At 72.2% G+C, this 57,671-nt stretch carries 51 protein-coding genes (1 of these 51 running past the window's edge); 27 read left to right on the plus strand and 24 right to left on the minus strand.

All coding sequences use genetic code 11. The features are described 5' to 3' along the window. From Dsi01nite_RS00340 to Dsi01nite_RS00360, 5 genes are all read right to left on the minus strand, one after another. Window positions 1-814, minus strand: an 814-nt coding sequence (locus Dsi01nite_RS00340) for a hypothetical protein (RefSeq protein WP_203843918.1), incomplete at its 3' end; no start/stop codon positions are given. Then, a complete protein-coding gene (locus tag Dsi01nite_RS00345) occupies window positions 789-1,439 on the minus strand; it encodes a hypothetical protein (RefSeq protein ID WP_203843919.1) in 651 nt (216 codons plus the stop codon). The genes Dsi01nite_RS00340 and Dsi01nite_RS00345, both read right to left, overlap by 26 nt. After that, window positions 1,436-2,620 (minus strand): ATP-grasp domain-containing protein, encoded by a 1,185-nt coding sequence (locus tag Dsi01nite_RS00350; protein WP_203843920.1) that lies wholly within the window; start codon window positions 2,618-2,620, stop codon window positions 1,436-1,438. Before Dsi01nite_RS00350 ends, Dsi01nite_RS00345 begins: the two co-directional genes overlap by 4 nt. After that, a complete protein-coding gene (locus Dsi01nite_RS00355; protein WP_203843921.1) occupies window positions 2,617-3,591 on the minus strand; it encodes a glycosyltransferase family 2 protein in 975 nt (324 codons plus the stop codon). The genes Dsi01nite_RS00350 and Dsi01nite_RS00355 overlap by 4 nt, the downstream gene beginning before the upstream one ends. 8 nt (window positions 3,592-3,599) lie before the next feature. Continuing rightward, the gene (locus Dsi01nite_RS00360) at window positions 3,600-4,562 is read right to left on the minus strand and encodes an NAD-dependent epimerase/dehydratase family protein (RefSeq protein WP_203843922.1); all 963 of its coding nucleotides are present in this window, start codon (window positions 4,560-4,562) and stop codon (window positions 3,600-3,602) included. Window positions 4,563-5,032: 470 nt separating this feature from the next. Here Dsi01nite_RS00360 and Dsi01nite_RS00365 point away from each other — a divergent pair, with 470 nt between their 5' ends. From Dsi01nite_RS00365 to Dsi01nite_RS00390, 6 genes are all read left to right on the plus strand, one after another. Next, entirely contained in the window at window positions 5,033-5,581 is a 549-nt protein-coding gene (locus Dsi01nite_RS00365; protein ID WP_203843923.1) for a hypothetical protein, read from the plus strand. Window positions 5,582-5,598: 17 nt separating this feature from the next. Next, on the plus strand, window positions 5,599-6,609 hold the full coding sequence (locus Dsi01nite_RS00370) for a WD40 repeat domain-containing protein (RefSeq protein WP_203843924.1): 1,011 nt from the start codon (window positions 5,599-5,601) through the stop codon (window positions 6,607-6,609). A gap of 114 nt (window positions 6,610-6,723) precedes the next feature. Beyond that, window positions 6,724-8,043, plus strand: coding sequence for a ThuA domain-containing protein (locus Dsi01nite_RS00375; protein ID WP_239135577.1), 1,320 nt, complete (start codon window positions 6,724-6,726; stop codon window positions 8,041-8,043). A 144-nt stretch (window positions 8,044-8,187) separates the two neighbouring features. Next, entirely contained in the window at window positions 8,188-10,398 is a 2,211-nt protein-coding gene (locus Dsi01nite_RS00380) for a rhamnogalacturonan lyase family protein (RefSeq protein WP_203843925.1), read from the plus strand. 75 nt (window positions 10,399-10,473) lie between these two features. Continuing rightward, window positions 10,474-12,930: a discoidin domain-containing protein gene (locus Dsi01nite_RS00385; protein WP_203843926.1), complete on the plus strand. Its 2,457-nt coding sequence runs from the start codon at window positions 10,474-10,476 to the stop codon at window positions 12,928-12,930. Window positions 12,931-13,332: 402 nt separating this feature from the next. Then, complete coding sequence (locus Dsi01nite_RS00390; RefSeq protein WP_203843927.1) at window positions 13,333-13,779, plus strand: DUF5990 family protein; 447 nt, start codon at window positions 13,333-13,335, stop codon at window positions 13,777-13,779. A gap of 171 nt (window positions 13,780-13,950) precedes the next feature. On the opposite strand, the gene Dsi01nite_RS00395 is transcribed toward Dsi01nite_RS00390, so the two are convergent. The 4 genes from Dsi01nite_RS00395 to chvE all read right to left on the minus strand — a co-directional run bounded on the left by Dsi01nite_RS00395 (window position 13,951) and on the right by chvE (window position 18,582). Next, a complete protein-coding gene (locus Dsi01nite_RS00395) occupies window positions 13,951-14,577 on the minus strand; it encodes a maleylpyruvate isomerase N-terminal domain-containing protein (protein WP_203843928.1) in 627 nt (208 codons plus the stop codon). Window positions 14,578-14,693: 116 nt separating this feature from the next. After that, window positions 14,694-15,917 (minus strand): multiple monosaccharide ABC transporter permease, encoded by a 1,224-nt coding sequence (gene mmsB, locus Dsi01nite_RS00400; RefSeq protein ID WP_203843929.1) that lies wholly within the window; start codon window positions 15,915-15,917, stop codon window positions 14,694-14,696. Continuing rightward, complete coding sequence (gene mmsA / locus Dsi01nite_RS00405; RefSeq protein WP_275423320.1) at window positions 15,914-17,428, minus strand: multiple monosaccharide ABC transporter ATP-binding protein; 1,515 nt, start codon at window positions 17,426-17,428, stop codon at window positions 15,914-15,916. The genes mmsB and mmsA overlap by 4 nt, the downstream gene beginning before the upstream one ends. A gap of 26 nt (window positions 17,429-17,454) precedes the next feature. Continuing rightward, entirely contained in the window at window positions 17,455-18,582 is a 1,128-nt protein-coding gene (gene chvE, locus Dsi01nite_RS00410) for a multiple monosaccharide ABC transporter substrate-binding protein (RefSeq protein ID WP_203843931.1), read from the minus strand. 223 nt (window positions 18,583-18,805) lie between these two features. On the opposite strand from chvE, the gene Dsi01nite_RS00415 reads away from it, so the two are divergent. Genes Dsi01nite_RS00415 through Dsi01nite_RS00425 form a run of 3 tightly spaced genes read left to right on the plus strand, consistent with a single transcriptional unit; the run spans window position 18,806 to window position 21,605 of the window. Continuing rightward, complete coding sequence (locus Dsi01nite_RS00415) at window positions 18,806-20,140, plus strand: AMP-binding protein (protein WP_203843932.1); 1,335 nt, start codon at window positions 18,806-18,808, stop codon at window positions 20,138-20,140. 45 nt (window positions 20,141-20,185) lie between these two features. Continuing rightward, on the plus strand, window positions 20,186-20,623 hold the full coding sequence (locus tag Dsi01nite_RS00420; protein WP_373318705.1) for a cold shock domain-containing protein: 438 nt from the start codon (window positions 20,186-20,188) through the stop codon (window positions 20,621-20,623). A 1-nt stretch (window position 20,624) separates the two neighbouring features. Further along, entirely contained in the window at window positions 20,625-21,605 is a 981-nt protein-coding gene (locus Dsi01nite_RS00425) for an SDR family oxidoreductase (RefSeq protein WP_203843934.1), read from the plus strand. A gap of 241 nt (window positions 21,606-21,846) precedes the next feature. Here the strand turns inward: Dsi01nite_RS00425 and Dsi01nite_RS00430 are convergent, their stop codons facing one another. Both Dsi01nite_RS00430 and Dsi01nite_RS00435 read right to left on the minus strand, forming a co-directional pair. After that, window positions 21,847-23,160 (minus strand): HAMP domain-containing sensor histidine kinase, encoded by a 1,314-nt coding sequence (locus Dsi01nite_RS00430; protein ID WP_203843935.1) that lies wholly within the window; start codon window positions 23,158-23,160, stop codon window positions 21,847-21,849. Continuing rightward, window positions 23,157-23,870 (minus strand): response regulator transcription factor, encoded by a 714-nt coding sequence (locus Dsi01nite_RS00435; protein WP_203843936.1) that lies wholly within the window; start codon window positions 23,868-23,870, stop codon window positions 23,157-23,159. The genes Dsi01nite_RS00430 and Dsi01nite_RS00435 overlap by 4 nt, the downstream gene beginning before the upstream one ends. Before the next feature lie 58 nt (window positions 23,871-23,928). Between Dsi01nite_RS00435 and Dsi01nite_RS00440 the strand changes: the two genes are divergently transcribed. From Dsi01nite_RS00440 to Dsi01nite_RS00455, 4 genes are all read left to right on the plus strand, one after another. Further along, entirely contained in the window at window positions 23,929-24,504 is a 576-nt protein-coding gene (locus Dsi01nite_RS00440; protein WP_203843937.1) for a DNA mismatch repair protein MutL, read from the plus strand. 1,266 nt (window positions 24,505-25,770) lie between these two features. Next, window positions 25,771-26,883, plus strand: a complete 1,113-nt coding sequence (locus Dsi01nite_RS00445) for a hypothetical protein (protein ID WP_203843938.1) — start codon at window positions 25,771-25,773, stop codon at window positions 26,881-26,883. Window positions 26,884-27,606: 723 nt separating this feature from the next. Continuing rightward, complete coding sequence (locus Dsi01nite_RS00450) at window positions 27,607-28,275, plus strand: DUF305 domain-containing protein (protein WP_203843939.1); 669 nt, start codon at window positions 27,607-27,609, stop codon at window positions 28,273-28,275. A gap of 167 nt (window positions 28,276-28,442) precedes the next feature. Next, entirely contained in the window at window positions 28,443-30,035 is a 1,593-nt protein-coding gene (locus tag Dsi01nite_RS00455; protein ID WP_308441995.1) for a cellulase family glycosylhydrolase, read from the plus strand. 49 nt (window positions 30,036-30,084) lie between these two features. On the opposite strand, the gene Dsi01nite_RS00460 is transcribed toward Dsi01nite_RS00455, so the two are convergent. The 5 genes from Dsi01nite_RS00460 to Dsi01nite_RS00480 form a co-directional block, all read right to left on the minus strand. Then, window positions 30,085-30,678 (minus strand): TetR/AcrR family transcriptional regulator, encoded by a 594-nt coding sequence (locus Dsi01nite_RS00460; protein ID WP_239135578.1) that lies wholly within the window; start codon window positions 30,676-30,678, stop codon window positions 30,085-30,087. Between the two features lie 10 nt (window positions 30,679-30,688). Next, on the minus strand, window positions 30,689-32,836 hold the full coding sequence (locus tag Dsi01nite_RS00465) for a YhgE/Pip domain-containing protein (RefSeq protein WP_203843940.1): 2,148 nt from the start codon (window positions 32,834-32,836) through the stop codon (window positions 30,689-30,691). After that, window positions 32,833-33,396 carry an ATP-binding cassette domain-containing protein gene (locus tag Dsi01nite_RS00470; protein WP_203843941.1) on the minus strand — a complete coding sequence of 188 codons (564 nt, stop codon included), beginning with the start codon at window positions 33,394-33,396 and terminating at the stop codon, window positions 32,833-32,835. The genes Dsi01nite_RS00465 and Dsi01nite_RS00470 overlap by 4 nt, the downstream gene beginning before the upstream one ends. Before the next feature lie 78 nt (window positions 33,397-33,474). Further along, entirely contained in the window at window positions 33,475-35,112 is a 1,638-nt protein-coding gene (locus Dsi01nite_RS00475) for a methyl-accepting chemotaxis protein (RefSeq protein ID WP_203843942.1), read from the minus strand. Between the two features lie 63 nt (window positions 35,113-35,175). Then, window positions 35,176-36,075: a LysR family transcriptional regulator gene (locus tag Dsi01nite_RS00480; RefSeq protein ID WP_203843943.1), complete on the minus strand. Its 900-nt coding sequence runs from the start codon at window positions 36,073-36,075 to the stop codon at window positions 35,176-35,178. 70 nt (window positions 36,076-36,145) lie between these two features. On the opposite strand from Dsi01nite_RS00480, the gene Dsi01nite_RS00485 reads away from it, so the two are divergent. Then, on the plus strand, window positions 36,146-37,375 hold the full coding sequence (locus tag Dsi01nite_RS00485; RefSeq protein ID WP_203843944.1) for an MFS transporter: 1,230 nt from the start codon (window positions 36,146-36,148) through the stop codon (window positions 37,373-37,375). On the opposite strand, the gene Dsi01nite_RS00490 is transcribed toward Dsi01nite_RS00485, so the two are convergent. From Dsi01nite_RS00490 to Dsi01nite_RS00505, 4 genes are all read right to left on the minus strand, one after another. Next, the gene (locus tag Dsi01nite_RS00490; protein ID WP_203843945.1) at window positions 37,347-37,958 is read right to left on the minus strand and encodes a DUF305 domain-containing protein; all 612 of its coding nucleotides are present in this window, start codon (window positions 37,956-37,958) and stop codon (window positions 37,347-37,349) included. The two genes, Dsi01nite_RS00485 and Dsi01nite_RS00490, sit on opposite strands and share 29 nt — an antisense overlap. A 707-nt stretch (window positions 37,959-38,665) precedes the next feature. Then, window positions 38,666-39,526, minus strand: a complete 861-nt coding sequence (locus tag Dsi01nite_RS00495; RefSeq protein WP_203843946.1) for an aminoglycoside phosphotransferase family protein — start codon at window positions 39,524-39,526, stop codon at window positions 38,666-38,668. Beyond that, window positions 39,523-40,566, minus strand: coding sequence for a LacI family DNA-binding transcriptional regulator (locus tag Dsi01nite_RS00500; RefSeq protein WP_203843947.1), 1,044 nt, complete (start codon window positions 40,564-40,566; stop codon window positions 39,523-39,525). Before Dsi01nite_RS00500 ends, Dsi01nite_RS00495 begins: the two co-directional genes overlap by 4 nt. A gap of 115 nt (window positions 40,567-40,681) precedes the next feature. After that, window positions 40,682-44,152, minus strand: coding sequence for a galactose-binding domain-containing protein (locus Dsi01nite_RS00505; RefSeq protein ID WP_239135579.1), 3,471 nt, complete (start codon window positions 44,150-44,152; stop codon window positions 40,682-40,684). 259 nt (window positions 44,153-44,411) lie between these two features. Here Dsi01nite_RS00505 and Dsi01nite_RS00510 point away from each other — a divergent pair, with 259 nt between their 5' ends. Continuing rightward, window positions 44,412-45,815 carry a GH1 family beta-glucosidase gene (locus Dsi01nite_RS00510; protein WP_239135580.1) on the plus strand — a complete coding sequence of 468 codons (1,404 nt, stop codon included), beginning with the start codon at window positions 44,412-44,414 and terminating at the stop codon, window positions 45,813-45,815. Between the two features lie 69 nt (window positions 45,816-45,884). Here Dsi01nite_RS00510 and Dsi01nite_RS00515 read toward each other — a convergent pair whose 3' ends face one another. Beyond that, window positions 45,885-46,340: a response regulator gene (locus Dsi01nite_RS00515; protein WP_203843948.1), complete on the minus strand. Its 456-nt coding sequence runs from the start codon at window positions 46,338-46,340 to the stop codon at window positions 45,885-45,887. Window positions 46,341-46,437: 97 nt separating this feature from the next. On the opposite strand from Dsi01nite_RS00515, the gene Dsi01nite_RS00520 reads away from it, so the two are divergent. Both Dsi01nite_RS00520 and Dsi01nite_RS00525 read left to right on the plus strand, forming a co-directional pair. Next, entirely contained in the window at window positions 46,438-46,773 is a 336-nt protein-coding gene (locus Dsi01nite_RS00520) for an STAS domain-containing protein (protein ID WP_203843949.1), read from the plus strand. A 46-nt stretch (window positions 46,774-46,819) separates the two neighbouring features. Then, complete coding sequence (locus tag Dsi01nite_RS00525) at window positions 46,820-47,659, plus strand: zf-HC2 domain-containing protein (protein WP_203843950.1); 840 nt, start codon at window positions 46,820-46,822, stop codon at window positions 47,657-47,659. Window positions 47,660-47,719: 60 nt separating this feature from the next. Here Dsi01nite_RS00525 and paaK read toward each other — a convergent pair whose 3' ends face one another. Beyond that, window positions 47,720-49,024 (minus strand): phenylacetate--CoA ligase PaaK, encoded by a 1,305-nt coding sequence (gene paaK, locus Dsi01nite_RS00530; protein WP_239135581.1) that lies wholly within the window; start codon window positions 49,022-49,024, stop codon window positions 47,720-47,722. Window positions 49,025-49,136: 112 nt separating this feature from the next. Here paaK and Dsi01nite_RS00535 point away from each other — a divergent pair, with 112 nt between their 5' ends. The 3 genes from Dsi01nite_RS00535 to Dsi01nite_RS00545 are packed head-to-tail and all read left to right on the plus strand — an operon-like array spanning window position 49,137 to window position 50,551. Further along, the gene (locus Dsi01nite_RS00535) at window positions 49,137-49,382 is read left to right on the plus strand and encodes a hypothetical protein (RefSeq protein ID WP_203843952.1); all 246 of its coding nucleotides are present in this window, start codon (window positions 49,137-49,139) and stop codon (window positions 49,380-49,382) included. Window positions 49,383-49,415: 33 nt separating this feature from the next. Further along, window positions 49,416-49,967 (plus strand): TetR/AcrR family transcriptional regulator, encoded by a 552-nt coding sequence (locus tag Dsi01nite_RS00540; RefSeq protein ID WP_203843953.1) that lies wholly within the window; start codon window positions 49,416-49,418, stop codon window positions 49,965-49,967. 8 nt (window positions 49,968-49,975) lie between these two features. Continuing rightward, the gene (locus Dsi01nite_RS00545; RefSeq protein WP_239135582.1) at window positions 49,976-50,551 is read left to right on the plus strand and encodes a DUF4865 family protein; all 576 of its coding nucleotides are present in this window, start codon (window positions 49,976-49,978) and stop codon (window positions 50,549-50,551) included. 96 nt (window positions 50,552-50,647) lie between these two features. Here Dsi01nite_RS00545 and Dsi01nite_RS00550 read toward each other — a convergent pair whose 3' ends face one another. Then, window positions 50,648-51,100, minus strand: coding sequence for a DUF309 domain-containing protein (locus tag Dsi01nite_RS00550; RefSeq protein WP_203843955.1), 453 nt, complete (start codon window positions 51,098-51,100; stop codon window positions 50,648-50,650). A gap of 45 nt (window positions 51,101-51,145) precedes the next feature. Here Dsi01nite_RS00550 and Dsi01nite_RS00555 point away from each other — a divergent pair, with 45 nt between their 5' ends. The 7 genes from Dsi01nite_RS00555 to Dsi01nite_RS00585 all read left to right on the plus strand — a co-directional run bounded on the left by Dsi01nite_RS00555 (window position 51,146) and on the right by Dsi01nite_RS00585 (window position 55,636). Further along, window positions 51,146-51,421, plus strand: a complete 276-nt coding sequence (locus tag Dsi01nite_RS00555; RefSeq protein WP_239135588.1) for a hypothetical protein — start codon at window positions 51,146-51,148, stop codon at window positions 51,419-51,421. Further along, window positions 51,421-52,272 carry a phosphotransferase enzyme family protein gene (locus Dsi01nite_RS00560; protein ID WP_275423321.1) on the plus strand — a complete coding sequence of 284 codons (852 nt, stop codon included), beginning with the start codon at window positions 51,421-51,423 and terminating at the stop codon, window positions 52,270-52,272. The genes Dsi01nite_RS00555 and Dsi01nite_RS00560 overlap by 1 nt, the downstream gene beginning before the upstream one ends. Window positions 52,273-52,354: 82 nt before the next feature. Further along, on the plus strand, window positions 52,355-52,609 hold the full coding sequence (locus tag Dsi01nite_RS00565) for a hypothetical protein (RefSeq protein WP_203843957.1): 255 nt from the start codon (window positions 52,355-52,357) through the stop codon (window positions 52,607-52,609). Between the two features lies 1 nt (window position 52,610). Continuing rightward, window positions 52,611-53,522 (plus strand): FAD:protein FMN transferase, encoded by a 912-nt coding sequence (locus Dsi01nite_RS00570; RefSeq protein ID WP_203843958.1) that lies wholly within the window; start codon window positions 52,611-52,613, stop codon window positions 53,520-53,522. Further along, window positions 53,519-54,070 carry a ferric reductase-like transmembrane domain-containing protein gene (locus tag Dsi01nite_RS00575; protein ID WP_239135583.1) on the plus strand — a complete coding sequence of 184 codons (552 nt, stop codon included), beginning with the start codon at window positions 53,519-53,521 and terminating at the stop codon, window positions 54,068-54,070. The genes Dsi01nite_RS00570 and Dsi01nite_RS00575 overlap by 4 nt, the downstream gene beginning before the upstream one ends. A gap of 37 nt (window positions 54,071-54,107) precedes the next feature. Next, window positions 54,108-55,307, plus strand: coding sequence for an NADH-ubiquinone oxidoreductase-F iron-sulfur binding region domain-containing protein (locus Dsi01nite_RS00580; protein WP_203843959.1), 1,200 nt, complete (start codon window positions 54,108-54,110; stop codon window positions 55,305-55,307). Between the two features lie 119 nt (window positions 55,308-55,426). After that, on the plus strand, window positions 55,427-55,636 hold the full coding sequence (locus Dsi01nite_RS00585) for a ferredoxin (RefSeq protein WP_203843960.1): 210 nt from the start codon (window positions 55,427-55,429) through the stop codon (window positions 55,634-55,636). A gap of 1 nt (window position 55,637) precedes the next feature. On the opposite strand, the gene Dsi01nite_RS00590 is transcribed toward Dsi01nite_RS00585, so the two are convergent. Beyond that, window positions 55,638-57,671, minus strand: the 3' portion of a protein-coding gene (locus tag Dsi01nite_RS00590; protein WP_203843961.1) for a SpoIIE family protein phosphatase. Its footprint extends 1,803 nt past the window's final position; the window shows 2,034 of its 3,837 coding nt (coding positions 1,804-3,837); the start codon falls outside the window, past its right edge; it ends in the stop codon at window positions 55,638-55,640.

Raw genomic sequence — 57,671 nt, forward strand, 5'->3', positions numbered from 1 at the left:
CCCGACGACTTCGATCACGACCGTCGGGCACCCGCTCCTCACCACCACCCGCCACCCGACCCACGCCCCCCGCTCCCCGTGATCCAAGGAGCGCAGCGGCCGCGTCCACGACCGCCCAACGACTTCGATCACGAGGCCCGGGCCCGATCGTCACCCCTTGAGCAGCGTCACGGCCGCCGGGCACACGCTGCCCACCAGCGGGCCAGGAGGCGACGGACCAGCCGGGCGGCAGTCGCCACAGCAGGATCGCCGACGCGGTCAGGGCGGCCGTGGCCAGCAGGGTCAGCTGTCGCAGCGGCGACCACGCGAAGTGGAAGGTCAGCGCCGACAGGGCCAGCAGCACCCCCGTCATCACGGCGAACGTGACCGCGTCCGTGCCCACCCGCCCGCGCACCCGGTGCAGGCCCACGGCGAGCTGGAGCAGGCCGAGCGCCGCAGACCACAGCAGCGCGGCGGCGACCACCCGCCCGCGGTCCGCGACGGTCGCGGCGGCGAACGCGACGGCGGCGGCGATGACCGGCACGGCGGCGACCCGCAGCACGACCCGGACGACGGCGCTGCCGAGCCGCCGGGCCCGGGGCACCAGCTTGAGGGCGGCCTTCTCACCGCTGGCGGCGACGAACACCGTCCACGCCGACACCCCGACGGCACCGGCGTAGTCGGCGAAGCGGGCCGCGCCCCACGGCACGGCGAGCGCGAGCGGCGTGAGCTGGATGGTCGCCCGGAACGCCCCGCGGCCGGCGAACAGGGCCAGCATCATCCGGCCGCCGGGCGCCGCGGTGCGCGGCTCAGCTCCCGGCGCGAGCAGCGTCATGACGGGCCGACGAGGAGTCCGCCGAGGGGCCCGGCCGGGACGGCCTGCGGGCGGGCCAGCACAGCACCGCCAGGGCGAGGGCGAGGTGCACGGCGATGAACACGTACGCCTCGGTGCGGCTGGCGACGTGGCCGAGCCGGACCGTCATGTGGTCGGCCCAGTCCCACCGCTGCGGCACCGGCTGCCCGCGCCACAGCCAGAACGACAGGTCCTCCAGCCCGGACAGCATGACGAGGATGCTCGCGTAGCTGATCCGCCGCACCGTGGCCGCGGGCGAGCCACCGAGCCGCTGATGCAGCGCGAACGCCAGGATGAGCAGCGGCGCGAGGATCCGCACCAGGGCGTAGAAGCCGTCGAAGTCCGCCGCGATGACCCGGTCGAACATGCGCGGGACGAAACCGCAGAACACCGCCGTGAACGTGACGACCCCGATCACCTCCGGCAGCCGCCAGCGGCGCAGCCACTGCGGGTCGAGCGCGGCGATCGTCTCCGCGGCGAGGACGAACGGCACCAGGTACGCCAGGAACAACCACAACGAGTCCAGTTGTCTGCCGCTCGGGGCGAGGGCGACCAGGAGCACCCCGGAGACCAGGGTGGCCAGGACGAGGGTGAAGAAGCGTTTCACGGGCGCACCTCGAAGCGGATGGTCGACAGCAGCCGGTCGGCCGCCCGCCGCAGCTGCGCGGGGGTGTCGGCGGCCAGCAGGGCGTAGCCGAGCTTGCTGGTCAGGTCGATCGTGGACGTGACGGGGCGGCCGGGCTCGGTGAGCAGCACGACGCGCACCACCTCGGGCCGGGCACGGGCCTCCTCGACGCCGTGGACCGCGGTGAGGATGCCGGTGTCGGTGGCGTTGAGCAGCTGCACCATGACCGGTCGCGGCACGGCCGGGGGCGGCATCGGGGGCAGCGGCGCGCCGACCGCGACGCTGATCGACGCCTCGATCGGGTCGATGCCGTAGCAGTGCCGGGCGAGCTCGCCGAGGGGGTCGCCGCCGGTGCGGGCGCCCATCTCGATGAGGCGCGGCCGGCCGCCGGTGTCCACGACGAGGTCGAGGTTGAGCGGTCCGCGGCGGTACCCGAGCCGGGCGCAGAGCGCGTCGACGGCGGCCACGAGCTCGTCGTGGACCCCGCCGGCAACCGCGGCGGGCAGCACGTGTGCGGTGGTGGTCGCCTGCGGGGGCGGGGTGAGGTGGCGTTCGGTGAGCGCCATGAACACGACCCGCCCGTCGTCGATGACGCATTCACAGCCGCAGTGCTGACCCCGCACCTCCTCCTCGATGACGATGCCGGCGCCGTAGGAGTGTTCCAGCGCCGCCTCGATCGCCGCGTCCACTGTGGACTCGTCAGGGCAGCGGGTGACGCCGCGGCTGCTCTGCGCGTCGGCGGGCTTGACGACGAGCGGGAAGCGCAGGCCGGCGGCGCGCCAGTTCGGGCCGTCGATCCAGCGGTACCCGGGCAGCCCGAGCTCGTCGCAGACCGCGCGGAACCGCCGCTTGTCCACCGACGCCTCGACCGTCTGCTCGGTCAGCCCGCACGGCAGGCCGAACCGTTCGGTCAGCGTGAGCTGTGTCGGCAGCGCGATGTCGCTGCTGGGGGCGAGGATCCCGGCGACGTCGCTGCGTCCGCGCAGGATCCCGGTCAGGGCGGACACGTCGCGGGTGCTGACGGGCAGCAGCTCGTCGGCGAGGGCGACGGCCGGGGCGGTGTCCCGCAGGTCGACGGCGACGGTGCGGTAGCCCAGCGCCCGGGCGGTGCGGTAGGTGGCCATCGCACCGTCGGCGGCGCCGAGGATGAGCAGGCTCTTCATGCGGCGTCCTCACGCTGTGCGGGGATCAGCAGCGCCGTTCCGGCGCCGGGGAACAGCTCGTCGGCGGGGTCGACCCGGATCGACGCCTCACGGATGTAGAACATGGCCGGGCGCGGCTGCGCGTCGGCGACGAGCACCGTGTACCGCAGCAGCACCGCACCCCCGCCCAGCGCGAAGCACTGCGCGAGCAGCCCACCACCGAGGGCGGCCGCGACGCCGAGCCAGCCGGCGAACGCGGCGACGGCCAGGCCGGCGGTCGCGAGGGCGGCGAGCAGGAGCAGGATCGCGACCCAGTGCACGGCGCGGCGGGAGAACGCCACGTAGAGCTCCAACGCGTGGCCGATGAGCCGGCCGAGCCGGAACTTCGACGTGCCACGGGTGCGTGGCCGGTGCTCGACCGGCACGGTGGCGATCCTCGAGGTGAGCAGCGGGACGGTGGCCAGGAAGTACGGCGTGCCGAGCCGCAGCTCGACGACCCGCCGGGCGAGCTCGGTGCGCAGCACCCGGAACGTGGTCGCGCCAGCCGGGATCCGGATGCGCAGCCGGCGGCCGAGCCAGTGGTACCCGGCCGCGCCCCACCTGCGGTGCCACGGGTCGTGGCGGGCGCGGCGGACCCCGAACACGGCGTCGTAGCCTTCGAGCGCGCGCTCCACCAGGTGGTGCACCTCGGCGGGCGGAAACTGCAGGTCCGCGTCGAGGTGCACGAGCCAGGGCTTCCGGGCGTACTTGTACCCGGCCGAGAACGCCGCCTCGAACCCGAAGTTGCGGCTGAACGACAGGTACTGGACCCGCGGGTCCGTGGCGGCGAGCCGCCGGATCTCGGCGAGGGTGTCGTCGGCGCTGCCGTCGTCGACGAAGAGGAGCTCCAGGTCGTAGTCGCCGAGCGCGGCCACGATCTCGGCGTGGGTCTGCGCGACGCTGTCCGCCTCGTCGTAGCAGGGCACGACGGCGGTGAGGCCCAACCGGTGCATGCGGTGCCTCAGCGGGTGGCGAGCGCGAGGGGTGCGGTCCAGTGCTCGCCCTGGGTGGCGATGAACCAGTCCACGGTGCGCTCCAGGCCGGTCTCGAGCGACACCAGGCCGGCGGGGTCGATCCCGATGGCACGCAGCGTGGAGGCGTCGGCGCTGACGACGGCGCCGGGCTGCTCGCCGGGGCGCATCGGCAGGTCCACGATCTCCGCCCGCGGGTAGCCCTTGCGCTCGCACAGGTCGATGACGATCTCGGCGGTGTGGCGGATGGTGCTCGACGCGACCGGCCCGCACTCCACCACGTGGTCCAGCACGGTGCCGGCCTCGGCGGCCTCGAAGGCGGCGACGAGCGCCTTGGCGACGTCACCGACCCACACCATGTCGGAGACCTGGTGGCCGCCGCCGTAGAGCTCGACGGGCATCCCGCACAGCGCGCGGCAGATCACCGCGGGCGTGATCTTGCGGACCTTGCCGGGCCCGAACGGCGCGGCGGCGAGCTGCCGCGGCCCGTACGCGTTGACGGCGCGCACGGTGTTGACCCGGCTGCCACGGTCGGCGTTGAACATCGACACGAACCGCTCGACGGCGGTCTTGGAGATGGAGTAGCTGTTGTTCATCCAGTGGTTGCCGACCCCGATGTAGACGCCCGGCAGCTGGTACTGCGTGACCGCCTCGAGGAAGTTGAGCCCGCCGACGAGGTTCGTCTCGGCGGCCGGGCGCGGGTTGAGGATCGTCTCCTGGGTGCCGAGCACGGCGGCGAGGTGGATGATGCCGTCGCAGTGCGCGGCGAGCTCGACCATGGCGGTCGCGTCGCGGATGTCGCCGAGCATCACCTCTCGCTCGGGCGTCGCGTCCGGCCCGCGCCGGCCGTGCGCGTGGTGGTCGAACACCAGCACCTCATGCCCTCTGGATTCGATCTCCTCGCAGACATACCGCCCGATAAAACCGTTGCCCCCGGTCACGCCGATCTTCATTGGTTGTTTCCTTTCGCTGGAGCGGATCCTCGCCCAAAGCCGGTTTTCAGGCAGGCCCGTGCCCAGGACGGTGATCCAAGGAGAAGCCCAGCTGAACAGCACAAACACGGCGTGATCTCATCCTCACACGCCGGTCGCAATCTACCTTCCACGCGCCATTGATCACAGTCCGAACGCAAAAATTTATTGACTCTGTCGTATGTGAGGCATCGTTTTGCCGACGTTGTCCGCCATCCACCGGAATTTACGCGAAGCGATGCGGTTTGGGCCCGACCGTTGGACGCCGTTGGACAGCCGGTGGGGGCCGGCGGCACCCGATCGGACGTCGCCGGGACCGGCGTCCGGCTGCCAGGCTGCTGAGAACCCTGGCAAGTCCCTGGCAAACGCTCCGACCGGCGGGCAGGCGGTCGACGTTGACCCCGTCGGGCCGAACGGCGGCCCGGCAGCACGGCACCACGGATGGAGCACACGTGACCTCGATCAGCGGCATCAGCGGCATCTCCGGCTCGTTCGCCACCGCCCAGACGCAGTTGCGCCCCCCGCCGCCCAGGGACGGCAAGGACCCGATGGCCGCCGTCTCCAAGGCGCTCGGCCTGTCCGGCGACGAGCTCAAGACCAAGCTGGACGGCGGCCAGAGCCTGACGGAGGTCGCCGAGGAGCAGGGCGTCTCGCACGAGGACCTGATCGCCGCGATCAAGGCCGGCAAGCCCAGCGACACCCCCGCCGCCGTCTCACGCGCCGCCACCTCGGCGGAGGAGGACGGCGACGCGGCCGCCGAGCAGATCGCCGCGCAGAAGGGCCGGCCTGGCCCGCCGCCCGGCGGACCCCGCGGCGGCGCCGCCGGCCTGTCGGACGACACCAAACTGCAACAGCTCAGCACCCTGCTGGAGACCGACAGCGAGTCCCTGCGCGGCAGCAGCGCCACCGACGTCGTGAAGCGCCTGCAGGACAAGGGCATCGACCTGTCCCGGCTACGCTCGGTCCTCAACAGCGGCGACCTGGTCGACTACGCCGCCTGAGGCTCGCGGGGGGACACATGGCAGGCGCATCCGCCGGCGTGGTCGAGACGGCCACGCCGGCGCCCGTCACCGACCTGGCCCCGGTGACCGTCGCCGGCGCGGCGCGGTGGCTGCTGCTGCTCGGCGACGGCGGGATCGGCCGGTGGGACGTCGCGTCCGGCTCCTTCGAGCAGGTCGCCGCGTCGTCGGTACCGGCGGAAAACGGCGAAACCGGGTCCGATGAGCGTCCGCCCCGGCCCCGGCTGCACGCGAGCGCCGACGGGCGGTTCGCCGCCGTCGTCACCGACTACGGCCGCCACGGCCAGGTGCTCGACCTGCGCACCGGCGAGGTGACCATGACCCTGGACAACGCCTACGGGGAGGAATGGACGGTCCCGTTCGCGCTGGCGTTCCTGTCGCACGCCGGGCGCACGGTGATGGTGCACCGCACGGAATGGAACCGCCTCGACGTGTCGGACCCGGCCACCGGCGAGCTGCTGACCCCTCGCGATCTCACCGGGCACCACCTGGACTACTTCCACGGCGCCCTGCACGTCAGCCCGGACGGCGAGCGGATCCTGGACGACGGCTGGGTCTGGCACCCGTTCGGCGCGCCCACGGTGTGGAGCGTGCCGCGGTGGCTCACGCACAACGTGTGGGAGTCCGAGGACGCGGCGCTGCCGACCTGCGACCGCGACTACTACTGGGACTGCGCGATGACCTGGATCGACGGGACCCGGCTCGCGATCGGGGGCCTCGGCAACCACGTCGACGCGATCCTGCCCGGTGCCCGCGTCTTCGAGGTCTCCGGCGCGGCCGCCGTGGAGGTCGCCACGATCCCCGGTCCGGCCGGCCGCTTCTTCAGCGACGGCGGCTCGCTGTTCAGCACCGACGCCGGCGGGCTGCACCGCTGGGACCCGGCCGGCGGGGAGCGGCTCGGCACGGTGCCCGGCATCACGCCGACGCATCACCACCGAGCCGGCGGAGTGTTTCTGGAGCTGCGCGGCGACACCGTGCTGACCTGGGCACAGGCTGTGACAACGACTTAATTGGAGACTTACTTTAACTATTAGGGTTCTTTACCTTGTGGTGCCGTCATCGATGGCTGATGATGCGAGGGGAGCGGATCCGCCCGTCCCCTCCCGCCTACCGAAGGACCCCTCGTGCTCACGAAGCTCCCCTTGAGCGCGCGACGCCTCGTGCTCGCCGCGCTCGCCCTGGTGACCGCACTGGGGATAGGCCTGGTCATCAGGCCCACCCTGGCTCTGGCCGCCCCGTTCAAGGTGCTCGCCTTCTACAACGGCACCTGGGACGCGGCGCACATCGACTTCGACAAGGAGGCCCGGGAGTGGTTCCCGACGGCCGCCGCGCAGAACGGCTTCACCTGGGAGGCGACCACCGACTGGAGCCGGCTCAACACCGGCAGCCTGGCGCAGTACAAGGTCATCATGTTCCTGGACGACGCGCCGCCGTCGGGGCAGCGGGCCGCGTTCCAGCAGTACATGAACAACGGCGGCGCCTGGATGGGCTTCCACGTCAGCGCGTTCACCACGGATCCCAACTCGTGGAGCTGGTACTACAACACGTTCCTGGGCTCGGGCGCGTTCCGGACCAACACCTGGGGGCCGACCGCGGTGACGCTGAAGGTCGAGGACCGGGCGCACCCGTCGACGGTACGGCTACCGGCGACGTTCCGCTCCGCGGTCAGCGAGTGGTACTCGTGGAGCAACGACCTGCGGCAGAACCCGGCCATCGACATCCTCGCCTCGGTCGACGCGAGCAGCTTCCCGGTCGGCACCGACCCCAACCAGTCGTGGTACAGCGGCTACTACCCGATCCTGTGGACGAACCGTAACTACAAGATGCTGTACGCCAACTTCGGCCACAACGGCATGAACTACTCGACCAACACCCGCACGTCGTCCACGTTCGCCAGCGCCGACCAGAACAAGTGGCTGATCGACGGCATCCTGTGGCTGGCCGGCGCCTCGACCACCCCGCCGACGTCCCAGCCGCCCTCGTCGCCGCCCGCGTCGTCGGGGCCGATCTCGCCGACGGCGTGGTACAGCGTCATCAACAAGAACTCCTCGAAGTGCGTCGACGCGCGGGCCGCCGGCACCACCAACGGCACGGCCATCCAGCAGTACACGTGCAACGCCAGCAACGCGCAGCAGTACCAGTTCCAGCCGACCAGTGGCGGGTTCGTGCGGATCAACAACCGCGGCAACAGCGCGCAGGCCCTCGACATCACCAACGTGTCGAGCGCCGACAACGCGCCGATCCAGACCTGGACCTACGGCGGCGGCACCAACCAGCAGTGGCAGCCGGTGTCCGAGGGCGGTGGCTGGTATCACTTCGTCAGCCGCCTGTCCGGCAAGTGCCTCGACGTGCCGGCCGCGTCCACCGCCAACAGCGTGCAGCTGGTCCAGTACGCCTGCAACGGCACGGCGGCGCAGTCGTTCCGCCTGGCGCAGCAACCGTGAAAGTTTCGGCCTCCGCAGACCGATTGCCGCATTGACGGCTGGTGATGCGTTGCCCGACCTGGGGCCCGGGGCTACGGTTCCGCCGTCCCGGGTCGGGCACATTCTCGTTGCGCGACCCGCCTTTCGCACAGCGAGGAGCGGATCGTGCGCTACTTCGAACACCGGCGGCGGGTCGTCGCCACGCTCGCGGTCGGGGCGGCGGTCGTCGCCGTCGCCGCGGTCGGCGTGACGGTCGCGTCGGCGGCGGCATCCGGCTGCCGCGTCACGTACACCGTGACCAACTCGTGGCAGGGCGGCTTCGGCGCGAACGTCGACGTGACGAACCTCGGCGATCCCGTCAACGGCTGGACCCTGGCGTGGACATTCCCGGCCGGGCAGACCGTCACCCAGGCGTGGAACGCGACAGTCACCACCAGCGGCGGGCAGACCCGGGCCACGGACGCCGGCTACAACGCGCCGATCGCCACGGGCGCCACGGTGTCGTTCGGGTTCAACGGATCGTGGACCGGCTCGAACCCGTCTCCGACATCGTTTACGCTCAACGGCGTCGCGTGTACCGGTGCCGCGTCTTCTCCTTCGCCTTCTGCTTCTGCTTCTGCTTCTGCTTCTTCTTCGGCGCCGCCCCCGCCTTCGGGCAGTGCCAAGCAGATGGAGGATCTCGACCGCGGCCTCATCTCCGTGCGGTCGGGCAGCGGCAACCTCGTCTCGTGGCGCCTGCTCGGCACCGAGGCCCTGGCGACGCCGTTCGCCGTCTATCGCGGCACCACCCGGATCGCGACCGTTACCAACTCCACGAACTACCTCGATTCCGGTGCCGCCGCGGATGCGTCCTACACGGTGCGCGCCGTCGTCGGTGGTGCTGAGCAGGCCGCGTCCGGGGCGTCGCTGCGGTTCGCGTCCGGGTATCTGGACGTCCCGATCTCCTCGCCCGGCTCCGGCTACACGGCCAACGACGCCTCCGTCGGCGACCTCGACGGTGACGGGCGCTACGAGCTCGTCCTGAAATGGGATCCCGCCGACGCCAAGGACAACTCGCAGTCGGGGGTGACCGGCGTGGTGTACGTGGACGCCTACCGCCTCGACGGGCAGCGGCTGTGGCGGATCAATCTCGGCCGGAACATCCGCGCCGGGGCGCATTACACGCAGTTCCAGGTGTACGACTACGACGGCGACGGGCGCGCCGAGGTGGCCATGAAGACCGCGGACGCCACCGTCGACGGCACGGGACGCGTCATCGGCAGCGCCTCCGCCGACTACCGCAACAGCTCCGGCTACGTGCTCAGCGGGCCCGAGTACCTCACCATGTTCAACGGCCTCACCGGCGCCGCGATGTCCACAGTGGACTACGTGCCGCCGCGGGGCACGGTGTCGTCGTGGGGCGACAGCTACGGCAACCGGGTCGACCGGTTCCTGGCCGGCACCGCATACCTGGACGGGCAGCGGCCCAGCCTGGTCATGGCCCGCGGGTACTACACCCGGTCGGTCATCGTCGCCTGGGACTTCCGCAACGGTTCGCTGACCCGGCGCTGGACGTTCGACAGCAGCAGCTCCGGCAACAGCGCCTACGCCGGGCAGGGCAACCACCAGCTCTCCGTCGCCGACGTCGATCTCGACGGACGCGACGAAATCGTTTACGGGTCCATGGCCGTCGACGACAACGGCGCCCGCCTGTGGAACACCGGCAACGGCCACGGCGACGCCATGCACGTCGGCGACCTCGACCCGTCCCGCCCCGGCCTGGAGGAGTTCAAGGTCGACGAGGACGGCAGCAAGCCGTCGTCGTGGATGGCCGACGCCCGCACCGGGCAGGTCCTGTGGACCACCCCCGCCAACGGCGACAACGGCCGCGGCGTGTCCGGCGACATCTGGGCCGGCAGCGCCGGCGCCGAGTCGTGGTCCTCGGCCGCCGACGGCGTGCGCAACCCCCGCGGCACCGTCGTGTCCTCGCGCAAGCCCGGCTCGACGAACTTCCTGGCCTGGTGGGACGGCGACACGACCCGGGAGCTCCTGGACGGCACCCACGTCGACAAGTACGGCACCTCCGGCGACACCCGCCTGCTGACCGCCGCCGGCGTGCACTCCAACAACAGCACGAAGGCCACGCCGTCGCTGTCCGGCGACATCCTCGGCGACTGGCGCGAGGAGGTCGTCTGGCCGACGTCGGACAACACCGCGCTGCGCATCTACAGCACCCCCGACCCGACGTCGACCCGGCTGTTCACGCTGATGCACGACCCGCAGTACCGGTGCGCGATCGCGTGGCAGAACACCGCCTACAACCAGCCGCCGCACCCGTCGTACTTCATCGGCAGCGGCATGTCGACCCCACCGGCGCCGCTGATCTACGTCCGGTAGGTCCCCGTTTGCCGGTTCTTTGCCCCGTCTTTGGGGGACTCGGAACTGTCATACGGGGGCGGTAGGTTGTTGCGCATGAGCGTTGGTGTCACCCGCAGGGTGGACCGCTGCCTGCTCGTCGGCGACGTGCCGATGTTGCCGGTGGTGCCCGACGGGTGGCTGGCCGTGCTGGTCGACCCGGACCTCGAGGTGACCGCCGACGACCTCGCCGAGCCGGTGCGGGCCGGTCTCGGCGGCGACAGTTCCGGCGGGGCCGGGGGCTCCGAGGGCTCCGGGCTCGGCGGCGACAGTGTCCTGCTGCTCGCCGCCGGGCCGCTCGGTGCGGAGCTCGCCGCCGTGCTTGACCGGCCCGTCGTCGCGCCGGACGGGCCGGTCGTGCAGACCCCAGGCGGCGTCCTGGTCACCACCGACATCGCCGGCGGCTGGTGGCGGCACCGCCCCGGCCGCGCACCGGAGCCCCTCGGCCCGCGCTGGCCCTCCCCCGACTGGCAGGCCCTCGTGCCTCCGGCGCCCTCGTGGCCGACCGCGGTCATCGCCCAGCCGGTGCCCGCCGGGTGGCTGCTCTCCCCCGGCCCGGTCGGCGCCGCGGCCGCCTATGACGGGGTCGAGTTCGCCGTCGCCGTCGACCCCGAGCGCCCCCGCCTCCTGCTCGACCCGACCCTCACCGCCGACCTGCTCGCCCAGGCCATGACCGCCCTGCCCACCAGGGTCCGCCGCGTCGCCGACCTCGTCCCGCTCGGCGCCGGCCAGGGCGCGGGCCGGTTCCTGGCCTTTTCGGCGGCCCGCCTGCTCGGCGAGCCGGTCCACCTGGTCAACGGGGTGCCGCTGCATCCACCCGCCGGGCCGATCACGGTGTTCGCCCTCGACGCACACCGCCGCCCGGTCTGGGCCGAGCCGGCCTGGCTGCTGCGGGTCACGCCCGACGGGGCCGAGGAGGTCGTCGCGTCCTCGCCGCCGCATGCGTCGCTGCGACCGCTGGACCCGGCCACGTATGCGATGGACCTGGGCTGGCAGGTGCGGTTGAGCGGGGGTGGCATCCACGCGTTCCCGGGCCCGCCGCCACCACCGGCGAAGGGCCGGGCGTCGCTGCCCGACCCGCTCGGCAAGGGCCGGTCGTTGTCGTTCACCGTCACGGCGCCGGGGGCGCTCGTTCTGGACACCTCCCCCGACGACGGCCCGCCTGGCTCCGGAGGGTCCGGCCCTGCCGCGGCGGGTGACGCCGCCGTGGCGGGCAGTGGCACCTCAGCCGGCGCCGCTCCATTGGACGGCGGCCTTGCCTCCCCTGGCTCCGTGGGCTCCCTTGCCTCCACGGGCTCCGCGAGCTCCATGGGCCCTGCGGGCTCGCCTGGCTCCGCGGGCCCCGTGGGCCCCACGGGCTCCCCTGGCTCTGCGGGCTCCCTTGCCTCCACGGGCTCCGCGAGCTCCATGGGCTCGGCGGGCTCCCCTGGCTCCGCGGGCCCCGTGGGCTCTGCCGGCTCCGCGGGCGTTGGTGTTCCGGACGGTCGCGCCGGGGTCTACCGGGTCGTCGTCGGCAGTCGTGACGAGACGATCGACGACCTGGTGTGGCCGCCGCTATCAGCGATGTTCACCGCGCTCCTGACCGACATCCCCGCCGCGGTCGACCTGGTCGTCGAGGGCAAGTCGTCCACGTGGGGCGAGGCGGCGGAGCGGGAGCTCGCCGAGCGGCACCCGGGCAACGGCGTGACCAGCGGGCAGGCCCGTGAGTTCCAGCGCTGCGACCTGCTGCCCGTGCGGCTCGCGCCGGCACCGGCGGACCCGCCCGCAGTGGTCCGGCACGCCCGCAACGGGCTGGCGCTGCTGGCCGCCGCGGCGGTGGTCGTCCTGCTGCTCGCCGTCGCCGGGGCGGTCGCGTTCTGGCCACGCGGGGGCGACGGCGCCGACCTCGCCGGCGGGAGCGAGCCCCGGACCGCGACCGTCCCCGGCACCGCACCCGGCTCGACGGCCGGATCGGCGGCGATCTCGAGCGGCAGCGCCTCGCCGAGGCCCAGCGTGTCGGCGTCGCCGCGGCCGGGCGCGTCCACGCAGGCACCGGCCTCCACCAGCCCCGGTGCCCCATCGACGGTGGCGAGCAACCCGCCGCTGCCCCTCGACACCGCCACCAACGTCGCCGCGGGCCGGGTTACCTCGGAGAGCAGCCACACTGAGGCGTACCGGTCGGATCGGGTCACCGACGGTGATCCCTTGAGCTACTGGGAGAGCCGCAACAACGCGTTGCCGCAGTGGGTCCAGGTCGACCTGGGCGGGCCGGTCGCGGTGCGCCGCATCGTCCTGCGCCTGCCCCCGTCGTCGGAGTGGCCGGCGAGGACCCAGACGGTGACGGTGCTCGGCAGCCTCGACGGCTCCACGTTCTCGACCATCGCGGGCGGCTCGTGCCGCTTCGACGCCGGCAACGGCCAGCGCGCCACGCTCGGTGTCAGCTCCGGCGAGCAGCGATATGTCCGCATCCTCATCTCGTCGAACTCGATCCAACCGGCCGGGCAACTGTCATCCGTCGAGGTCTACCGCGGCTGACCCGATCGACGGTCCGCGGCGCATCCCGTTCCGGACGGGCACCGCGTATCGCCCGCAAGCGATCTCGTGCGCGTTCGACCTCAGCACCGAGCCCGTGGGGCCGTCTGATGCCTGCTGTCTCCCGTCGTCGGCCGCAGGTGTTCGGTGGGGTCGCCCGGCTGCTGGTGGTCGTGACCGTCGTTGTGATCGTGCCGCGCGCATCGTCGCCGGACGGGCCGGTGAGGTCGTCGGCGCGTACATCGAGGCGGTGCGGGACAGGTCATGCTGAACGCTCACCGCGCCGGTGGCAGTTCGAGCGACAAGCTGTTCACGCTCGAGCACGCCGGCGGCGGCTGGTCGATCCGCGACTTCGCGTGACGCCGTGGGGCGCCGGGACGCGCACGCGCTCGTAGAGTTGCGGGTGTGCGGATCCGGATCGAGGGCAGCGACCTGCCGGGGCGGCGGGCCGGGGCGGAGGCCGACGCGCTGCGGCTCGGTGGCGTCCACGTCGGTGTCCAGCGTAAGGCCGAGGTGGTCGACCGGGTGGCGGCCGACGCGGCGCAGGTGGCGTGGGAGTTCGAGGTGACCAGCCGCGAGATCGACGGGCTGCTCGACGTCGGCGGGCCGTGGGTGCACGGCCGCCCCGGCGCGAGGTTCCTCTACCTCAGCTGGGGCGCGGTGACCGGCGACGAGTTCGCGATGTTCCGCCGGGCGAAGCTGATGTTCGGCGACATCCCGACGGAGCTCCTGCGCGCCGCTCACGAGGCCGCCGGCCAGAAGCTCGTCGGGCGGCTCGGGCTGACCGACGCGGCGGGCGGGCCGGTGTGCGCACGGGTCCGGCCGCCCGCCATCACCTGGACCCTGGAGTAGTGCTCACCAAAGCGGCGATCGAGCCCGGAGCACGCAGGAACAGCGCCCAAAGGCAGCGATCGAGCCGGAGCATCCAGGAGCAGGGCCCAAAGGCAGCGATCGACTCCGGGGCGCCCTGGAGCAGGACTCACCGAGAGCGACGATCAAGTCCGGAGCGCCCTGGAGCACAGCTCACAGAGCGGCGATCGACTCCGGGGCGCGCTCGCGCCGGGCGAGGGCGCGGATCACCGGTAGTGGGCCGTGCCGCCACGTCGCGAGCCGGCCGAGCAGCTCGACCGTGGCGTCGGCCGCGGCGGGGGACGGTGCCGGGGTCGGCAGGTCCAGGCTGACCGCCAGGTCGTCGGTGTGCACGACCAGCTCCAGGACCCGGGTGAGCAGGAAGTCGTCGACCTGGAGCCCCCAGTCGCCGAGGTCGACGACGCGGTCCTCGGACTGTGCCGGCACGGTGCTGCGCAGTTCGGCCAGCGCCGCGTCGACCTCGGCGGCGAGGTCGGCGGGAGTGGTCTGACCAGCGGCGGACTCACCCCGTTCGAGGATGCCCCGATTATCCGAGCTGTCCACGCCGGAGGTGACCCAGCCCGCGCCGGTGAAGTGGTCCAGGACCGGGATCGCGGTGCCGCCGGGCGGGGCGGACAGCAGCATGAGGGTGCGGGTCACCTGGTTGGCGAGGTGGCGGGCGAGCCCGCCGACCGTGAAGCCGGGCAGCGCGCTCGGTGCGGACCACGAGGCGGCTACGGCGGGGTCGCGCACCAGCGTCGCCGCGGTCGCCGAGGAATCGAGGAAGGCGTTTCGGATCACCCGACGACAGTAGCCGCACAGCGTGAGGCCCAGGGGGCCGTCAGCACCCCCTGGGCCTCATTCATCCGCTGGTAAGCGTCCCGCCCGGACCACGTACCAGGGAAACCACCGGAAACTCAGCGGGACCGGCCGGCTCGGCGCTTGGCCCAGACGTCGAAGGCGACCGCGGCCAGCAGGACCAGGCCCTTGACGAGCATGACGCGTTCGCTGGGTGAGCCGATCAGTGACATGCCGTTGTTGATGACGGCCATGATGAGGCCGCCGGTGATGGCGCCGACGACCTTGCCGACGCCGCCCTGGACGGCGGCGCCGCCGATGAAGGCGGCCGCGATCGCGTCGAGTTCGAAGGCGTTGCCGGCGGTGGGGCCGGCCTGGTTGAGGCGGCCGGCGAAGATGATGCCGGCGACCGAGGCGAGCAGGCCCATGTTCACGAAGATCCAGAACGTGACCGACTTGACCTTCACGCCCGAGAGTCCCGCGGCCTGCAGGTTGCCGCCGACGGCGTAGATGTGCCGGCCGAAGACGGTGCGCTGGGAGATCAGGGTGTACGTGAGCACGAGCGCTGCCAGCAGCACCAGCACCCAGGGCAGGTTCTTGAACCTGGCCAGCTGGACGACGATGAACATCAGCACGACGGACGCGCCGGCGATCTTCAAACCGAAGACCAGAGGCGTGTCGACCGCCTGGCCGTAGCCGATGCGGGCGCGGCGGGCCCGCCACTGCACGGCCACGATGCCGGCGACGGCGGCGAGGCCGACGAGCAGGGTGAAGAGGTCGGCGCCACCGAGGACGCCGAGGCCGATGTTCTTCAGGAACCCGGGCGTGAAGCCGTTGGCGAGGGTCCGCACGTCGTCGGGGAACGGGCCGATGCCCTGGTTGCCCAGGACCGTCATGGTGAGTGCCCGGAAGACGAGCATGCCGGCGAGGGTGACGATGAACGCGGGGATGCCGAAGTACGCGATCCAGAAGCCCTGCCACGCGCCGATCAGCGCGCCCACGACCAGGGTCGCGAGGATGGCGAGGGGCCACGGCACGTCCAGGTTGACCATGAGGACCGCGGCGACGGCGCCGGTGACGGCGACGACGGAGCCCGCGGACAGGTCGATGTGCCCGGCGATGATGATCAGGATCATGCCGATGGCGAGGATCAGGATGTATGAGTTCTGCACGACGATGTTCGAGATGTTCTGCGGTTCCAGCAGCGAGCCGGACGTCAGGATCTCGAACAGGACCACGATCGCGGCGAACGCGATGTAGATCCCGCTCTGGCGCAGGTTGACCGAGAACCGGGTCGGCGCCGTGACCGCGGTCTCCGGGTCGGCCTCCACGATGGTCGTCATGAGCGTTCCTTCAAGCTGGTCATGAGCTGCATGAGCCGCTCGGGGGTCGCGTCGGCGCGGGACAGCTCGCCGGTGACCCGGCCCGCCGACAGGGCGTAGATGCGGTCGCAGATGCCGAGCAGTTCCGGCAGCTCGGAGGAGATGACGAGGATCGCCTTGCCCTCGTCGGCGAGCCGGTTGATGATCGTGTAGATCTCGTACTTGGCGCCGATGTCGATGCCGCGGGTCGGCTCGTCCAGGATCAGCACGTCAGGGTTCGTGAAGATCCATTTGGCGAGGACGACCTTCTGCTGGTTGCCGCCGCTGAGGGTGCCGGTGACCGCGCCGACGCCGGGTGCCTTGATGTTGAGGCTGTGCCGGTACTCCTCGGCGACCTGGAACTCTCGGTTGTCGTCGACCCAGCCGCCCTTTGCCAGAAGGGACAGCGCGGCTCCGGAGACGTTGCGCTGGATGTCCTCGATGAGGTTCAGGCCGTAGCGTTTACGGTCCTCGGTGGCGTACGCGATACCGTGCGCGATCGCGTCGCCGACGGTGCGCAGCTGCACCGGGACACCGTCCTTGTACACCTGGCCGGTGATGCCGGTGCCGTAGCTGCGGCCGAAGACGCTCATCGCCAGCTCGGTGCGCCCGGCGCCCATGAGCCCGGCGAGACCGACGATCTCGCCGCGCCGCACGGACAGGTTCGCCCGGTCGACGATCGTCCGCCCGTGCTGGGTCGGGCTGTGCACGGTCCAGTCCTCGATCCGCAACGCCTCTTCGCCGACAACAGAGGTGTGCGGCGGGAAGCGGTGCGACAGGTCCCGGCCGACCATGCCGGAGATGATCCGGTCCTCGGACACGTCCTTGCCCCGCATGTCGAGGGTCTCGATGGTGCGGCCGTCCCGCAGGATCGTGGTGGTGTCGGCGACCGCCTCGATCTCGTTGAGCTTGTGCGAGATGATCACGCAGGTGATGCCGCGCTCGCGGAACTCCAGCAGCAGGTCCAGCAGGTGCCGGGAGTCCGACTCGTTGAGCGCCGCGGTCGGCTCGTCGAGGATGAGCAGCCGCACCTCCTTCGACAGCGCCTTGGCGATCTCGACGAGCTGCTGCTTGCCGACGCCGAGGTCCATCGCCGGGGTGACCGGGTTGTCCCGCAGGCCGACCCGGCGCAGGAGCGCGCCGGCTTCGGCGTTGGTGCGGTTCCAGTCGATCAGGCCCCGGTGGACCCGCTCGTTGCCGAGGAAGATGTTCTCCGCGATCGACATGTGCGGGATGAGCGCCAGCTCCTGGTGGATGATGACGATCCCGCGCCGCTCGCTGTCGCGGATCCCGCCGAAATGGCAGGGCTCCCCGTCGAACTCGATCTCACCGCTGTAGGAGCCGTGCGGGTACACCCCGGACAGCACCTTCATGAGGGTCGACTTCCCGGCGCCGTTCTCGCCGCAGATCGCGTGGATCTCCCCGCGGCGCACCTCGAGGTTCACATCCTGCAGCGCGGCAACGCCGGGAAACGTCTTGGTGATGCCGCGCATCCGCAGAATTACATCAGAGGACATCGTTACTTGACGTCGTTCTCGGTGTAGTAGCCCGAGTCGATGAGGACCGACTTGTAGTTGGTCTTGTAGACGATCACCGGCTCGAGCAGGTAGGACGGGACGACCTTGTTGCCGTTGTCGTAGTCCTTGGTGTTGTTGGTCTCGGGCTTGCCGCCCTTGAGCACCGCGTCGGACATCTTGACGGTGACGTCGGCGAGCTTGCGGGTGTCCTTGTAGATCGTCGCGTACTGCTCGCCGGCGATGATCGACTTGACCGACGCCTTCTCCGCGTCCTGGCCGGTCACGATCGGGTACGCCTGGCCGGCCGTGCCGTAGCCGCTGCTCTTCAGCGCGGACAGGATGCCGATCGACAGGCCGTCGTACGGCGACAGCACACCCTGGACCTTGGTGCCGCCGACGTAGGTCTTGGTGATGATGTCCTCCATGCGCTTCTGCGCCGTGGCGGGGTCCCACCGCAGGATCGCCACGGTCTTGAAGTCGACCTGGCCGGACTTCACGACGAGCGTGCCCTTGTCGATGTACGGCTTGAGCGTCGCCATCGCACCGTTGAAGAAGAACGTGGCGTTGTTGTCGTCCGGCGAACCGGCGAACAGCTCGATGTTGAACGGTCCGGTGGCGGTGCCGTCGGAGCCGTCCTCCTTCTTCAGGCCGAGGCCGACCAGCAGCGACGTGGCCTGCTGCACACCGACCTTGTAGTTGTCGAAGGTGGCGTAGTAGTCGACGTTGGGCGAGTTGCGGATCAGCCGGTCGTAGGCGATGACCGGGATCTTCTTGTCCGCCGCCTGCTGCAGCTGTGTGGTGATCGCGGTGCCGTCGATCGAGGCGACGATGAGCAGCTTCGCGCCCTTGGTGATCTGGTTCTCGATCTGGTTCACCTGCGTCGGGATGTCGTTCTCCGCGTACTGCAGGTCGACCTTGTAGCCGAGCTTCTCCAGGGCCGCCTTGACGTTGTTGCCGTCGGCGATCCACCGCTCCGAAGACTTGGTCGGCATGGTCACGCCGATGAGGCTGCCCGCCCCGGCGGCCTGCCCGGCCTCCTTGTCGGCGGTCTTCTCGGCGTCACCGCACGCGGTGACGCTCAGCGCCAAGGCCAGGCCGAGGCCGGCGACCAGTGCTCTGGGGAACTTCATGGGATGTCCTCCACCTGTTACGCAGGGTGCAGCGACCGCCGACGGCACCTGTGAGCGCTATCAACGGTCCTGGACAGAAATCTGTGGGCGTCTTGGTCTTGAACGACTTGAAAGCACGACAACGTTTCAAGCCGGTGGCGGGGGTGTTGCTCGGGACAGTGTTAACGCTCACAAATGGAGGTGTCAAGACGGCGCCACATCACGAAATGGCACGATGGTGGCCATGCGCCTGATCGCCGGCACCACCGGCCCGGGATCCGCCGACCGTCCCGACGCGGTGTCCGTCGCCGGTCGGACCCTGTCCTCCGAGGCCCTGCTGGGCGCGTCACTCGCCGTCGCCGATGAGGTGCACGGCGCGACGGTCGTCGCGGTGGACGCGACCCCGACCCTCGAAACGGTGGTGGCGGTGCTCGGCGGCCTGCTCGCCGGCGCCGCGGTCGTGCCCGTGCCCGCCGACGCCGGCCCCGCCGAACGCGAGCACATCCTGCGCGACTCCGGCGCCCACCATACGTTGACCGACGTCGACGTCACCCGCCGCTCATCGAGCAGCTACCCCGTGCCGGCCCCGGACGACGCGGCGCTCATCATGTACACCTCCGGCACGACCGGCGCGCCCAAGGGCGTCGTCCACACGCACGCGTCCCTCGAGGCCGGGGTCGACGCGGTCGCCGAGGCGTGGGACTGGACCCCGGACGACCGGCTGGTGCACGGGCTGCCACTGTTCCACGTGCACGGCCTCGTGCTCGGGGTGCTGGGGGCGACCAGAGCCGGCTCGCCGCTCGTACACACGGGAAAACCGCAACCGGAGCGCTATGCGGCCGCCGGTGGGACCCTCTACTTCGGCGTGCCGACCGTGTGGTCCCGGGTGTGCGCGCAGCCCGCCGCGGCCCGTGCCCTGACCCGCGCCCGGCTCCTCGTGTCCGGCAGCGCCGCACTGCCCGTGCCGGTGTTCGAGCGGCTGCACGCGCTGACCGGGCACCGGCCCGTCGAGCGCTACGGGATGACCGAAACCCTGATCACGATCAGCAGCCGCGCCGACGGCCCGCGCCGCGCCGGCCATGTCGGCTTCCCCGTGCGCGGCGTGCAGACCCGCGTCGACGCCGAGGACGGCGCGATCGGTGAGCTCTCGGTGCGCGGTCCGATGCTGCTGCGGCGGTACGTCCATCAGCCCGCCGATCTCGTCGACGGCTGGTTCCGCACCGGCGACATCGCCCGCAAGGACCCCGACGGCTGGCACCGCATCGTCGGGCGGGCCTCCACCGACCTCATCAAGTCCGGTGGCTACCGCATCGGCGCCGGCGAGGTCGAGGACGCGCTCCTGGCGCATCCGGCGGTGCGGGAGGCGGCCGTGATCGGCACCCCGCACGCGGACCTCGGTGAGGCAGTGACCGCATACGTCGTCGTGTCCACCACCGTCGGTGACGGTGAGCTCGCGGATTTCGTCGCCCGCCACCTTTCGATCCACAAGCGTCCCCGGATCGTGCACCTGGTCGAGGCGCTACCGCGCAACGCCATGGGCAAGGTGCAGAAGAAGCGCCTCGGTGGTCCTATGCTCTGAGTGCCGGGCCCCGGACGCGGGCCGGTTCGATGGCTGGTGGTGGTCGTGGTGGAGACAGGCAGAATTCTGCGGTTCGACGAGGTGCGTGGTTACGGGTTCATCGCACCCAACGCGGGCGGCGAGGACGTGTTCGTCCACGCCAACGATTTCGGTGAGCAGCGGCACCTCGTGCATCCCGGCATGCGGGTCGAATACGAGGTCGAGGAGGGCGAGCGCGGGCTGAAGGTCGCCACCGTGCGCATCCTGGACGCCCCGGCCCGCCGCGAGCACACCCGGCCGGTCCGGCCCGTCCATGACCCGGACGACGACGCGGAGCCCGGCGACGACGACGGCCTCTGCGACGTGCTGAGCAGCCGCGAGTTCTCCGCCGAGGTGACCGAGCTGCTCATCCAGCACGTCCCGTCACTGACCGGCAGCCAGATCGCGCAGGCCCGGCAGCACCTGGTGAGCTTCGCACGCACGCACGGATGGGTGGAGAGCTGAGTTGAAGGTCCTGTTCATCGGCGGCAGCGGCATCATCAGCTCCGCCTGCACCGCCCTGGCCGTGCGGCGCGGCATCGACCTGCACGTGCTCAACCGCGGCGAGAGCACCACCCGCCCGCTCCCGCCCGAGGTCACCGTCCTGCGCGGCGACATCCGCGACCCGGCGTCGGCGCGGGCCGCCCTCGCCGGTCACACGTTCGACGCCGTCGTGGACTGGGTCGCCTTCACCCCCTCGCACGTGCTGGCTGACATCGAGCTGTTCCGCGGCCGCACCGGGCAGTACGTGTTCATCAGCTCCGCGTCGGCGTACCAGACCCCACCGGCCCGGCTGCCCGTCGTCGAGTCCTCGCCGCTGCGCAACCCGTTCTGGCAGTACAGCCGCGACAAGATCGCCTGTGAGGACCTCCTCGTGCAGGTGTACCGCGACAAGGGTTTCCCGGCCACGATCGTGCGCCCCTCGCACACCTACGACCGCACCCTCACGCCGTTCGACGGCGGCTGGACGGCCTGCGCGCGCCTGCGCCAGGGCCGCGAGGTCGTCATCCACGGCGACGGCACGTCCCTGTGGACCCTCACCCACCACGAGGACTTCGCCAAGGGTTTCGTGCCGCTGCTCGGCCACCCCCGCGCCATCGGCGACGTCTTCCAGATCACCAGCGACGACGTCCTGACGTGGAACCAGATCGCCGAGCACATGGCGGCGGCGTTGGGGGTGCCGGCGAAGCTCGTGCACGTGCCCTCCGACGCGATCGCCGCCGCCGATCCGGAATGGGGAGCCGGCCTGCTCGGCGACAAGGCCCACTCGATGGTCTTCGACAACAGCAAGCTGCGCGCCCTGGTCCCCGACTACGTCGCCACGATCCCGTTCCACGCGGGGGCGCGGGAGATCGTCGCCTGGTTCGACGAGGACCCGGCCCGCCAGATCATCGACGAACGCCTCGACAAGGTGATGGACGACCTGGTCGCCCGCTACCGCGTCTGAACCCTCGTCCGCACCGCACGACGCCGCGTTGCGGGCGCGGCGAGGGGCACCGCCATCAACTCGGCATTGCGGGCGGAGGTCGGGTCACCACACGACACTGCGTTACGGGCGGGGCGGGGGTCGGGTCACCGCCATCGGCTCAGCATTGCGGGCGGAGGTCGGGTCACCACACGACACTGCGTTACGGGCGGGGCGAGGATCGGGTCACCGCCATCGGCTCAGCGTTGGAGGCGGGGCGGGGTCACCGCACGACGCGGCGTTGCGGGCGAGGCGGGGTCATCACCATCGGTTCCAGGACGATCGCGACCCTGGCACCGCGCAGCGGGCCGCGCTCCACGACGAGCCGGCCCCCGGCGGTCTCCGCGACCCGGCGGACGATGTCCAGCCCGAGCCCGGTGGAGCCGGCGCCGCTGGAGCCGCGGCGCAGCGCCCTGGCCGGATCGGCGATGCCCGGCCCCGCGTCGTCGACGGTGAGCCCGCGCGGGGAGACCTGCACCTCGAAGCCGGTGCCCTCCGGGGTGTGCTGGAAGACGTTGCCGAGCATGCAGTCCACCGCGGACACCAGGTCGGACTCGGCGACCGGCACCCACACCGGCTCCTGACCGCCGACGACCCGCCATGGACGCTGCTGGTCCTCGGCGAGCACCGACCAGAACGCGAGCCGGTCCGCGACGACCTCGACCAGGTCGGTGCTCTCCGGCACCCGGTCCGCCGCCGAGCGCCGCGCGGTCGTGATGATCTGCTCGATCTCGTCGTCGAGGGCGTCGAACGCCTGCCGCATCCGCTCCCCGATCGGGCCGGGCGGCATCGCGTCGGCGTCCAGGCGGAGCGCGGTCAGCGGGGTGCGCAACCGGTGCGACAGGTCCGCGGCGAGCTCGCGTTCGGCGTCGGCGAAGGCGACCATCTGGTCCGCCATCCGGTTGAAGCTGCGCGCCGCGTCCCGCAGCTCCGGCGGGCCGTCCGGCTCGACCCGGGCGTGCAGGTCGCCGTCGCCGAACGCCCGCGCCCCCTCCGCCAGCTGCTTCGTCGACTTCACGATCTGCGCGCCGAGCCGGTCCGCGACCAGCGTCGAGCCGCCGATGAGGACGACCGCGAGCCCGACCAGGGCCAGCCACGCCGCGCCGACGCCACGGCTGAGGTCGGCGTCGGAGACGTACACCTCCACGACCGCGCTCCGGTCGCCGTCCAGGACCACGGTCTGCAGGTATGCCAGCCCGCCGGGCGCGTCCACGGTCAGCGACCGGCCCTGCGCGGCGGCCCGGTCGACCTCCGCCGCCGGGGCATGGCTGGTGCCGACCGTGGGCTCGCCCACAAGGTGCACGGCAAGGCGGCCGCTCTGCCCTGCCGGTACCGTGGCAACCGCGCGATCCAAGGCGCCGGATCCGTTGCCGGAGGCGGATGCGAGGGCGGCCACCATCGCGTCGGCCTGGTAACGCGCCTCGGCGAGGGCCCGGTCGTGCGCGATCTCCTTGGTGACATACGCGAGGGGGACCAGGAACGCCAGCGCGATCATCGAGGTGATCGCGAACGACAGGCGCATCAGCGCGTTCCTCATGGCTGCGCGGGCGCCTGTTCCGGGTCCACGAGCATGACCCCGACCCCGCGGAACGTGCGCAGATACCGCGGCGCGGTGGCGCTCTCCCCCAGCTTGCGCCGCAGCCACGACACGTGCACGTCGATCGTCTGGTCCTCGCCGGAGCTGTCCGGCCGCTGCCACACCTCGGTCAGCAGTTCCCGCCGGCTCACCACCCGCCCAGCCCGCTGCGCCAGGTACGCCAGCAGATCGAACTCCTTCTTCGTCAGCTGCAACGGCTGCCCTTGTATCGACGCGAAGCGCTGCTGCGGGTTGACGTGCAGTGCACCGATCGTCACCCCGGCCGGCACCGCGGCGGGCCCCGGGGTGCCCTGCCCGCGACGCAGGACCGCGTTGATCCGAGCCGACATCTGCGCGCTGGAGAACGGCTTCGTCACGTAGTCGTCGGCACCCGCGTCCAGCAGCCGGATGATGTCCCGCTCCGAGCGCCGGGCGGTGGCCACGATGACCGGCGCGTTGGAGATGCCGCGCAGCATCCGCAGCACGTCCAGACCGTCCATGTCGGGCAGCCCCAGATCGAGAATGACCAGGTCCGGCGGGTCGGTCGCGATGACCCGCAGGGCGGATCCGGCGTTGCCGACCGGACGCACGACATGGCCGGCGTCGGTCAACGCCCGGGAAAGGGCGCCGGAGACGGCGACGTCGTCCTCGACGAGCAGGATCAGCGGCATGGCAACACCGTAACGCCGGGTTTGACGCTGACAACGGTGCGGGTGAGAAGATCTGCCGGTGCGGGTCAGACGAGCGGCGGTGCCGGTGCTGCTGTGGTGCCTGGCGACCGCGGCGAGCATCGCCGTGGCGTCACTGGCGCTGCGCCCCGTGCTGCACACGGCCGTGCCGTCGGACTCGCTGCCGGTGCCCGCCGCCGAGGCCCGCGGCCCGGGCGACCTCATCCCACAGCCCCCGGCCCCCTCGTTCACTTCCCCTGCCACCTCCACCACTTCCCCCGCCGCCACTTCAGCCGCGCCACGCACCTCCGCCCCACCCCCCACCGCCAAGGCCACCACGGCCGCCCCGGCCCGCGTCGTGGACGGCTGGACGGTGACAACGGATGGCGATGGCGTGGACACGTACCTGCGCTCGTTCCGCTCCGAGGGCGGCGACGCGGTCATCCGCATCCACGCCGCCGTCGTCTCCCTCGTCACCGCCACCGCTCGCAGCGGCTACTCCGTGTCCCGGGCCCAGACCGAGCCAACCCGCCTGGTCGTGCAGTTCATCTCCGACGGCGGCAACGCCGCCTACCTCGTAGACGCCATGTGGTGGCAAGAATCCCCCCACGGCACCGTGACCCGCATCGGCACATAGCCCCTGATCGCGTGGCCCATACGACGAGATCCGCTCCCACAACGACCCGCCACGTTCTCACCACCCGCGACACTGACTCCATCCAGACAGCACCCCTTCGGACATCTCACGCCATGCTCCGGGCCGGCAGGCGCACACCGCGTTCCGAGCCGGCAGGCTCACACCGCGTTCCGAGCCGGCAGGCTCACACCGCACGGAGGCTCACGTTGCGTCCGGGGCAGCTCACATCGCGTGCGGGGGCGAACCGTGCCCTGTCCCAGCGGACCGCACGCACTGGACCGGCTATATCGTGCCGGGCGGATCACGTCGCCTCCGGCGTGACCGGTGCCCTGCCCCAGCAGACCGCACGCACCGGACCGGGCCACGTCATGCCGGGCGGAACACACCGCGTCCGGCGACACCGGTGTCCTGCCTCAGCAGACCGCACGCACCGGACCGGGCCACGTCGTGGCGGGGCGGAACGCACCGCGTCAGGGCGGATCAGGTCGTGCCAGCACGAGCGCGGCCATGCCCTGTCCTCGCGGACCACGCGTGCCGGTCGGGCCACCTCCAAGTCCCGGCAGACCACCGGATGTCCGGGCGGCCCACGTCGGATTCGGGCAAGGGCGCTGCGCTTGGCGGCTTGAGAAGCATCCGACGCCACGTCCAGCCCGACGCCACGGTGCCAGTTGTCGCCACACTGCGGACACTCGGCGCATCACATCCGGTTCGCCGACGCAGTGGCGGGCCGGCGCACACGGAGCCCCGACGTCGTGACGACACGATCGCCGTTGGTGCACAGGAGGGGTCGGACCTCGGTCAACCACCCGCCCTGCCGCGTGAACAACACCTGGAGTAATCCGTCCAGACGCAACGTGTCCACCGCCGCACGGACGCGACGGTGTCATGAACGGGGCTCAGGTCAAGGTGGACGCGACCCGAGGCGCGCCAAGCAACGGCCGCCCGCCATGTCGTGATGGCCGACCCTGCTCAGATGGCCCAGACGGCGCTGGAAACGATCCCGGTGCGGAAGGCGCCACCGTTCGGTGCCTGGGACGGTGGCCGTCCGCCGCACAGGCCACGGCGGGAACGATGTCGCCACGTCCGACGACGGCGAAACGGCGCAACTGCCGGTCCCGCACCTCGCCAGAGCGGCCCGGTCCGATGCCTGCGGTTGGCGACATTGGGCCAGCCCTCGGCGCCGCCCCCAAGGTCTGAGAAACGTCCCCGCCCCCGCCGAAGCAAGTAGCGATGGCTGCGAGGGCGACGAAGGCGGCAACAGCGTTGGTGAAGACGGTGCCCGTGACGGCGGTGGCTTCGACGGCAACGGTGTCGACGGTGGTGGCGGCAGCAGCGACGGTGGCGGCAGTAGCGACGGCGGCGGCGGGCACGGCGACGGCGGCGGCGGGCACGGCGACGGCGGCGGCGGCGGTGGCGGCGGGGACGGCGGGGACGGCGGGGACGGGGACAGTAGCGGGGATCCCTGCATGGAAGCTGGCGGCGACGTCTGCGGCGGCGCCGGTCGCACCGAAGGCAACAGCGGCGACCGCGGCAACAGTGCCGACACAGCCGCGACCGACGGCGTGGATGGAGGCGGACGCCGCAACGGATGTGACGGTGGAGGCGGCTGCTGCGATGGAGGCAATTGCGATTGCAGCGGAGGTGAAGGCGGCGATGGAAGTGGCCCCTGCACCGAAACCGGCGACAACGTCCGCGACGGCGCTGGCCGCGCCGGGGACAGCAACGGCAACCGCAGCGGCGATGCCGACGGCACCGGCACGGCCACAGCTGATGCCGGAATCGGAACCGATGGCGATGGCGCTGGTGGTGGCACTGGTAGTGGTGGCGATGGCGGCGGTGGTGACGATGGCGGCGGCGGTGGTGGTGGTGGTGACGAAGGAGCGTGACCCGCTTGCCGGGGCGGAGTCCGAGCTGGTGTCGAAGCCAGCGGTGGAGCTGACGGCGCGGCGGGGCTCATCGTTGGTGCTGCAGCCGAGGGCGGAGTTGACGTCACAGGCGGAGGTGAGGTCGGCCGCGTTGCCGGAGTCGGCGCTGACGTCGCGTCCGGCGGCGCCTGCATCGTGGGCGGTGCAGTCCTCATCCGACGCTGCGGAGCAGGGCGCGACACGGCCGTGGAAGCAACAGCAGGGCGCGACACGGCCGTGGAAGCAAGAACAGGGCTCGGCACGGCCGTGGAAGCAAGAACAGGGCTCGGCACGGCCGTGGAAGCAACAACAGGGCTCGGCACGGCTGCGGAAGCAACAACAGGGCTCGGCACGGCTGCGGGAGCAAGAGCAGGGTTGGCTTTCGGCTGTGTCCGGGCCGCCTGGAGCCGGGCCAGTTTGGTCGCGTGGCGGGCGGCCAGGCCATGCCTGCGAGCCTCGGCGAACTCGGCCCTGACCCGCAGCTTCTCTTCGCGCCGGCGGTTGGACTCGGCGTGTTGTGCGGCGAAGTGGGCGGTCCAGTCGAAGTCCTCGGCTGGGCTGGAGTCTGGTGCGTCCAACGAAAAGTACGGTCGTGGCACGGGCTGCCTCCCCCCGGTAGGCCGCTGCCCTCCAGTTTCGAGGTCGCACAGCGTGGTGTCCAGTCGGGCGGGGGGCCAAAGACGGCACGGGAAAAGTTGTTATCGGCGCAGGTGGAAAACGTCGGGGGTGTCTGCGGGAATCTTAAAGTTCGTCTAATCCTATCCGCAGGTTCGGGCGCTTACCGTCGATGCGTGACCACCGCCCGGACGGTTGCGGGACCGCCACCCGTCACCATGTTGCCGCTTGCCCTTGGGGGCTGCGGCGGGGGCGTCGTGTCCACGGGTTCCCCTGGGGGTCAACCGCCCCATGGGGACCGCACCGCGGCTGTGTCCAGCGCCGCGGCGCCGTCGGCCGGGGCCGCCACCCCGACCGCGGCGGAGCGGGGCCGGGAAGGTGGGGCACGGTGACCGACGACAAGCCGGCCACGGCCGACCCGGTCACGGCCGACGTGGAAGCCGCGGAGGAGACGACCGCGACCGCCGGAACACCGCAAGCCGCAACACCAGAGCCCGCAACACCAGAGCCCACAACACCAACGCCCGCAACACCAACGCCCGCAACAGCGGAAGCCGTAACACCAGAAACTGCCGACGACAGCGTGAAGACGGTCGCGAAGCCGAGGCGCAACGTCAAGCAGCGGACCGAACCCGTGACGGTGGTCCAGCAGGAGAGCAGCACCGACGAGGGCGGCGGCCGGGATGTCTGGCGGCGGCTGGGAGCGGTCGCGGTCGTGCTCGTCGCCTCGTTCGCCGTTGTCGTGCTCTGGGCGCGGCCCGCGCACGAGCCCGCGCCGCCCACCGCCCAGCAACGCAGTGCGGCGCCGCCCGCGGTCACGGTCCTCAACCCGACCGACATCGCCTACCTGCAGCTGATGATCTCGCTGGACACCAGCGCGGCGCAGTTGTTCGAGCTCATCATCGCCAGTGGAGATCCGGCGCTGACGCCGGTCGCGAAAGCCGCCGCCGACGGGCACAAGACGGAGCTGGCGGCGCTGCGCAAGGCGCTGACCGACGGCGGGGCGGTCGAGGACTCCAGTATTCACGCCGGGCACGATCTGCCGGGGATGGTCGTCGACGCCGACATGGCCGCGATCCGGGCGCTGCCCGCGGCGCAGCAGCCGGCGAAGGCCGCCGAGGTGCTCCGCGAGCACCTGACCGGGACCACGGCCCTGTGCGGGTCGGAGGCGAAGAACGGCGCCGACCCCGCGACGAAGGCCACCGCCGAGCAGGTCCTCGAAGCCCACAGCAAGCTGCTGGCGCAGATGTAACTTTCGCCGGATACATCCACTCCCACCTGCGCAAACCCACCACCCGGACGGACCGTCATGGCCCGGTGCACGAGCGCGCTCCTAGCGTCGACCAAACGACTGGGTCGACCAAGCGACTGGGTCGACCAAGACGACAGGGTCGACCAAAAGGAACAGGGAGGGTGCAGGTGAGAAGACTCTGGGCCGCCGTCGCGGCCAGCAGCATGGCCGTCGTCGGCGCGGTTGCCGTGATCGGGCTCAACAGCACGGCGGAGGCGGCCGTCGGCGGCACCGGGACCGGCTACCTGAGCACCCGCGGCAACCAGATCATCGACGCCGGTGGCAACCCGGTGCGGCTGACCGGGCTCAACTGGTTCGGCATGGAGACCGACAACAAGACGTTCCACGGGTTGTGGGCCCGGCCGTGGCGCGACCACATCGACCAGATGGCCAGCCTCGGCTACAACACGCTGCGGGTGCCGTTCTCCGAGGACGCGCTCAAGCCCGGCGCGACCGCCAACAGCGTCGACGGCTACACCAACCCGGACCTGCAGGGCCTGACGCCGCTGCAGATCCTTGACAAGGTCGTCGCGTACGCCGGCACGAAGGGCATGCGCATCCTGCTGGACCGGCACCGGCCGACCAGTGCCGGGCAGAGCGCGCTCTGGTACGTGTCCGCCACGCCCGAGGCGACCTGGATCAGCAACTGGCGGTCGCTCGCCCAGCACTACGCGAACAACCCGACCGTCGTCGGCGCGGACCTGCACAACGAGCCGCACGCCGACGGTACCGATCCCAACGGCACCGGCTCGTGCTGGGGCTGCGGGGACGTGAACCGGGACTGGCGCCTGGCGGCCGAGCGGGCCGGCAACGCCATCCTCGAGGTGAACCCCAACTGGCTCATCGTGGTCGAGGGGGTCAGCTGCACCAGTGGCGGCAACGCCAACGCCTGGGACAACATCCCGGACGAGCCCTGCGGCTGGTGGGGCGGCAACCTCAGCAAGGCCGGACAGTTCCCGGTGCGCCTGAACAAGCCGAACAAGCTCGTCTACTCCGCGCACGAGTACGGCAACTCCGTGTACCACCAGGCGTGGTTCGACGACCCGGCGTTCCCGAACAACCTCCCGGCGATCTGGGACGGCTTCTGGGGGTACCTGGAGAAGCAGAACATCGCTCCGGTGCTCGTCGGCGAGTTCGGTTCCACGTTGCAGAGCCCGCAGGACGTGCTGTGGCTGAAGAAGCTCATGGAGTACATGGGCACCGGCGTCACCGGCATGGACTTCACCTACTGGTCGTGGAACCCGAACTCCGGTGACACGGGCGGCATCGTCGCCGACGACTGGAAGACGGTCAACCAGCAGAAGCAGTCGATCCTGCAGCCGTACCTGATCCCGCCGGTGGGTCAGACCGGCCCGACCGGATCGACCAGCGCAAGCGCGAGCGCAAGCACCAGCAGCAACCCCGGCACAGTGAGTTGCACCGCGACGGTCCGCATCGACAACGCGTGGCAGGGTGGGTACCAGGCGACCATCACGGTGAAGAACACCGGCTCGACGACCGTCAGCCCGTTCGTCATCACCTGGGGCGTGCCGTCGGGGGTGGTCCTGCAGAGCGGCTGGAACGCGACCGTGGCCCAGTCCGGCACCACGATCACCGCGACCGGGCCGAGCTGGGCGCCGTCGCTCGCACCGGGTGCGTCGGTGTCGATCGGCTTCACCGCCAACGGCCCGTCGACCCCACCGCCGAGCAACATCAAGCTCAACGGCGTGGCCTGTACATAACCGAAACACTGGCCGAAACACAAAGGCCGGAACACAAAAGCCGAAAACGCTAGATGCCGACCCGGGCCCTGATCACCGTGATCAGGGCCCCCTGCACGTCGGCGAGAGACCGGTCCGGTTCGAACACCAGCCAGTCCACCGCCACCACGAGACACACCCCGAACAGCGCCGCCGCCGCCATCCGCACGTCCAGCGCCGCGTCGAAGTGCCCCTCGTCCACGCCGCGCCGCAGCACCTGGGCGATCACGTCGACCGCCTCGCCCCGCAACAGCTGCAGGGTCTGGTGCCACTCGCGGTTGGTGCGCCACATCTCCGACAGCAGCAGTTGCGCGAATGAGCGGTGGCGCTCGATGTACGCCAGCTCCGCCCGGATGAGCGCCAGGACCGCCTCCGGCGGCGCCAAACCGCCCGCGGCGGCCCGGAAGTCGGCGGTGAGCAGCCCGACCCCATGCCGCAGCAGCTCCTCGAACAGCGCGTTCTTCGACGGGAAGTTGTAGTAGACGGTGCCCTTGGCGACGCCGGCGCGCAGGGCGATGTCCTCGACGGTCGTGGCGGAGAACCCGTGCTCGGCGATGAGGTCCATCGCGGCCTCGTACAGCCGCTGCCTGGTGTCGGTGCGTCGCCGGGTCCGGCCGTCTACCACGTACAACCCCCTACATCACCAGATCCGGGTGCAGCTTCGACGGCGTCAGCAGCCGCCCCCGCCACGCGGCCAGGGTCGTCAGCGCGAACGCGAGCGCGGCGAAACCGGCCAGGACCACGGCCCCGGTGACGACCGTACCGCCCGGCCCGCCGTTGACGAGGTGCCGCACCCCTGACACGACGTACGTCATCGGCAGGAACGGGTGGACCGCCTGCAGGACGCCCGGCGTGGTCTCGATCGGGTACGTGCCGCCGGACGACGTGAGCTGCAGCATCAGCACGGCCAGGGCGGCCAGGCGGCCGGCCGCACCGAGCCTGGCGCCGAACCATTGCACGATCGCGGTGAACGCGACCGCGGTGAGGCACAGGAACCCGTACATCGCCAGGGGGTGCGCCGGGTGCAGGCCGAGCGCGAACCGGACGACCAGGAACAGAGCCGTCGCCTGGACCACGCCGACCATGAGGCCGGGCAGCCAGCCGGCCAGGGCCACGCGGTGGGCGGGCGCGCCGGACATCAGGTGCCGGCGGGTCAGCGGGCGCAGCACCATGTAGCTGATCATCGCGCCGACCCACAGGGCGAGGCCGAGGAAGTACGGCGCGAACCCGGCCCCGTACGTGGCGGCGGGGTGTTCGGTGGAGCGGTCCAGGGCGACGGGGTCACCGAGGACGCCGGCGCGTTCGGCCCGGGTGTCGGGGTCGTAGCCGGGGATCTTCGCCGCGCCGTCGGACAGGCCGCGGGCCAGCCGGCTGGCGCCGTCGGACAGCTCGCCGAGGCCGCCGGCGAGCCGGTGCCCGCCGTCGGAGAGGGCGCCGAGGCCGTCGTCGAGCTGCCGGGCGCCGGTGGACAGCCGGAACAACCCGCCGTTCAGCTCGCGGGCGCCGTCAGCCGCGGCGCCGGTGCCGGCGTGCAGCTGGGCGGCGCCGTCGGCGAGCCGGTCGAGGCCGGCGGCGAGCTGGTCGACCTGCGCGCGGGCGGCGGCGACGTCGTCGGCGAGGTGCGGGGCGGCCGCCGCGACCTGCCGGGCGATCTTCGACGCGCGGTCCAGGTCGGCACGGACGGCGGCCAGGTCGCCGGTTTCCAGGCGGTGCTCCACCGAAGCGGCGGCGGCGACGGCGGCGTCCGCAGCCGCGACGGCGGCCTGGTATTCGGCGCCGTCGACGATCTGCGGATACCGCGAACCCAACCGTGAAAGCGCGGCCCGCGTCGCGGTCGCCCGCTGGGTCGCCGTCGTGGCCAGGGCGGGCAGCGCGTCGAGGTGCTCGCGCAGCAGGTCGGCGCCGTCGGCGATGGTGGTCGCCGCGGCCTCGATCAGCGCCGCGTTGTCGCGCAGGACCGGCTCGGCGGTGTCGGCGGCGGCGCCGACCCTGGTCGCCAGGAGCCGCCCGCCGGCGGCGGCCTGCGCGGTGCCGTCGGCGAGCTGCGCGGCGCCCTGGTCGAGCGCGACGAGCCCGTCGTACAGCTGCTGCGAACCTTTCGTGGCCTGGTCGAGGCCGCTCGTCAAGGCGCCGGCACCGCCCGCGGCCTGGTCGAGTCCGCTCACGAGCGAGCCGGCGCCGGCGCCGGCCTGGGTGGCGCCGGCGGCGAGTTGGCCCGCGGCGTCGGCGGCCTGCGCCGTCTGCGACTTGAGGTCGGTGAAGCCGATCAGCATCCGGTCGAAGTAGCCGCCGGCGACGGACGCGGCGGCGCTGGCCCGCACCTCGGTGAAGACGCTGCGGGACAGCTGGCCGGTGAGGTAGTTGGTGGCGTCGTCGTTGACGACGAGGAGCCGCCCGCCGATCGGATCCCGGTCCGGGTCCGGCGGAGTGACGAGCGAGGCGGAGAAGTCCGCCGGGATCTCGAAGACGACCTCGAAACGCCCCTCCGCGAGGCCTTTGCGGGCCGCCTCGGCGGTGGTCTCCTGCCAGCCGAACACGTCGCGGCGCAGCAGCTTGGTGGTGAGGTCGGCGCCGGCGCGCACGGTGCTGCCGTCGGTGGCGGTCGCGGGTCGGTCCGCGTTGACCACGGCCACCGGGATGTGGCGCATGTTGCCGTACGGATCCCAGAACGCCCACAGGTACAGCGCCCCGTACAGCAGCGGGATCAGCGCCAGGACGGCGAGCGCGGCGACGGTGATCGGTGCGCGGGTGAAGCGCCGCAGCTCGAACAGCGCGAGTCTCATCGGTGTCCCTCCAGCGCGAACGTCGGGCCCGTCAGGCACTCGCGGGCGGCGGTGACGACGGCGACCCCGTCGTCCGTGAGCGCACGGAGTGCCTCGTCGAGCCGGGCACGCTCCACCGTGGACAGTCCACTGTCGACATCGTCGACGACGACCGCGGCGGGGCCGGCGATGCGGGCGAGGGTCAGGCCGAGCAGGTGCCGGCCCAGGGCGTCGAGGTCGCGGCCGAGGATCCCGGGGTCCAAGGGCAGGTCGTCGAAGCGGCGCGCGCGCCGGCCCAGCAGGAGGCGCCGCTCCTCGACGTGCTCGGCGACGGTCAGCGCGGGCTCCGGCTCGTGCACTCCGGGCACGTGGCCGAGCGCGACGACGCCCGTGCGCCGGACCGTGCCGGCGCTGGTCCTGAAGCAGCCGGCGAGGGCGAGCAGCAGCGACGTGCGCCCGCTGCCGGCCGGGCCGGTGACGGTGAGCCGCTCCCCCGCCGCGACGTCGAGGTCGACGTCCTGGAACACCCAGCCGCGCCGGGTGCGGGCACCGAGCCCGCGCGCTTCCACAACCGTGGTCACAACAGCCCCCTGACTTGTACTGACCAGTCAGTCTAAAAACATGGGACTGCGATGACGCAAATGGATGTGCCCGAGGTCTCAGACCCGGAAGCCGGCCACCAGGGTCTGCACCTCGTGCGACATGCGGGCCAGCTCGGCCGACGTGCGCTGCGACTCCGCCACGCCCTCGGTCGTGACCTGGGCCGCAGTGGCGACCGCGCCGATGCTGCCGGCGATCTCGCTGACGCCCCCGGCCGCCTCGGCGACCCCGCGGTTCATCTCGGCGGTGGTGGCGGTCTGCTCCTCCACCGCGGAGGCGATGGTCAGCTGGTAGTCGTTGACCTTCGCGATGATCTCGCCGATGTTCCGGATCGCGGTGACGGCCGTGTCCGTGTCGGTCTGGATGCTGGCGACCCGGCGCGAGATGTCCTCGGTCGCCCGCGCGGTCTCCTGCGCCAGGTCCTTGACCTCGGTGGCCACGACCGCGAACCCCTTGCCGGCGTCCCCCGCACGGGCCGCCTCGATCGTCGCGTTGAGCGCCAGGAGGTTGGTCTGCTCGGCGATCGACGTGATCGTCTTGACCACGTTGCCGATCTCCTGCGACGACTCGCCGAGCTTGGACACCGTGGCGTCGGTGGCCTTCGCCGCGGACACCGCCTCGCCGACGACGAGTGCGGCCTCGTTGGCGTTCTGCGAGATCTCCCGGATCGACAGGCTCAACTCCTGCGAGCCCGCCGAGACCGTGTGCACGTTGCGGGCCACCTCGTCGGCGGCGGTCACCACCACGGCGACCTGGCCGCTGGTCTGCGCCGCGCTCCCGGCGATCTGGGTGCTGGCCCCCGACAGCTGCTCGGCCGCCGCGGCGAGCGAGGACGAGGTCAGCCCGAGCGTCTGCACCGCCGTGCGCATGCTCCGCGTCGCGCGGTTCAACGCGCCGGCCATGGTGCCGACCTCGTCCCGGGTGTCGACGTCGAGCCGCCCGGTGAGGTCGCCGTCGGCCATCCTCGTCAGCACCCCGCCGACCAGGCGGATCGGCCCCACGATGCGGCGCACCGTGACCCAGCCGAGCAACGCGGCGACCAGGCAGCCGGAGACCAGGCAGGCGATGATGGCGGCCCGGCTGTTCGAGTACTGACTGGCGTTGTGTCTCGCGGCGGCGGCGGCCTGCTCCGACTCGTGTCCGGCGAGCGCGTCGAGGGCCTTGTCGGCCGCGGCGATCGGAGCGGCGGCGCCGGCGTCGTAGGCCTTCCCGAACGCGGCGTTGTCGCTGTTGACGGCGGCCGGGATCAGCTGGGCGTCACGGACCTTGTGCAGGTTGGCGACCGCCTGCCGCAGCGCGGCGATCAGGGACTGCTGCGTGGCGTCCAGGCCGAGGGCCGCGTAGGCGTCGATGCCCGACTGCAACCGCTGCGCCGCATCGAGCGCGTGCTTGCGCTGCTCCTCGGTCGCCGCCGGACTGCTGGCGATGTTCATCAGGGCCAGCCCGTTGACCTCGTCGCTGAGCGCGCCCTGGGTGGCGTTGAGCATGGTGGTCGACACCAGGTTGTCGGCGTAGATCGAGGTGGCGTTGGCGTTGGCGGTGCTGAGCGCGCTGAGCCCGGCCCAGGCCACGACGCCGCCCGCGAGCAGCCCGACCGCCAGCGCTCCGGTGATCTTCACCCCGATCCGCAGGTCACCGAACCACCGGGCGGGTCCGCCGGCGCGGCGGGGCGTCGTGACTTCGCTGTCAGACGGCATGGGAACCTCATCTGTCGCAGGGCTGCCTGTCCGTTCGGCGCCCGGCACACCCACCTGAGCAAATCAATGTCCGAACCGCCGCACCCGGTGCGCGTCGACCAGGTCGAGCAGCGCCCGGACCGCCGCGCTCGGCCGGCGGGCGGACCCGGTCGCGACCCCGAACGTCCAGCGCAGCCGCGCCCCGCTGACCGCCGGCGTGCGCAGGCCGTCCGCCGACCCGACGGAGAAGCGCGGGAGCAGCGCGACGCCGAGGCCGTTGCGCACATACTGGGCGACGGTGGCGATGTCGGCGACCTCCAGCGCCACCCTGCGCCGCAGCCCGGCGGCGGCGAACCCCCGGTCGACCTCGGTGCGGTTGCCGTAGCCGGGCGGCGAGTCGACGAACGGCTCGTCGGCGAGGTCGGCCAGGCTCACCGTGGCCCGCCCGGCCAGGGGATGCCCGTCCGGCAGCACCGCGACGATCGGCTCGGCGACGAGGACGCGCACCGACAGCCCCGCGGGGGGCCGGCCGGCGAGCGACACGAACGCCACGTCGAGCTCCCCGTCCAGCAGCGACCTGGCCAGGCCCGCCGATCCCGTCGGTGCCGCCCGCAGCCGCAGGTCGACGCCGGGGTGCTCGGCCCGGAACTGGCCGAGCAGGCCCGGCAGGTCGATGAACCCGACCGAGATCAGCGTGCCGATGCGCAACGTGCCCCGCAGCCCGCCGCGGACCTCGTCGACGGCGTCCCGGGCGGCCTGGGCCGCGTCGATGGTGGCCCGGGCCTCGGGCAGCAGCGCCGCACCCGCGTCGGTCAGCGCGACCCGCTGCGAGCTGCGCTCGAACAGCTGCGCGCCCAGCTCGCGCTCCAGGGACCGGATCGCGGCGGACACCCCGGACTGCACGACCCGCAGCCGCTCGGCGGCGCGCGAGAAGTTGCGCTCCTCGGCGACCGCCACGAAATACATGAGATGCCGCAGCTCCATCACGTTTCATGATAGTGCCCAGCACGAACATTCGTCGCCGGTGCTGATGGTTCGCGGGCACAGTGTCCGCATGACCACCCTGCTCGCCCGGCCCACCCCTGCCACCCCGACCGAAACCCGAGCCAGTCGCCACGAGCGGGGGTTCTGGACGATCGCGGTCGCGTTCGCGGTGTCCCTGGCGTTCACCGTCGTGCCGACCCCGCTGTGGGCGATCTACCAGCGCCACGACGGCTACTCCACGATCGCGGTGACGATCGCGTTCGCCGCGTACGCCGTCGGCGTCATCGTCAGCCTCTTCCTCGCCGGGCACCTGTCGGACCGCTGGGGCCGGCGCCGGGTGCTGCTCCCCGCGATCCTGCTCGAGGCGGCCGCGGCGGCACTGTTCCTGACCTCGACGTCGCTCGGCGTGGTGATCGTCGCCCGGGTGCTGTCCGGCCTCGGCGTCGGCATGCTCACCGCGACGGCGACCGCGCACCTGTCGGAGCTGCACGCCGCCGCCCGACCGGCCGCCGGCCGGGCCCGGGCCGACCTGGTGGCGACGGTGGCCAACCTCGGCGGGTTCGCGTTCGGCCCGCTCGTCGCCGGCCTCCTCGCGCAATACGTCACGGCGCCGCTGCGCACGCCGTATGCCGTCTTCCTGGTGCTGCTGCTCGCGGCGGCCGTCGCCGTCGCGCGGGTCCCCGAGACCGTGTCCGTTCCGACGCTGCGGCAGCGGTACCGCCCACAGCGCGTCACCGTGCCGGCGGCCGCCCGGCCCCGCTACTTCGCGGCCGGCGGTGGCGCGTTCGCCGCCCTGTCGGTGCTCGGGCTGTTCACGTCGCTCGCGCCGGCCTTCGTCGCCGGCACGCTGCACCACCCGTCCCGCGCCCTCGCCGGGCTGGTCGCGTCGATGGTGTTCGCCAGCGGCGCCGCCGCGCAGATCGTGCTGCGCCGCCAGCCGGTCCGCCGCCAGGTCGCCGGCGGCCTGGCGCTCATGACCGCCGGACTGCTCACGGTGACCGCCGGCGTGTGGGCGGCGAGCCTGCCGGTGTTCCTGCTCGGCGGCGCGGTCGCGGGTGCCGGCGCGGGCGCGCTGCTCAAGGGTGCCCTGTCCACGGTCGTCGACCTCGCGCCGCCGTCGACCCGCGGCGAGGCCCTGGCCGGGGTGTTCCTGGGCGGATACCTGGGGCTCGCGGTCCCCGTCCTCGGCCTGGGCGTGGCGACGCAGTTCCTGCCGGCGAGGGTGGCGCTGCTCGGCTTCGCCACCGTCATCGTCGTCGTGATCGCCGCCGTCAGCCGCCGGCTGCTGCGCTCGTCGTAGGGGCGGCCGCGGGCAGGGTGGCCAGGCCCGCGGACCTGGACTCGGCGACCTGCCGGGCGAGGACCTTCACTGACGCGCTGGTGCCGTTGGCGAGTTCGGACCGGGCCAGGTTGGCCAGCTGGTCCAGGTGCTCCCGCAGGCAGGCGGTGACCTTGCGGTCGAACTCGGCCGCGCCGCCGGTCGCGCCGATCGCGGCGAGGGTGTCGGCGTCGACCAGGCCCGGCATCCGGTGTCCGGCGTGCGGGTTGCTGTCGTCGAGGCCCGCCTTGGCGCGCAGTGCCTTCAGTTCCTGGATCTCCGTGGTGTACCGGGTCCGAAGCTCCCCCGCGAGCCGCGTCAACGCGGGGTCGGCAGAGCGTTGCGACACCAGGTCGAGCACGGGCAGCAGCTGCTGGTCCATCGGGATCATCAGCTGCACCCAGGCGATGTCGGTGCCACCGAAGTCGGTGCTGACGACGCCGGTCGCGGGTGCGCTCGTGGCTGCCGGATCGCTCGCGCAGGCGGTGACGGTGGCAACGGTCAGCGCTACGGCCACCGCTGTCGTGACGAGCCGCCTGGCGGGGCGGCGGGGTCTGGGTAGCACGGCTGCGGGCTCCTTCCGAGGGCCGGCCGCGGTCCCGCAGTTGCGGCGGTCAGGGCGCCCAGAGCCCGGAGCGACCGCCACAACTGCGGAATCGATGCACGGAACGGTCGCTCTCGCGGTCGTCCCGCCGGCGGCGACCCCAACCCGGTCACCGTCGGTGATGTACAGGTGGAGCGGCCCGGAAATGCCCGGACTGCCGCACCCGGCCGGCACCGTGAGCGCGGTCCGCGGGCCGTGGAGACGGCCTCAGCGTCCCGGCACCCGACGGACGACGTTTCGAGCAGCCCCCGCCTGGACGACCGGCCCGAACCGCCGGTCCTACGGCGTCGGTCAGGTGACCCGACCAACCCCCGTCGATCCGTTCGAATCGTGCGGCCGGCCACCTTCGGCGCTGCTCCCCGCCGGCACCCGACCCGGCTGGAGAGCGCTCTCCGTAAGGGAAGTTTCCCGCTGGCCAGGCCACGTGTCAACACCTGAGCAGCCACTCCTGACCGAATCCTGATCTTTACCGGAACAGACCGCACCGGAAGCGCGCAAGAACGTGGCGGGTTGACGAACCAGGCCCGGACCGGCAGACTCGGGACATCTCGGAGAGCGCTCTCCAAGATGTTGACCAGCCACCACACCCACGCACTCAGCCCGCGTGAGACTGCCGGCGCGCGTCACTGACTCCATGTCGCGGCGCGCGCCGGTTCACCACGACGGCGCTACTCCGGCAGCAGGACCTGGGCCAGGGCGTGCGCGGCGATCGCGGCCATCTCCGGGTTGTCGGCCGAGCCCTCCGCGACGGCCGAGCCGATGCTCAACGCCCACCCCCTCGCCCGCTGCCACGTCGCCTCGTCGAGCGGTGCCAGCTCCGACAGCGCCGCGCGGAACGCCGCCCGGCCCGGGGCGTCGAACACCATCCAGGCCGCGGCGAGGTCGGTGGCCGGGTCGCCGGACGTCAGGTCGCCGAAGTCGATGAGCCCGGCCAGCCCGCCGCCGGCGCCGACGAGGAGGTTGGCCGGATGCGGATCGGCGTGCAGCCACACCGGCGGACCGGTCCACGGCGGCGCCTCGAGGGCGTGCTCCCAGACCTGACGCAACGGCGCCGGGAACCCGTCACCGGCCAGGCGCTCCCGCACGGCCACGGCCCGGCCGGACAGCGGCACCCCGCGGAACGCGTTCGCCGGGGCGTCCGGTGGCGCCGGCACGTGCAGCGCGGCGAAGCAACGGGCCAGGTCGGCGGCGAAGGCGATCCGTGCCGCGACCGGCACCGCCGAGGCGGGACGTCCGGGCAGCCACGGGTTGATGCTCCACGGCCACGGGTACTCCCCCGCCGGCCCGCCCACCGCGGCCGGGACCGGCACCGGGACCGGCAGCAGGGGCGCGAGGTGCGGCAGCCAGCGTTGCTCGTTGACCAGGAGCGGCACCGCGACCTCGCGGTGGGGCAGGCGCACGGACCACGAGGAGCCGAGCCGGTAGACGGTGTTGTCCCAGCCGCTGGCGACCAGTCGCAGCGGGGCGATGAACGACGGGTGCTGGGTCCGCACCAGCGACGCCACGAGTGCGGCGGGAACGGGGGTCATGCGGACTGGCGCACGACGAGCTTGGGGTCGAAGATCACCGACTCGACCCGCAGCGATGGATCGTCGATGCGGGCCAGGACCAGGCGGGCGCTCTCCGCCGCCATGTCCTCGAGAGGATGCCGGACGGTGGTGAGCTGCGGGCGGGCGTCCAGGGCGGCACTGCTGTCGTCGAAGCCGACGACCGCCACGTCGTCGGGGACCCGGAGCTCGCGGCCGCGCAGCGCCATCACGGCCGCCTGCGCCATGACGTCGTTGGCGACGAAGAGCCCGTCGAGCTCCGGCTGCCGCTCCAGCAGCTCGAGCAGCGCGGTCTCCCCCGACTCATACGTGAAGCCGCCCTCCACGGTCGGGAACCAGGCGTGGCCGTGCCGGGCAAGGGCCTGCCGGAAGCCGGTGAGCCGGTCCTGGCTGGCGGGGACGTGCGCCGGACCGGTGATCATGCCGAGGCGGGTGCAGCCGCGGCCGATGAGGTGCTCGGCGGCCAGGACGCCGCCGGCGTCGTTGGCGAGGTCCACGTAGCTGATCGGCACCGGCTGGGCCGGGCGGCCGACGAGGGCCGCGGCGATGCCGGCCTCGTAGAGCTGGTGCGGCAGCGTGTCGTCGGGGTGCAGGGACAGCACGACCGCGCCGTCGGCCTGGCCCTGGCCGAGGTCGCCGACGAGCCGGCCACGGGCGTCGTCGGTGCCGACGATCTGCAGCGCGAGCTGGATACCGCGAGGGCGCAGGACCGACATGACGCCGCCGACGATCCGGCCGAAGAACGGGTCAGCGAAGAAGCGGCGCATGAACGGGTCGTCGTCGTGGCTGACCGCGTCGGAGACGACGAGGGCGACCGTGCCGCTGCGGCGGGTGACCAGCGAGCGGGCGGCGCGGTTGGGCACGTAGCCGGTGGCGTCCACGGCCTGCCACACGATCGCGTGCAGCTTCGGGTCGACGTTGCGAACACCGTTGATGACGCGCGACACCGTCGCCCGGGAGACGCCGGCGGCTTCCGCGACGTCTTCAAGGGTGGGTTTGCGGGCCGAACGTGGATCGCTCATGGCCGGTTTTATAGCACGGAGCATGGAGAGCGCTCTCCACTACATAGCACGAAATTCGCTGAAAAATACAGACGAAAGGGCGGGTGGCGCTCGCCACCCGCCCAAATCGCCGCTCCTACCGGTAGACCCCGAACTCCCACAGCGAGTAGCCGTAGGCCGTGGCCTTCGCCGTGCCGTTCACGCGCACGTACCGGGCGTTGCCGTTGACGTTGATGTCGTCGAAGCCGCCGTTACCGGTGGTCGTCGACCAGATCGTCGCCCAGTTGTTGTTGTCGTCGGACGTCTGGATCTGGTAGCCGGTCGCGTACGCCGCCTCCCAGGCCAGGAAGACCTTGTTGAAGGTCTGCTTGCTGCCCAGGTCCACCGTGATCCAGGCGGTGGCGACCCACTCCGACGCCCAGCGGGTGCCGTAGTTGTTGTCGACCGCGTAGGACGGCAGCTGCGGGCCGTTGGTGCCGGTCGGCTGGTAGGTCGACGCGGTCACGGTCTTGCCCTGGGCGACGTTGGTGCCGGCGATGACCGGCGGGACCACCTTGAAGGACTTGGTCTCGATGCCGACGTTGCCCTGGCCGTCGAAGGCGTAGACGTAGACCTTCCACACGCCGAGCGTCTCCGGAGCGGTCACCGTGAAGGTGGAGCCGTTCTGGGTGAACTTGACGTTGCGGAAGCCGGTGTTGCCGGTGATGTGCTTGTCGCTGATCATCACGTTGTACCGGATGGTGTCGTTGTTCGGGTCGGTCGCGGCGACGTTCACCGTGAACGTGCCACCGGCCGGCACGGCGGTCTGGTTGCCGACCGTCATGCTGGTGATCTCCGGCGCGGTGTTGGCCAGCGGCGTGCCGGTGTAGGCCTGCTTCAGCGCGCCGTACCCGAGGCGACGCCATCCGCCGCCGTAGGTGTTGAGCCAGACGCCGCCGAAGTCGTTCTCCAGGCCGTAGTGGAACTCGGTCGCGCCGAGCGCCACGCCGGGGTGTCCCTTGATGGCGTTCCAGCTGGCCGTGTAGCCCGCCCGCTTCTGCAGGTCGGTCGGCTCGGTCGGCACGCCGTTGACGTCGTTCGGGACCTCCCACTCACCGGACGGGCCGGCCTCGGTGACCACGTACGGCTTGGTGTAACCGCCGGCGATCCAGTCCGGCTTGATGTTGTTGATCGCGCCGTAGGAGTTGACCGCCAGCAGGTCCAGCGCCGGGGCGTTGTTCTTGTAGTAGGGCCACGCACCGGTGTACGCGTCGGTCGAGGTGACCGGGTGGTTCGGGTCGGCGGCGTGGATCGCGACCGCCAGCTCGTTGACGAACTTGGCGTACGCCACCCGGCGGGCCTCGACCGTCGCGGCGTCCAGGCCGTGGTCCTGCATCGTGAGGATGACCTCGTTGCCGACGTCCCACATCAGCACGCCCGGGTTGTTCTTGAGCGCGTTGACCCGGTTCACGACCTCGGTCTTGGTCGCGGTCTTGTACGCGGTGTCGTTGACGTAGTCGGCGCCCTGGTTGAGCCAGTGCCCGACGATCACCTTGATGCCCTGCTGCGCGGCCCGGTTGAGCAGCGTCGGGGTGTTCGCGTCGTCCACGCCCCAGGTGCGGATCGTGTTGACGCCCATGTTCTTCAGGTCGCGCATGTAGCCGTCGGCGGCCGCCTGCGGCGGGCCGTAGGTCAGGCCGCGCACCTCGTAGGGCTGGCCGCCGACCTGCAGCTGCCAGTTGCCCTGCGAGCCGGTGACCTTCACGACGCTCGGGCCGGCCGGCGTGGCCGGGTCGGTCATCGCGGCCGGGGTGGTGCCGGTCTGCTTGGACACCGTGACGGAGTCGACGGACAGGATGCCGCCGGACGTGGTGTCCGGGGTCGGGACGGTGTAGCCGGCGATCGCGTTCGGCCACGCGCCGCCGATCGCGAGGTCGAGGCGCAGGTAGAAGCCGTGCTGGACGGCCGCGTTCCACGCGGTGACGCCGACCTGGCTCTTGCGCACGATCCAGGACTGCTTGCCGTCGAGGTAGAAGCGGATCTCCTCGTCGGTCTTCGTGCGGTCGATGACCTGGGTGTACTCGTGGTAGCCGGTCTGGCAGCCGGTGCAACTGGCCAGGCCCGAGGTGCGGCCGTTGTACTCGCCGCACGGGCCGTCGGGGGCGGTGCCGCAGTGCAGGGTCTGCGACAGCTGGCTGCGGCCGTTGGCGTCGGTCATGATGTCGGTCTCGCCGACACCCGGCCAGTTGGTGTAGTTGCCGCGGTAGGCGGCGCCGGTGGCCCGGAAGCCCGGCCAGTAGCCGTCGCCGTTGGCGACGTCCGGCTGCTTGAGCACGGCGGTGAACTTGACCTGCTCGCCCGCGGCGGCCTGGAAGTCGGTCCGCTGGGTCTCGATCCGGCCCGACGTCCACGCGCCGGCGCCGTCACGGACGGCCTTGATGTTGAGCTTGCCGGCGCCGTCGAGGTAGACGTTGGCGGTCGACGCGCTGGCCGTCTCGACCGAGCCGGTGCCCCAGTTCGCGGCGCCGCCCGGGTACTGGGTGCCGGTCCGCAGCAGCCAGTTGGCCGCGTTCGGCGACGTGTTGGCCGCGCCGTCGAAGGTGTCGGTCCAGACCTGCGTCCAGTTCGGGTCCTGCGACGGCGGGGTGCTCGGCGACGGGCTGGTGCTGGTCGGCGGGGTGGTCGTGGTGCCGCCGCCGCCGAGGGCGATCTTGAACTCCCACAGCGAGTAGCCGTAGCCGCCGGGGCGGGCGGTGCCGTACATCCGCACGTAGCGGCCGGCGCCCGTCACCGGGATGGTCTGGGTGCCGCCGGTGCCGGTGCTGGTCGAGTAGACGTCCGTCCAGCTGGTGGCGTTGTCGGAGACCTGGATCTGGAAGGCCTTGCCGTAGGCACCCTCCCACTGCAGGACGACCTGGCAGATGTTCTGCTTCGAGCCGAGGTCCACCTGCAGCCACTGCGGGTCGCTGAACTGGCTGCCCCAGCGCGTGCCGGCGTTCCCGTCGACGGCGTTGGCGGCGACGACGTCAGCGCCCTCGACGCTCGAGGCGGTGGCGGTCTTGCCCTGTGCGGCGTTGGTACCGGTGTTACAGGTCCCCGGGTTGGTGGTGCCGTCCAGGGAGCCGTACACCTTGAACTCGTACAGCGAGTAGCCGTAGCCGGTGCCGCGCTCGGTGCCACTCAGGCGCACGTAGCGGCCGGAGCCGGAGACGTTGAGCGTCTGCGTGCCGCCGGTGCCGGTCGTGGTGGTGTAGACGTCGGTCCAGGTGCTGTCGTTGCTCGACGTCTGGATCTTGAAGGACTTGCCGTAGGCGCCCTCCCACTGCAGCACGACCTGGCTGATGGTGGCGGGACCACCCAGGTCGATGCGGATCCACTGCGGGTCGCTCCACTGGCTGCTCCAGCGGGTGCCAGCGTTGCCGTCGTTGACGAAGCTGGCGGCCACGTCGGGCGCCTGGTCCGACGACGACGTGACGGGTTTGCCCTGCGAGATCAGGCTGTCCGCGGCGCGCGCGAAGGGCGCGACCACGACAGCGACGGCGGCGACGACGGCGACGACCAGGGCGATGCGCCATCGCGAACTGAGCAGTCTCCGCCAGGCGGGGGCGGAAGCGTGTGCCGGTTGCACGTGAGCTCCTTGCTGAGGGGTGAGGAGGCGCGGCGGGCGGGTTTTGGAGAGCGCTCTCCGATAGGTCGCAGTGTTGCCCCGTGGTTTCCCACGTGTCAAGAGTCCTGGATTTCTTTGGTGGCAATTTGTCCGGTACGCGGTGAAGCGCGCGCTCCCATGCCTTGACACTCGGACACGCGACGTCGCAGTCTGGTGACACGGCTTGGAGAGCGCTCTCCAAGCCACCTATCTGTTGACGTACGGGGAAGTGGTGGTGGGTGTGAGCACGACAGCGGTGCAGACCGCGAAGGGCGTCCTGACGTTTCCCTCGGGCTTCTGGTGGGGCGCGGCGACCGCCGCCTACCAGATCGAGGGCTCCGTGGACGTCGACGGCCGCACCCCGTCGATCTGGGACACCTTCGCCGCCCAGCCGGGCCGCATCGACAACGGCGACACCGGCGCCCACACCACCGGGCATTACCAGCGCTACCGCGACGACGTCGCGCTCATGAAGGACCTCGGGCTGTCGGCGTACCGGTTCTCGATCGCGTGGCCGCGGATCCGGCCGGCCGGCGGATCCGGGGTCAACGAGGCCGGGCTCGACTTCTACGACCGCCTGGTGGACGAGCTCCTCGCCGCCGGGGTGCGGCCCACCGCGACGCTGTATCACTGGGACCTGCCCCAGGAGCTGGAGGACGCCGGCGGCTGGACCAACCGGGACACCGCGCTGCGCTTCGGGGACTACGCGGCGACCGTCGCCGCCCGGCTCGGCGACCGGGTCGCGCTGTGGAACACGCTCAACGAGCCGTGGTGCTCGGCATTCCTCGGATACGGCACCGGCGGGCACGCCCCGGGCCGGCGCGGCCACCTCAACGCCCTCGTCGCGACCCACCACCTGCTGCTCGCCCACGGCCTCGGTGTCGCGGCGCTACGGTCGGCGGGGGTCACCGGGCAGGTGTCGGTGGCGTTGAACGCCGGCGCCGTGCGACCGTTCACCGACGCCCCCGCCGATCTGGACGCGGCGCGGCGCATCGACGGCCTGCTGAACCGCATCTTCTTCGAACCGATCCTGCGCGGCACGTACCCCGCCGACACCGTTGCCGACATTGCCGATATCACGGATATGTCGTATGTGCGGGCGGGCGACCTGGACCTGGTGTCGCAGCCGGTCGACGCCGTGTGCGTGAACTACTACCAGCCCGACCTGGTCAGCGCCGCGACGGACGGCACCCTGGACGAGGGCACCCCGTATCCGACGGCGCAGCACGTCCGCTTCCACCCGACCCCCGGCCCCGTCACGCACATGGGCTGGTCCGTCGACCCGACCGGCCTGCGCGACCTGCTGCTGCGCATCCGCACCGACTACGGCGACCGCCCGATCTACGTCACGGAGAACGGCGCCGCCTACGACGACCGTCCCACCGCCGACGGCGCGATCCACGACCCCGAGCGCATCGAGTACCTGCGCGGCCACCTCGCCGCGGTCCACGAGGCCATCACCGCCGGCGTCGACCTGCGCGGCTACTTCGCCTGGTCGCTGCTCGACAACTTCGAGTGGGCCTTCGGCTTCAGCCGCCGCTTCGGCCTCATCCACGTCGACTACGACACCCTGCGCCGCACCGTGAAGTCCTCCGGGCACTGGCTCGCCGAGGCCATCATCCGCAACGCCATCGACGCCCCCTGACCCCGCAGCCCATGATCCGGAAGAGGTTGTGCACCCTGGAGTGCGCAACCTCTTCCGGATCACGGGCCGTCAGGCGGTGACGTTGCGCCGCACGCTGACGTAGAACGTCTCGATCCGGCGCACGACGTGCATCAGGCTGGTGAAGTCGACGGGCTTGCCGATGTACGTGTCCACCCGCAGCTCATGGCTGCGCAGGAAGTCCTCCTCGGCGACGGAGCTGGTGAGCACCACCACGGGGATGTCATTGAGCGCGGGGTCGGCGTGGATCGCCTCGAGGACCGCGCGACCGTCGACGCCGGGCAGGTTGAGGTCGAGCAGCACGATGTCGGGCCGGGTCGCGCCCGCGTGCGCACCCTCGCGGCGCAGAAACCGCAGCGCGTCGGCGCCGTCGGTGCAGACGGTCAGCCGGTTGGACACCTTGTGCTCGGCGAACGCCTCCCGCGTGATCAGCACGTCACCCGGGTCGTCCTCGACCAGCAGGATCTCGATCGGCACGCCCGGCAGCGCGTCGTCCACGGTGCTCATCGAGCGGCCTCCCCCACTGCACGTCCCGGCCCCACGATAACGCCAGGCGCAAGACCGGCTACCGTCATACCGCTACCCATGAAGTGGAGATTGTCCGATGACGTTCTCGGTCTCGACGTTCCAGGGGCACAGCGTGGTCCGGGCGGACGGCGAACTCGACGTCAGCACCGCGCCGCAGCTGCGCCAGACGATCACCAGCGCGCTCGACGACGCCGGCGACAAGGTGATCGTCGACCTGAGCGCGGTCACGTTCATGGACTCCACCACCCTCGGCGTCCTCATCGGCGCCCACAACCGGGTCCGCGAGAGCGGCGGCTTCCTCGGCCTCGTCTGCCCCGACGACAAGATCCGCAGGGTGTTCCGGATCACCGGTCTGGACAACGTCTTCACCCTGTACGACACCGTCCCCGACGCCGCGACCGCACTGGCCTGAGCGGCGGCGGTGCCCGGTCGCCCCACGCGTCTGGCACCATCGGGGGGTGGAGCGTTCACCTGCCGCCGGTTGCGAGGCCTTCCGCGAGGCGCTGTCGGCGCGTCTCGACGGCGAGGCCGAGCCGATCGACGCCGCCCTGACGGACGCGCACCTGCTGCGCTGCGCCGGCTGCCGCACGTGGCACGCCGACGCGGCCGACGCCACCCGACTGGTCCGGGTCCAGCAGGTGTCCACCCAGCCGGCCGGTTCCGACGCCCTCCTCGCCGCCCTGGACGCCCACGGCGTGCTGCCCGTCCCACCGGTCCCGCCGGTTCCGTCGAATTCCCGCATTTCCCGCATTTCGCCGTTCTTGTCGTTCTTGCCGCGCGGTCGCCGGGCGCTGGTGCTGGCGCTCCGCGTGCTGCTGGGCGCGTTCGGCGCGGCCCAGTTCGTCCTCGGCATCGCCCAGGTCACCAGCGCCACCACCGCCACCGAGCAGCACGGCTCCGGCTCCGGCCACCTGTGGCACGAGTCCGCCGCCTGGAACGTCGCCATCGGCGCCGGCTTCGGCTGGATCGCCAGCCGCCGGGGCCGCCCGGCCGGCGCCCTGCCGATGCTGACCGCGTTCGTCGCGCTGCTCGCCCTGCTCAGCGTCAACGACGTCATCGCCGGCCGGGTCGAGACCGAGCGGTTACTGAGCCACGGTTTCGTGCTGGCGGGCTACGCGATCGTCCTCGCCCTCACCCGCCCGGCGCTCGACCCGGACCGCCCGGGCTCCTCGTCCTCCGGGGCCGGCTCCGGTTCCAGCTCCGGCTCCGGCGCCGGCTCCGGCGCCACTCCCCCGCCCCGCCGGCTGCGCCTCGTCCCGGGCCAGGCGACCGCCCACACCGACCGCGAAGCCGCCTGACTCGCCTTTCTCATGATCCGGAAGACCTTGTGGACCCCAGGGTGCGCAGGGTCTTCCGGATCATGAGGGGCGGTTGTCGACGACGCGGCGCATCTTGCCGGCGGAGCGCTCGACGCCGCCGGGGTCCAGGACCCGGACCGTCACCGTCACCCCGATGACGTCCTTCACCAGCGACTCCAGGCGGTCGCCCGCGGCCGGGGCGTCGTCGGGGTGGCTGCCGGGCCGGCGTTCGACCTGGACCGTGAGCGTGTCGAGGCGGTCGGGCCGGGTCAGGACGCACTGGAAGTGCGGGGCGAGGGCCGGCACGCGCAGCAGCAGCTCCTCGATCTGGGTCGGAAAGACGTTCACCCCGCGGACGATCATCATGTCGTCGGAGCGGCCGGTGATGCGTTCCATGCGGCGCATCGTGCGGGCGGTGCCGGGCAGCAGCCGGGTGAGGTCCCGGGTGCGATACCGGATGACCGGCATCGCCTCCTTCGTCAGCGACGTCAGGACCAGCTCGCCGACCTCCCCGTCGGGCAGGACCGCGCCGGTGACCGGGTCGATGATCTCGGGATAGAAGTGGTCCTCCCACAAGTGCAGGCCGTCCTTGGTCTCGGCGCACTCGACGGCGACCCCCGGGCCCATCACCTCGGACAGGCCGTAGATGTCAACGGCGTGCATGTCCAGGCGCGACTCGATCTCGGTGCGCATGTCGCCGGTCCACGGCTCGGCGCCGAGGATGCCGACCGACAGCGACGTCGCGGCCGGGTCGATGCCCTGCCGGTGCATCTCGTCGACGATGGCGAGCAGATACGACGGGGTCACCATGATGACGTCCGGCCGGAAGTCCTGGATGAGCATGACCTGCCGCTCGGTCATACCACCGGAGACGGGCACGACGGTGCAGCCGAGCCGCTCCGCGCCGTAGTGGGCGCCGAGACCGCCGGTGAACAGGCCGTAGCCGTAGGCGACGTGGACCACATCGCCGGGGCGCCCGCCGGCGGCGCGGATCGAGCGGGCCATGAGGGCCGACCAGGTGTCGATGTCGGCGGCCGTGTACCCCGCGACGGTGGGCCGCCCGGTGGTGCCCGAGGAGGCGTGCACCCGCACGACCCGCTCCCGCGGCACGGCGAACATGCCGAACGGGTACCGCCGCCGCAGGTCCTCCTTGGTCGTGCACGGAAACGCGGCGAGGTCCGCCAGCGAGCGCAGGTCGTCGGGGTGCACACCGGCCGCGTCGAACGTCTCGCGGTAGTGCGGCACGTGTTGGTACACCCGCTGCAGCGTCTGTCGCAGGCGGGCGAACTGCAGCTCGGTGAGCTCGTCCCGGGAGGCGGTCTCAACCGGGTCGAGCGAGGCGGGGTCGACGTCGATGTCGCGCACCCCTGCATCCTGCCCCACCGGTGCGTGTCGCGTCTCACCATCGATTCGCATGTGATGATCTTTCTGAATCGATACAGTAGGCGTCAGGACCACACAGATGAAGGAGTCAACGATGGCCACCCAGACCACCGCGAGCCGGGTTCGCAACGCGGTCACCAGCCGTTTCGAGGCCCGCCGGGCGCGGCGCACCCTGGCCCGGGAGATCGCCGCGTATCGGACGCCGGCGGAGCGACTGGAGCTCGACCTGATCCTCGGCCGCCACACCGCCGAGGAGACCCGCGAGATCGACGAGATCCTGCGCGCCCAGGCCGCCGCCGAGCGGTCGGCCTTCCAGGCCCTGCGGGTCGACCAGACCTAACCGCGCCATGCTGTACCAACTAGTATGTACAGCATGGACACCGCCGAGCGACTCATCGAGAGCACCCGCGCCCTGCTGTGGGAACGCGGATACACCGGCACCAGCCCCCGCGCCATCCAGTCCCTGGCTGGCGCGGGTCAGGGCAGCATGTATCACCACTTCCGCGGCAAACCGGACCTGGCCGCGGTCGCGATCCTGCGCACGGCCGACGAGCTGCGGTCCCGCGCTGCCGCCCTGCTCGACGGTCCCGGCGGCGCGGTGGAGCGGATCACCGCGTACCTGACCCTGGACCGCGACGTGCTGCGCGGCTGCCCCATCGGCCGGCTCACCCAGGATCCCGACGTCCTCGCCGACCCCACGCTGCACTACCCCGTCGCCGAGACGTTCACCTGGCTCTGCGACCGGCTGTCCGCGGTGCTGTCGTCCGGCGGGCTGCGCAGCCCCCTCGATCCGGACGACACGGCCGCCGCGATCGTGGCCATGCTGCAGGGCGGCTATGTCCTCGCCCGCGCGGCGGGCTCCCGCGAGCCGTTCGACCGGGCCGTCCGCGGCGCACTCGGCCTGCTCCGATCGGGGGCCGCCTGATGTTCGCGATGCAGTACTCACTGACCCTGCCCGCCGACTACGACATGGGCATCATCCGCGACCGCGTCCGCCGCAACGGCCACGCCCTGGACAACCGTGCCGGCCTGGCCCTGAAGGCGTACCTGATCCGTTCCCGTGGCATCGACGGCTCCCAGGTGAACCAGTACGCCCCGTTCTACCTGTGGAACTCCGCGGCCGCGATGACGCACTTCCTGATCGGCGGGGGCGGCTTCCAGAACATCGTCCGCGACTTCGGCCGTCCGCCGGTGTCCCAGTGGACGGGCATCGCCACCGTCCGCGGCCGCGCTGCCGGCCCGCCGGTGGCCGCGTCACGACGCATCACCGCACTGCCACAACCGACGCACGGCGACGCGGCCGTGTCGATCGACGACGCGCTGGCGGAGCTGCGCACGCTTGCCGACTCACGTGACGTGCACACAGCGGCGCTCGCCTTCGACCCGCGCGACTGGCAACTGCTGCTCGTCACCCTGTGGGCCGATCAGGTGCCGGCGAACGATCCGGCGGACGACCGCTACGAGGTGCTGCACCTGTCCGCGCCGGAGCTGGCACTCGCCGTTCAGTAACCACCGGACCTGAGATGCGCGATGACGTCCACAGATGACGATCAGACCTGGCACATGAGCAGGTGGCAGGGCCACGGACCCGTAGCCCGGACGGTCCTACGTCAGCCGTAGCCGGGGGACGGACGGGTCCGGGTCGGCACCGGCGACGACCGTGCGGGCCCAGGCGACCAGGCCCGGGCCGTCGATCTGGTGCGGGGCGGGACCGAACGCCTCGATGCGGTCGGCGGCGCGGGACAGCAGCGCGGCCGCCCCCGTGGCGTTGCCACGGCGCAGGTGGGTCAGGCCGACCGCGAGCTGCGCCAGCCCCCGCCACAGCTCGCGTTCCGATGGTGGGGCGCTCTTCCAGGCGGCCTCCAGGACCTCATGGGCGTGAAACGGACGGCCCTCGTCGAGCAGCGACTGCGCCAGCGCGAGCGCGGAGGACGGTGTGACCTCCAGGTCGTCCGGCATCGTCGGGATGCCTGTCGCACCGCGGGGCAGGGGGCGGCCCAGGCCGTCGCGGGGGCGGGCGTTGCGGGCCCGGCCGGCGTTGTCGCGATCGCGTTCCACGGCTCCAACGTAGTACCAGGCCACTGCTCCGGTTCGATGTCCGGCATGATGGACGGTGTGACGCAATGGGAGTACGCACGACTGGAGTACCGGGCCGCCGGGACGCTGGGCACGGACAAGTTCGAGGACTGGGACGCGGTGTTCCACTACCCGGGTGGCGTCCAGCGGTGGGGGACCGACGAGCGGTTCAATGACCTGCGGCATCTCAACCGGGCCGGCGCGGAGGGCTGGCAGGCGTATGACCGGGCCGCGCTCGTCATCGGGCAGCCGCACCGGTTGCACGCCATCACGTACTCCCTGCGCCGGCCGATCCAGCGATAGTGCCGTTCCCGTTCCCCGGGGATGCCCTGGCCGAGCACTGGGCGTTGGGGGCGGCGGACGTACATCCGCACCACGGCGGAATGAACTCCGCGACCTGGTTCGTCACAACGGATCAAGGGCGCTACGTCGCCAAGGCCGTCACCGGGTCCGTGATCACGCCGGCCGACCCCGCGCTGTGGTTCCGGGGAGGGATCGCGGTCGCCGATGCCCTCGCGGCACGGGGGTTCCGGTCCGGGGCCCCGGTGCGCACCGCCGGCGGCGCGTTGACGGTGCCGTGGGACGGCGGTGCGCTGGCCGTGTTGACGATGGTGCCCGAAACGCCGGCGGACGACCGGCGCGCGATCGGCGCCACCCTCGCCGGGGCGCACCGCCTGCTGCGGGACGTGCGCGTCGAGGGTGAGGTCGGGATGGACTGGGTCGACCCTGGTGCCGCGCACCTCGGGCTGCGGCCCTGGCTCCGGGACGCGGTCGCCGGTGCGGTGCGCGACCTCGCCGCGGCCGGCCCGCTCACGACCGGCCTGCTGCACGCCGACCCGGCGCCGGAGGCGTTCATCGGCGGCGGTCTCATCGACTGGGGCGTGGCCATGCGGGGTCCGCTGCTGTACGACATCGCCTCCGCCCTCATGTACCTGGCCGAGGACGGCGCCGGCTTCCTCGACGGATACCGGGCCGGCGGGGCGGTCCCCGACGCCGAGCTGCGCGACGCGCTGCCGGTCCTGCTGCGGTTCCGCTACGCGGTGCAGGCCGACTACTTCGCGCGCCGGATCGTGATGAACGACCTGACGGGCATCGCCGACGGCGCGGACAACGAGCGCGGCCTGGAGGACGCCCGGCGCGGGCTGCACAGGTAGCTCACAGGCGGCTGCCAAGGGGAACGCAGGCGGCGCTTCAAGACTCGGGGCAGCAGACAGCTTCGGGTGGAGGGAGCGCACCGTGGATCGGGCACAGGGGCTACGCCGTGCGACAGGGCTCACCGGCCTGCTCGCCGCGTTCGGGGTGGCGGGGTCGCTCGCGGTGGCGACGGTCGCGTACGCCGCCCGCAACGACAACCAGAGCACCGGCGACAACCAGGGCACCAGCGACGGCATCACAAGCACCGACAGCAGCACCGACAACGGCTCCGCCTGGCCCGAGCTGAGCAGCGACGACGGCGGCGGGCAGCGCGACGCCACATCGGGCGGGTCCTGACATGGCGGCCCTGGAGCACGGTGCCGCGCAGTGGGAGACCTGGAGCACCACCGTCCGGCTCGTCGTCACCGACCCGGCCGCGCTGCCGGAAGCCGAGGAGCTGGTCCGAGCCGAGCTGGCCGCCGTCGACCTGGCGTGCAGCCGGTTCCGCGACGACAGCGAGCTGCACCACGTCCACCAGACCGCGGGCCGGCCCGTCGAGGTCAGCGAGCTCCTCGCCGAGCTGGTCGCGGTCGCGCTGCGGGCCGCGCGGGACACCGGCGGCGACGTCGACCCGACCGTGGGCGCGGCCATCGCCGACCTGGGATACGACCGCGACTTCGCGGAGATCGACGCGCCGGCCGGCAACTCGGGCACCCGGCTCATCGTGTATCCGACCGCGAACTGGCGGCACGTGCGGCTGCGGGGCCGGCGCCTCACCGTGCCGCCCGGCGTGACCCTCGACCTGGGCGCGACCGCGAAGGCCTGGGCCGCCGACCGCTGCGCCAGGCTGGTCGCGGCCGCCACCGGCGCCGGCGTCCTGGTCTCTCTCGGCGGCGACATCGCGACCGCCGGCCCGGCCCCCGCCGGCGGCTGGCGGGTGCTGGTGCAGGACCGGCCCGGCGAGCCGGGCTGCACGGTCCGGCTGCCCGGCGGCGCCGCGCTCGCCTCGTCGAGCACGATCAGCCGCCAGTGGCTCGGCCCGCACGGCGTGCTGCACCACATCCTCGACCCGCGGACCGGGATGCCGGCGCCACGGGTGTGGCGGACCGTGTCGGTCGCCGCCCGCAGCTGCGTGCACGCCAACACGCTCAGCACCGCGGCGGTCGTGCGCGGTCGCGCGGCGCACGGATGGCTGGCCCGGCAGGGAGCGCCGGCGCGACTGGTTTCGCAGCGGCGCCAGGTGTACGCGACCACGGGCTGGCCGTTGTGAACGACGCGCTGTGGTACCTCGCGAGGGGCACCGGCGTCACCTCGCTGGTGCTGCTGACCGTGGTGGTCGCGCTCGGGATCGCGAACCGGGCCGGCCGGCCGGCGTTCGGGCTGCCGCGGTTCGGGGTGGCGCAGGTGCACCGGGACGCGTCGCTGCTGGCGGTGGGATTCGTGCTGGTGCACGTGATCAGCCTGTTCTTCGACGTGTACGCGCAGCTGGAGCTCTTCGACCTGATCGTGCCGTTCGGGGCGACGTACCGTCCGATGTGGACGGGTCTCGGGACCCTCGCCGTGGACCTGCTGATCGCGCTGGTCGGGACGAGCCTGCTGCGGCACCGGCTGGGGTTGCGGGCGTGGCGGGTGACGCACTGGCTGGCGTACGCGTGCTGGCCGCTCGCGTTCGCGCACGCGCTCGGCTCCGGCTCCGACGCGGGCGCGTGGTGGCTGCGGACCGTCGCGGGCGCCTGTCTCGTCGCGGTCGTCGCCGCCGTCACCTGGCGGCTGTCCACCAGCGCCCGCGCCACCGTCCTCAGTGGAGACACCCGATGACCGCGGCAGCGGGCCGCACCGTCCTCAGTGGAGGTTCATGATGACCGCGGTCCTGACCGCCGGGCGGCTGCTCGGCGCCGGCCACCCCGACCTCCGTGGACACGACACCGCGCACGGGCCGCTGCCGCGGTTGCCGCACGACGTGCTGATCGGGGTCGTGCGGGACGCCGGGCTCACCGGGCACGGCGGCGCCGGGTTCCCGACGCACGTGAAACTGGCCGCGGTGCGCGGGCACGCCGGCGGGCGCAGGCCACCGGTGGTCGTCGGCAACGGCGCCGAGGGCGAGCCGGGCAGCGCGAAGGACCGCACGCTGCTGGCCCGCGCGCCGCACCTGGTGCTCGACGGGCTGCAGCTGGCCGCGGCCGCGGTCGGGGCGGCGAAGGCGCACCTGTACGTGCGGCCGGCGTCGGCCGGGCCACTCGCGCGGGCCGTGCGGGAGCGGCGGGCGGCGGGGCGGGACCCGGTGCCGGTGGTCGTGCACCAGGCGCAGGAGGCGTTCCTGTCCGGCGAGGAATCCGCGGTGGTGTCCGTCCTGAGCGGTGGACGCGCCGTGCCGCGCGACAAGCTGCGCCGGGTCACGGAGTCCGGGGTGGGCGGGGCGCCGACGCTGGTGCAGAACGTGGAGACCCTGGCGCAGCTGGCGCTCGTGGCGCGGCACGGCGCGGACTGGTTCCGGCGGTCCAGGACGTTCCTGGCGACCGTCACCGGCCCGGTCGGGCGGCCCGGGGTGTACGAGGTGCCGCACGGCGTCGCCCTCACCGCGCTGCTCGCCGCCGCGGGCGGTCCGGTCGCGGCGCCGCGGGCGGTGCTCGTCGGCGGCTTCCACGGCGCGTGGGTGCCGGCCGCCGCGGTGGACGTGCCGATGAGCCGGGAGGGGCTGGCACCGTACGGGGCGTCGCCCGGCGCCGGGGTCGTCATCCCTCTCGCCGCCGGGGAGTGCGGCCTCGCCCGGACGGCGCGGATCGTCGGGTACCTCGCCGGGGCGGGCGCGAAGCAGTGCGGGCCGTGCCTGAACGGCCTGCCGCGGCTGGCGGCGACCATGGCGGCGCTGGCCCGGATGGAGGGCGACCCGTCGCTGCCGGCGGGGGTGGCCCGGCTGGCGGCGCTGGTGCGCGGCCGCGGCGCCTGCGGCCACCCCGACGGCACGGTCCGCCTCATCCGCAGCGCCATGACGGTGTTCGCCGACGACGTGACCGCCCACCTGCACGGCAGCTGCCTCGATGGAGCCCGGCCATGAACCGCCCGCACAGCAGCTGCCTCGAAGGAGCCCGGCCATGAACCGCCCGCACAGCAGCTGCCTCGAAGGGACCCGGCCATGAACCGCCCGCACGGCACCCGCGTGGAAGGAGCCCGGCCATGACCCGGCTGCACGTCGACTGGACCGCCTGTCAGGGGCGGGGGCACTGCACGGAGCTGCTGCCCGAACTGCTCGCGCCGGACGAGTGGGGGTACCCCCGCAGCACCGACGACACCAAGGAGCCCGCGGTGCCGGTGGCGCTGCTCCCCCATGCCCGGCGGGCCGTCCGGCACTGCCCGCGGCTCGCGCTGCACCTGGTGGGGCCGTAGCTCAGATCGAGCGCATGCACCACACGGCCTTGCCGTCGGCCGTGGGGCGGGTGCCCCAGCGGTCGCACAGCGAGGACACCAGCTGCAGCCCGCGGCCGTGCTCGTCGTCGGGGGTCGGGCGCTGCTTGCGCGGCAGGTAGGTCGCGGTGTCGTGCAGCTCCAGCACGACGTGGGTGCCGCCGTTGCGCAGCCGCAGCTGGATCGGCGGGCGGCCGTGCAGGACGGCGTTGGCGGCCAGCTCGCTCACCACGAGGACGAGGTCGTCGATGACGCGCGCCGGGACGTCCCACCGGCGCAGGGTGGTGCCGACCAGCTGGCGGGCGGTCCGCACGGACTGCTCCTCGGCGGGGATGTCGTGGATGACGGACCGCTCCTCGCCGGGCTCGGCGACGACCCGGGCGAGCAGCACGGTGATGTCGTCGTCGGGCCCGTCGGGCAGCAGCGCGGCGACCAGCCGGTCCGGCACGTCGGCGAGCGGTCCCGCCTGATCGCCCTTGATGGCGCCGACGTGCGCCGCGAGCGCGTCGATGCCGGTGTCGAGGTCCCGGTCGCGGTGCTCGACGAGGCCGTCGGTGTACAGCGTCAGCAGCGCACCGACGGGCAGCTCGACGCGCTCCTCGGTGAGGGTCAGCGGGCCCGTGCCCAGCGGTGGGCCGGAGACCGAGAGGTGCCGGACCGTGCCGCCGGGGAGCAGCAGCAGCGGCGGGAGGTGCCCGGCGTTGGCGTAGGTGAGGCTGCGTTCGCCCGGGTCGTAGACGGCGTAGACGACGGTGACGATCTGGTCCTCACGCAGGTCCCGCACGACGCCGTCGAGGAACTCCAGGACGTCGGCGGGCGGCAGGTCCAGCCGCGCGTAGGCCCGGACCGCGGCCCGCAGCTGCCCCATGACGGCGGCGGCGGGGACGCCCCGGCCCATGACGTCGCCCATGACGAGGGCGGTGCGGTCGGCGCCGAGCTCGATCACGTCATACCAGTCGCCGCCGACCTGGGTGCCTGCCACACCGGGCCGGTAGTAGGTGGCGACCTCCAGGTGCTCGGGGTCGAACGTCAGCGGCGGCATCAGGCTGCGCTGCAGCTCGTCGGCGATGCGGTGCTCCCGGGCGGCGGCCTCCTGCAGGCCGCTGGCGGCGGCGAGGGCCTGCTCCGCCCGGCGCTGCTCGGTGATGTCCTGGTTGGAGCCGCGCAGCCGGACCGGGACGCCGGCGGCATCGCGTTCCAGCTCGCCGATGGTGCGGAAGACCCGCAGCGTGCCGTCGGGCTGGAAGACCCGGGCCTCGTAGTCCAGGGGTTCGCCGGTGACCGCGGCGGCCATGGCCGCGTCGACGTGCGCCCGGTCGCCGGGATGGAGCCGGGCGTTGGTGACGTCGCGGGCCACCGGGTCGAGCAGCTCCGCCGCGGTCATGCCCATCTGGCGCAGGAACTCCTCGGAGCCGTGGACGTCGCCGGTGGCGAGGTCCAGCTCCCAGCTGCCGACGGACGCGAGGCGCTGCGCCTGGTCCAGCAGCTCGCGGCTGCGCTGCAGCTCGTCGCGGGTGCGCCGGACCCGGTCGAACTCCAGGTTGGCCCGGACCCTGGCCCGCAGCTCCCGGGGCGAGAACGGCTTGATGAGGTAGTCGTCGGCGCCGGCGTCGAGCCCTTCGACGGTCGCCTCGTCGCCGGCCCGGGCCGACAGCATGATGACCGGCAGGTGCGCGGCGGTGCTGTCCGCGCGCAGGGCGGCGACCAGGCCGAAGCCGTCCAGCTCCGGCATCATCACGTCGGTGAGGACGAGGTCGGGCTGGGTGCCCCGCAGCGTCCGCAGCGCGGCCGCGCCGTCGGAAGCCTCCACGACCTGGTAGTCGGCCTCGAGGATGGTGCGGATGTAGTCGCGCATGTCGGTGTTGTCGTCGACCACCAGGACCGTCGGCGCGGTGGACGGCACCACGGCGGCCGGCGCCGGCGCCGGGGTGATCCACCGCTCGACCTCGGCCAGGAACCCGGGCACGACCCGGTCCGCGGCGGCGGGCCGGTCACCGAACTCGTCGGCGGGGGGCGC

Source organism: Dactylosporangium siamense, from assembly GCF_016862795.1.
GTDB classification, from domain to species: Bacteria; Actinomycetota; Actinomycetes; order Mycobacteriales; family Micromonosporaceae; genus Dactylosporangium; species Dactylosporangium siamense.

Bases quoted from the DNA above. Each gene is read 5' to 3' on its own strand.
- Dsi01nite_RS00350 (WP_203843920.1), bottom strand. From the start codon at position 2,620: ATGAAGAGCCTGCTCATCCTCGGCGCCGCCGACGGTGCGATGGCCACC.
- Dsi01nite_RS00355 (WP_203843921.1), bottom strand. From the start codon at position 3,591: ATGCACCGGTTGGGCCTCACCGCCGTCGTGCCCTGCTACGACGAGGCG.
- Dsi01nite_RS00360 (WP_203843922.1), bottom strand. From the start codon at position 4,562: ATGAAGATCGGCGTGACCGGGGGCAACGGTTTTATCGGGCGGTATGTC.
- Dsi01nite_RS00370 (WP_203843924.1), top strand. From the start codon at position 5,599: ATGGCAGGCGCATCCGCCGGCGTGGTCGAGACGGCCACGCCGGCGCCC.
- Dsi01nite_RS00385 (WP_203843926.1), top strand. From the start codon at position 10,474: ATGAGCGTTGGTGTCACCCGCAGGGTGGACCGCTGCCTGCTCGTCGGC.
- mmsB (WP_203843929.1), bottom strand. From the start codon at position 15,917: ATGACGACCATCGTGGAGGCCGACCCGGAGACCGCGGTCACGGCGCCG.
- mmsA (WP_275423320.1), bottom strand. From the start codon at position 17,428: ATGCGCGGCATCACCAAGACGTTTCCCGGCGTTGCCGCGCTGCAGGAT.
- chvE (WP_203843931.1), bottom strand. From the start codon at position 18,582: ATGAAGTTCCCCAGAGCACTGGTCGCCGGCCTCGGCCTGGCCTTGGCG.
- Dsi01nite_RS00415 (WP_203843932.1), top strand. From the start codon at position 18,806: ATGCGCCTGATCGCCGGCACCACCGGCCCGGGATCCGCCGACCGTCCC.
- Dsi01nite_RS00430 (WP_203843935.1), bottom strand. From the start codon at position 23,160: ATGAGGAACGCGCTGATGCGCCTGTCGTTCGCGATCACCTCGATGATC.
- Dsi01nite_RS00435 (WP_203843936.1), bottom strand. From the start codon at position 23,870: ATGCCGCTGATCCTGCTCGTCGAGGACGACGTCGCCGTCTCCGGCGCC.
- Dsi01nite_RS00465 (WP_203843940.1), bottom strand. From the start codon at position 32,836: ATGAGACTCGCGCTGTTCGAGCTGCGGCGCTTCACCCGCGCACCGATC.
- Dsi01nite_RS00475 (WP_203843942.1), bottom strand. From the start codon at position 35,112: ATGCCGTCTGACAGCGAAGTCACGACGCCCCGCCGCGCCGGCGGACCC.
- Dsi01nite_RS00480 (WP_203843943.1), bottom strand. From the start codon at position 36,075: ATGGAGCTGCGGCATCTCATGTATTTCGTGGCGGTCGCCGAGGAGCGC.
- Dsi01nite_RS00485 (WP_203843944.1), top strand. From the start codon at position 36,146: ATGACCACCCTGCTCGCCCGGCCCACCCCTGCCACCCCGACCGAAACC.
- Dsi01nite_RS00495 (WP_203843946.1), bottom strand. From the start codon at position 39,526: ATGACCCCCGTTCCCGCCGCACTCGTGGCGTCGCTGGTGCGGACCCAG.
- Dsi01nite_RS00500 (WP_203843947.1), bottom strand. From the start codon at position 40,566: ATGAGCGATCCACGTTCGGCCCGCAAACCCACCCTTGAAGACGTCGCG.
- Dsi01nite_RS00515 (WP_203843948.1), bottom strand. From the start codon at position 46,340: ATGAGCACCGTGGACGACGCGCTGCCGGGCGTGCCGATCGAGATCCTG.
- Dsi01nite_RS00520 (WP_203843949.1), top strand. From the start codon at position 46,438: ATGACGTTCTCGGTCTCGACGTTCCAGGGGCACAGCGTGGTCCGGGCG.
- Dsi01nite_RS00535 (WP_203843952.1), top strand. From the start codon at position 49,137: ATGGCCACCCAGACCACCGCGAGCCGGGTTCGCAACGCGGTCACCAGC.
- Dsi01nite_RS00540 (WP_203843953.1), top strand. From the start codon at position 49,416: ATGGACACCGCCGAGCGACTCATCGAGAGCACCCGCGCCCTGCTGTGG.
- Dsi01nite_RS00545 (WP_239135582.1), top strand. From the start codon at position 49,976: ATGCAGTACTCACTGACCCTGCCCGCCGACTACGACATGGGCATCATC.
- Dsi01nite_RS00555 (WP_239135588.1), top strand. From the start codon at position 51,146: ATGATGGACGGTGTGACGCAATGGGAGTACGCACGACTGGAGTACCGG.
- Dsi01nite_RS00570 (WP_203843958.1), top strand. From the start codon at position 52,611: ATGGCGGCCCTGGAGCACGGTGCCGCGCAGTGGGAGACCTGGAGCACC.
- Dsi01nite_RS00580 (WP_203843959.1), top strand. From the start codon at position 54,108: ATGATGACCGCGGTCCTGACCGCCGGGCGGCTGCTCGGCGCCGGCCAC.
- Dsi01nite_RS00585 (WP_203843960.1), top strand. From the start codon at position 55,427: ATGACCCGGCTGCACGTCGACTGGACCGCCTGTCAGGGGCGGGGGCAC.